This window comes from Pseudomonas sp. MF5691 (assembly GCF_016405645.1).
GTDB lineage: Bacteria > Pseudomonadota > Gammaproteobacteria > Pseudomonadales > Pseudomonadaceae > Aquipseudomonas > Aquipseudomonas shahriarae.
On the sequence record NZ_JAEKDC010000006.1, the window covers coordinates 114,418 to 170,069 of the forward strand.

Below are 55,652 nucleotides of genomic sequence, written 5' to 3' on the forward strand. Positions count from 1 at the left end.
GGGCGGATGCGCACGATGGCTTGCAGCAAGTAGCCAAAATGTTTGGGGTCGACCTCCACGGTATAGCCCTTCAACACCCCGCGCTCTTCCAGGCGGCGCAAGCGCTCGCCGACACTGGGCGAGGACAGGCCGGTTATGCCGGCCAAGGTCTTGAGCGAGCAACGCGAGTCGTCCATCAAGGCAGCGAGCAGTTGCTGGTCGATAACGTCAATCATCCTGGGCTCCTTAGGTAAACCTGAATTTTTGCCTAATAAGAATAGGCAAACACCGCCATTGGCCTTTCTCAGGCGCTGGAGCCTGATCGACGCAGATTGCCATAATTTAGCCTCATTCGAGGAGCTTAATCATGGACAAATCCATACGTCGCGGCTCATGGGAAATGGTTGGCGCCATGCTGATCTCCGGCACGATCGGCTGGTTTGTGCTGGTGTCTGGGGTGCCGGTCATTGAGGTGGTGTTCTGGCGTTGCGTCATTGGCGCCTTGACCTTGTTGCTGGTGTGCTGGCACCTGGGGTATCTGCGCAGTGCCTGGTTGAGTTATTCGACACTCGGCTGGGCCATGTTGAGCGGCGTGGCCATCGTGGGTAACTGGCTGTTGCTGTTTGCGTCCTATTCAAAAGCGTCGATTGCCATCAGCACGGCGGTCTATAACGTTCAGCCATTTATGCTGGTGATCCTCGCGGCGCTGTTGCTTGGCGAGAAAATCACCGTACAGAAGCTGGCGTGGCTGAGCGTGTCATTCATGGGCATGTTGGCTATCGTCACCGCCCATGGCGAGCAGCAGGGTAGCGGTGATCAATATCTGTGGGGCGTGGCCCAGGCGCTGGGCGCGGCCCTTTTGTATGCCATCGCTGCACTGATTATCAAGCGCCTGAAGGCTGTGCCGCCCCATCTGCTGGCGCTGATTCAAGTGAGTACCGGTGCGGTGCTGTTGGTGCCACTGGTTTCATGGCACAGCCTTTCGGCACCGGTTGATGCCTGGGCGGCGCTGTTGACACTGGGTATGGTGCACACCGGCCTGATGTATGTGCTGCTGTATGGCGCGATCCAAAAACTGCCGACGGCATTGACTGGGGCGTTGTCGTTCATCTACCCGATTGCGGCGATCCTGGTTGATTGGATGGCCTATGGGCATCGTCTGGGTTGGACGCAATGGCTGGGTGTTGCGGCGATTCTGCTGGCGGCGGCGGGGTTGCAGCGGGGATGGTGGTGGCGCTGGAAGTCGGATGTTTCGCCCTCTCATGCTAAGCGCCCCTTGTAGGAGCCAGCCAAAGCCAGCTCCTACAGAGGGGGACTCAGTGTGGTGCGCGGGGAATGGTCTTGAGCAAGTCCGCCGGGCTGATATGCCCCACGACTTGCTGTTGCACACCACTGCCCGGCAGCGGCAGATCGAGGATATGCCCCTTGATCTTGCCCACCACATGCATTTCGCACGGTTTGCAGTCGAATTTCAGGGTCAGTACTTCATCGCCGTGAATCAACTGCATCGGTGCGACCTTGGTGCGTACGCCGGTCACGCCCTTGGCCTGCTTGGGGCACAGGTTGAAGGAGAAACGCAGGCAGTGCTTGGTGATCATCACCGGCACTTCACCGGTTTCTTCGTGGGCCTCGTAGGCCGCATCGATCAACTTCACGCCATGGCGATGGTAGAAGTCGCGGGCCTTCTGGTTGTAGACGTTGGCCAGGAACGACAGGTGCGACTCCGGGTACACCGGCGGCGGTGTGGTTTCGGCCTTGCGACCACCACGGGGGTGGGCCTCGACACGCGCAACCGTCAGCGCTTCGATTAAGTCGCGGCGCAGTGCCTTGAGTTGCGAATTGGGAATGAAAAACGCCTGGGGGGCGTCCAGCTCGATTGCGGTGGCGTGATACTGGGTGGTGCCCAGTTGGCCAAGCAGGTCGCGCAAGGTGTCCAGCGCCTGTTCCGGCTTGTTGGCCACGCCGAACGGGCCGGGCAGGGTGGTGCTGACACTCACGCCTTCTTCACTGGTGGCGGTCAGTTGCAATTGGTCTTCGCGCAGGCTGGCCTGCCACGACACGCCAACCCGCCGCTCGGCGGAGGTCTTGAGCAACGCTTGCTGCCAGTTATGGTCGAGGTTGCGGTTGAGCGGGTGATTCGGTCGTAGTTGATGCAGGCCCGCCGGCATTTCGTTGGGCTCGACACGGTAGCGGTAGCGCTTTTCGCCGTCTTCTTCGAACTCACCTTTAGGCTCGGCGATATTGGCGCGAAAACCCACGACTTCACGCTTGATCAGCACGTTGAGGCCATCGCCGTTGGACAGCGGCTCATGGGTGATCACCTGCAAGTCGCGCTTGCCGGCTTTTTCCACCACGCCTACCGGCAGGCCGGTAAAGGTTGGGGTGTCGAAGGCGCCGATATCAATCTTGCGGTCACTGACGAAGTAGTCGGTGCTGCCACGGTGGAAGGTTTTTTCCGGGTCTGGCAGGAAGAAATGAGCGGTACGCCCGCTGGAAGCGCGCGCCAGGTCCGGGCGGTCTTCGAGGATCTCGTCCAGGCGCTGGCGGTAATAGGCGGTGATGTTCTTCACATAACCCATGTCTTTGTAGCGGCCCTCGATCTTGAACGAGCGCACGCCGGCGTCCACCAAAGCGCGCAGGTTGGCGCTCTGGTTGTTGTCTTTCATCGACAGCAGGTGCTTTTCAAAGGCCACGACGCGGCCCTGGTCATCCTTGAGGGTGTAGGGCAGGCGGCAGGCCTGGGAGCAGTCGCCACGGTTGGCGCTGCGGCCATTTTGCGCGTGGGAAATATTGCATTGCCCGGAGAACGCGACGCACAACGCGCCATGGATGAAGAACTCGATGGCGGCATCGGTTTCATCGGCAATCGCGCGGATTTCCTGGAGGTTCAGCTCGCGGGCCAGCACCAGCTGGGAGAACCCGGCCTGGTCGAGGAACTTGGCCCGGTTCAAGGTACGGATGTCGGTCTGGGTGCTGGCATGCAGCTCGATCGGCGGGATATCCAGCTCCATCACCCCCAGGTCCTGGACAATCAGCGCATCAACGCCGGCATCGTACAACTGGTGGATCAGCTTGCGGGCCGGCTCCAGTTCGTCGTCGTGCAGGATGGTGTTGATGGTGGTGAACACCCGGGCGTGGTAACGACGGGCGAATTCCACCAGTTGGGCGATCTCGCTCACGTCGTTGCAGGCGTTGTGGCGCGCACCGAAGCTTGGGCCGCCGATGTACACGGCGTCGGCGCCGTGCAGGATGGCCTCGCGCGCGATGGCGACATCGCGGGCAGGGCTGAGCAATTCCAGATGATGCTTGGGCAAGGACATAGTTTTTTTAGTCAGGCTTGTCACGGTTGAGGCGCGCATTGTAGCCGTGAATCGCCTGGCGGGCACCCGCTGGATGCCCAATGACGCGCCGGGCTCAGCCCTTGGCGGCCATCGCCGTGACTTCAACCCGCATGCCTTCGACCGCCAACGACGCCACGCCAACCGCCGCGCGTACCGGCCAGGGTTTGGCGAAGAAGCGCTTGTACACCTCGTTGAATGCGGCGCGGTCGGCCATGTCAGTGAGGTAGATGGTCAAGTGCATGACCCGGTCCATGCTGCTGCCGGCGCGTTCGAGGGCGACTTTGAGGGCTTGCAGGGTGCATTCGCTTTGCGCAGTGACATCGCCCAATTCCAGGCTGCCATCGGCGCGTACCGGGATTTGTGTGGAGACCAGGATGCCGTTGAAGCCGATAACGTCGGAGGAAATCGAATCCGGGTCGAGGTCGGGGGTGAAGCTGAGGTCGTGGTTGCTCATGGGGAGCCCTAGGTGAATGGAACAGCGTGGATAGTAAACGCTACGTACTAGTTATCGGTCGATAAATTATCCCTTGAAATAAATTATCGAATGATAAAATATGCAGCTGTACCGTCTCTAATCCGCACTGTCAGGAGAGAACATGGGAGTCCTAGCGCTCGACCATTTCACCATTCGCACCGAACAATGGGGCAAGACCGCCGAGTTTTTTGAACAAGTGGTTGGCCTGTCACCTGGGCCGCGCCCGGATTTTCGTTTCCCTGGCTGCTGGATGTACGCCGGCGGCCGTCCGCTCTTGCACATCGCCAGTATCGTGGGCGGTGACAAGGATCTGCAGGCCTATCTGGGCGAGAAGCCAGGCGGCTACGGGTCGGGCGCCCTTGACCATGTCTCGCTGCGTTGTGAAGGGCTGGAAACCGTGCAGAACCGCCTGCAATCCCTGGGCATCGCCTTTCGCGAACGGGTGATTCCGCAGATTGGCGAGCACCAGCTGTTTCTTGAAGACCCCAACGGCATCACCATCGAAATGATCTTTGACTATGTGCCAGGAACCCGGATTGTCGGCGAGGCTATGGCGAGCCTTGCCATTGGCCCGTCTGCGGAAGGTCGCTGATGGACTTCAAACGTCGACGTGTGATTCAAGCCCTGGGCAGCGCAGCGTTATTGGCGCCGCTGCTGGCCCGTGGCAATAACCCTGAGAGGAGCCCAACCATGGTACGACTCGGTGTGACTGATCTGTCCTTTCATCGTGCGACAGCCGCGGTGGTTGCTTCGGTATTGCAGCGCATGGGCTTTGGGGTGGAGCGTTCGTATGCGCTGCACGAGGCCAATTTCGAGCAGTTGCGTGCTGGCAGCATCGACATGATTGCCTCCGCATGGATCCCGTCCAGCCATGGGATGTACAAAGCCCGGGTGGAAGAGGTGGTCGCCACCCGCGAATTGGGCCTGCATTACACCCCGTATGCGTTGTGGGGTGTGCCCGACTATGTGCCAGTGTCGCAGGTGGACTCCGTGGATGACCTGCGCAAACCTGAGGTTATCGCCCGTATGCACACGCTGATCCAGGGGATTGGCCCGGGCGCCGGGATTACCCGGTTTTCGCTGCGGATGATGGAGGACTACGGCCTTGCGGCGGCGGGCTACCAGTTCCGCACCGGCACCCAGGAACAATGCGTGGCGGCGTTCGAGGCGCTGGTCGAGGAGGGCAGATGGGGCGTGGTGCCACTTTGGCATCCGCAGTTCCTGCATTTCCGCCATCGTATCCGTGATCTCAAGGATCCCAAGGGGCTGCTGGGCAGTGTCGACCGTGCGGTGCTGTTGGCGCGGGTTGATCGCCTGGGGCGGTTCAGCGAGGCGCAATTGCAGGTGCTCGATAACATCCGTCTGAGCAATGCGATTGTTGCCGAGTTGGATTACGCCCTCAATCGCCAGGGTAAAAGTGCGGACCAGGCGGCTGAGGGCTGGCTACTGAACAACCCGCAGACTCTTGCCTCCTGGCTGGCGCCATTGGCCTGAACACAATCAAAACAGGAACCGATCATGACCACCCCTGAATCGCGTCTGCAGGCCGCCGGCATCACCTTGCCTGTTCCCGCCCCGGCCCTGGGTAACTACGTGCCCTGGAGCATTGTCGGCAATACCTTGATGACCTCCGGGCAATTCCCCTGGATTGATGGCCGGCTGCTGTACCGTGGGCGCCTGGGCCGCGACCTGAACCTGGAGCAAGGGTATGCGGCCTGTCGCCTGGCGGCATTGAATGCAATTGCCCAGCTCAAGGATGCGGTGGGGGATTTGAGCCGTATCCGCCAGGTCTATCGGCTGGAAGGCGTACTGAATGTGGCGGAGGATTTCCATGAGCACCCCAAAGCCCTGGACGGCGCGTCTGACGTGCTGGTCGAAGTCTTCGCCGAACAGGCCCGGCATTCGCGCATGATCTGGACCAACCCGGTCATACCCATGGATGGCTTTTGCCTGGTGTATCTCTTTGCGGAAATCGACGCCCCGTAAACGGCCTTCACTACGCCTCGTTATGCAGGGCGCCATCGAGGAAGGCATTGACCCGCAGAGTAATCAGTTCGGTCAGATTCTCAGGGACGGGCATCTGATACACCCACTTGCGCACCCCCAGGTAAAAGAAGCTGCTGTGGAAGCCCCACAGCACTTCGATCTCAAGACTCAGCGCGTGTTTATCCAGCGGAGCGGTCAGTTGCTTCTGATGACGCAGCTCTTCGATGATCGTCAGGAACACCGTCTCGTGTAATTGTTTGAGATAGCGCTGGTTCAACTCCGGGTCCTGCAGGCCGGCGTACAGGAATATCCGCACCCATTCATTGCTCAGGATGGTGCGGGTATAACCGATAAAGTAATCAATCAGCCGTTCCCTTAAAGGACGCGTGCGGTCCTTGAGCTGCTGCTCCAGCTCAGGGTCCCAGCGGTTCATGAACACCTGCTGGTACACCTGTTCGATGAGTAATTGCTTACTGGGAAAGTAGCGGTAGAGCAGGGGCTGGGTGACCTGCAGCCCCTCGGCCAGCTCGCGGGTAGTCAGCGCAAAGCCTTTCTGGGCGAAGAGGGTGATCGCCCGTTCGACCATCTGCTGCTGACGATCGGCAGCCGTGAGATTTTTTCGGCCTGGCGTGGTCGCCTTGTTGCTAACGCTGATTTTTGCCATTGTTGACCTATGCAGTGCCACATCTAGAAAGCGTGACAGAATCATACGCGTTGCAGCGGTCAACGTGGGCCCGCATCGATGTGGCCATCGACACCTTTACAGGAACACTCCTATGCATTCATTCATCCGCGCGGCGCTGTTGCCAGTCGCCATTTTCGCCATCAGCGCACACGCTCAGACCGGACCTTCGTTCAAGTGCAGCGCAAACATGGCCAGTTCCGTGGAGACGCTGATTTGCGGCAGCGAAGCGCTTTCCGCTCTGGATCGCCAGATGGCGAGCACCTACAACACCGCGCTGAAAAAGGCCGGCAGCCAGGCCAAGATGCTCAAGGCCGAGCAACGTGGCTGGATCAAGGGGCGCAACGACTGCTGGAAGGCTGACGACAAACAGGCCTGCATTCGTGACAGTTACAACCAGCGGTTGGTTGAACTGCAACAATGAATCCTCCGCTGTTTGTTTCTCTGGATGGGCCCAAGGGCACCGGCAAAACCACACTGTTGGAAGCCGTTACAAAAGTACTGAGGGCAGACGCCAAAACGGTAATCCGACTTTGCGAGAAAAAAAGCGATCCCTTTAGACGGGAAACAATGACCCTCGTTAACAAGCTGGTCAGAAATCCCTGCCGGGATCTGGAGTTGCAGGTGTGTGAACGCCTCGCGGATAGCCGTGCATGGATTTCCCGACAGGTGCTGACTAAACAACCTCCGGGCAGCATTGTGTTGATTGATCGCTGGTACCCGTCTGATGCCGCGTTTCGGCGCATAGTCCCGTTTGCAGACATTCTCCAGTTGAACATTGATCGCAACGTGCAAGTGCCAGACCTGCACGTCGGGATCGTCACCGCCCCTGAAATTTCATGGGCGAGGGCCGCAGCACGACGGCGCGGGCTGAGCAGTACTGTGATGCATACGCTGGAAGAACATGTTGCCTGTACCCAGGCGTTCGAGCGAGCGGTTGCAGATCAAGGCTGGGTTTTATGCCGCAACGAGGGAACGCTTGAAGAGGCAACACTACAGGTGGTTTCTGAGATCTATCGCGTGCTTGCCTGCTCATAATGGCGTGGTGAGCGAAAACGCGATACGCAGCTCTTCGACAGGCCCTGAATCCCGGCCGCACATTTCGTCGTGCGCGCATTGCTGCACCAGCACGCAAGGAAATGCCGGCACGGTCTGCAGCAAGTCGCGCAGGTGGGTGGTCGACCGCAGGCGCATCGGCTTGGCCGCATCATCAAGCAGGGTGAACTGGCCGTGATCCAGGCGGATTCGTGCCAGATAAAAACCACCTTCGAGTGACAGCAACTCCAGCTCGCGTATTTCGCCCTTCGCGGCCTGTTCGATCAGTGCTTGCAAATTCAAGGTTTACTCCTTGCCTACCAGGGTAGGCGCTCACCGTTATAAGCAAAAAAATTGCCGCTGTCGGCAGCAGTCAGACGGTCAATCAGCGATAACAACTCGCGGGCAGCAATGTGTGCCGGCCTGGCTGCCGAGGCACCACGAAAGGGCTGTGAAAGGCCTGAAATAACGGTGCCTGGATGCAGGCTCAGCAAGCGGGTTTGCGGGCGGGTTCGCGCCAGTTCGATCGCCGCGGTTTTAATCAACATGTTCAACGCGGCCTTGGAGGCGCGATACGCATACCAGCCGCCCAAACGGTTATCGCCGATGCTGCCAACCTTGGCCGAAAGCACCGCCATCGCGCCACGAGGGTCGAGCAGTGGCAAAAAGTGACGCAAAACAAGCGCTGGTCCCAGGGTGTTGACCTGGAACACTGCCTGAAACGCATCCGCCTCAATGGCGGAGTAACTCTTTTCCGGCTTGATTTCTTTGCGATGGAGCAGGCCCGCAGCATGCAGGATTAATTGGTACGGGGCTTCTTCAGCTAATTCGGCGGCGGCTTTGGCGATACTTTCGGGCTCTTCCAGGTCCAACCCCGGAAGACTATGACGCGTCAGTTCGCGAACAACCGAGCAGCGTGGATCTTCTTTGAGCAACTGACAAAACGCCGTGCCAAGGGCTCCACTGGCGCCTATCACTAAGGCGCGATAGCCGTCGCCAAGTGAGTTCATTTCGAAGGGGCTGTTCATGAGTAGCGCTCTAAGGCTGCCTCGTTTTCAAGGTGTCCGACGCGTCGGGTGCGTGTTGTGATTCCGGCACTGCGCAACGGTTATCGACACATCGACGTCGCCCATCCGGGTGAGGCAACCACGCCAAATGGGGGCGCAAGCGGCAGAACAGCTGATAACCGAACGCCAGCAGCGGTCGAAGTGCACGCCAGGTCAGGGGGCTGGCCCAGAATCCCAGGCCGGCGGCACGCCAGCTCCATAGGGTGGCGTCCAAGCCGTCAACCCAGCGGCCGTCGGCGAAACGGGCGTGAAGTACGGACTGCATGTGCTCGAACGTAAAGCCAAGGGCCTTGGCGTCAAATTCAGCGCTGTTTAAGTCAATAAATAGCAGTCGGCCATCTGTGGCGTGTCGGCGCAGGATCTTGATTTCCCGCGCGCACAATGGACAGTTACCGTCAAAGTACAGCGTCAGTGGCCAAGGATTTTTGTTGTACATTGCACTATACCTTGTATAGGTTTTATCTAAGATAGGCCTAAAGTAACCACCTGACAATGTGCGCAATGCTTATGCGTGTTAACCACGGGCCAATGCCATCCGGCTACGCGCCCGCAATTGACGTGTGGCGAGCGCATAGGTATCCAAGAGTCTTATCGAGGTATTTGCATGGCTACGCGCAACGATAGCTTGGTCCGCCACCTTATCTGTATTGCTCTTATGCTCCAGAGCGCGGACATATTTGCCGATTGGCGTGAGGCGGTCCCCAATGCCCATCTGTTGGGCAGCGGGGATATGCGAGTATTCGGTTTCTCGGTCTACAGCGCGCAGTTCTGGAGCCCACGCCTGATCGCCGGTGAGCCGCTGGTTGCGGATGCACCTTTTGCGCTTGAACTCACCTACAGCCGCGCTATTAGCCGCGACGATCTAGTCGAGGCCAGCATCAAGGAAATCCGTCGCTTGTCCCCCTACGGCCTGAACTCAGAGCTGATGGGCCGCTGGGAGCGGGAAATGCAGCACGCGTTCGTCAATGTGCGCGCAGGCGACCGCATCACGGGCGTTTATGTTCCTGGAGAGGGCGTACGGTTTTACTTCGGCGACAACCTAAGGCGCGTGGTGAGGGATGAAGCTTTCGCCAAAGCCTTTTTTGCCATCTGGCTTGACCCCCGAACACGCAACCCGGAACTGCGAGCCCAGTTGCTGGGTGGATCCAAACCCAGGGGGCGTTGAGGCATTGCACAATTGAATAAGCCGGGTTTGTCGAACCGGTGTCCTGACGCCGGCATTCATCGCGCTGGTGCCAGTGATGCTGGCTCTGCTTGGAAATGCGCAAAACAAGATATTGGCGTGGCGAAAAACGGGCATTGCCTTTATCCATGCTGGTTTTCGGCCTGCTTCTCATCAATATTATGGCGAACGACACCTCACTATTAGGCTGGCGCGTTGCACGCGATGAACATGCGCCTTCAACGAAGCCAGATCAGTGCCGATACATACTGAAAGCTCGAAAATTATAGGGTAGGGTTGCTAAAAATCTGGAGGATCAGCCATGCCCCGTAATATTGCGTTCTCTACGTTCGTATCAGTCAGCTGCGCAGAGTGCCGAAATCTAGAAGGGTTGGGGTTCGATTTCATAATGGCATTCCAGCCAATCGTTAACGTAAGAACGCGCACAACCTTCGCCTATGAAGCCCTTGTACGCGGGGTGAACGGTGAGTCGGCGGCGAGCATCTTGGATCAGGTTAATGACGACAACCGATACCGCTTTGACCAAGCATGCCGAGTCAAGGCTATCGAGAGAGCGACGGAACTAGGTTTGCTGGGCATTCCAGACTGCAAGCTCAGTATCAATTTTTTGCCAAATGCTGTGTATCGACCCGAAACCTGCATTCGAGCCACTCTGGAGGCTGCCAGACTGTTTGGGTTCCCTCCAGAGAGACTAATGTTCGAAGTGACCGAAGGTGAACGTGTTGATGACCCTATGCATCTAAAGGGGATTTTCGAAGAGTACAAGCGTCAAGGTTTCACTACATCTATCGACGATTTCGGCTCGGGTTACTCGGGGTTGAATTTATTGGCGATGTTCCAACCTCATGTGCTAAAAATTGACATGGCTCTCACAAGAAACATTGACAAAGACCCGGTTAAAACTGCAATAGTCGAAGGTATTGTTTTAGTCGCAAACCGTTTAAATATAGTGGTTGTGGCCGAAGGTATTGAAACCCGTGATGAGAGTGATGCATTACTCCGCTTAGGCATAGATCTTATGCAAGGGTACCTCTTCGCACGACCTGATACATTTCTACTACCGCTTCCAATTTATTCCTAACTGAAAATTTCATAGCGCACATCGTTGTAGGCTCAGGTTGTGATTTTTGGTGTAACGTTCTAAAACGCCTAACATCACATCGACCTCCTGGCTAAGCAAGTGATTTTGGTTTGAGTCCAAGAGGGCCTGTGATGGCCATTTTTTGGCTCAGCACTGGGCAGGTTTACTACGCCGGCAGCGCTCAGAACAGTAACGAACTTCTTCCCAGCAGCGCGCCCATTTCTTCCTCCATAGGAAGGGAAGGCCGCAAGTCATGCAGGTTTTGACCGGGAGTTCACTCTTTTTCAAAGTGATTCACCGTTATCTAAGTTTGCGAGCAACAATTGACCACGTTGCCAGAGCGCTTGCTGCTTTGATTCAGGCATTCGGTCGAGGTTTTTATACTGCATGCCCATACGGTGATTGCTGCGCAGGCGGTCGCTGTGACGTATCAGGAAGTGCCAATAAAGCGCATTGAAAGGGCAGGCGTCATCTGTGGTGCTTTCGCTCACCTTGTATGCGCAGCCACGACAATAATCGGACATGCGCTTGATGTATTGGCCGCTCGCACAGTAAGGCTTAGATCCCATGTAGCCGCCGTCTGCATGCATGACCATACCAAGTGTGTTGGGCAACTCCACCCAGTCAAACGCGTCCATGTAGATTGCCAGGTACCACTCACATATTTGACTCGGCGCGATACCTGCGAGCAAAGCGAAATTGCCGGTAACCATTAGCCGTTGGATGTGATGAGCGTAGGCATGCTTAAGGCTTTGGTTAATGGCTTGGCGCATGCAGTTCATCTTCGTTTCGCCTGTCCAGTAGAACTCTGGAAGCAACCTAGTGTTGCTGAATTCATTTCCGTCGGCATATTCAGGCATCTTCAACCAGTAGATGCCTCGGACGTATTCCCGCCAACCGATCAGTTGACGAATGAAGCCTTCGGCAGCGTTCAGCGGAATCCGCTGCGCCCAGTACGCGGCTTCGACGTCGCTGCACAACTGGCGCAGATCCAGCAGGCCGATATTTAGCGCGGCGCTGATCCGCGCATGAAACAGGAAGGGTTCGTCACTGGCCATCGCATCCTGGTAGTCGCCGAACGCAGCCAGGCCCCAATCGAGAAAGTAATCCCACAAGGCTTGGGCATCGGCGTGGGTTACCGGGTAGTCGAAGGTGTCTAGGGCGCCATAGTGGCCGGAGAAGTTTTTTGCCACCAGCGCCAGCACTTCCTGGGTGATGGCATCGGCCGAAAAGCGCATGGGTGAGGGCGCTCTCACACCTTTGGGCAACGCCTTGCGGTTTTCGGCATCAAAGTTCCAGGCGCCACCGACCGGGCTGCGGTCGCCATTAAGCAACAAGCCACTTTTGCGCCGCATCTCGCGGTAGAAGAACTCCATCCGCAGCTGCTTTTTGCCCTCGGCCCAAGACGAAAATTCGCCGCGGGTGCAGAGAAAACGGCTATCGCTATGCCACTGGATCGTTAAGCGACAGTCCTTGAGCGACTGCTCCAGGCGCCAGTCACCGCACTCAGTCAGGTGCAGTTGCTGCGGTTGAAGCAGTGAGTGCCAGCGCCGTAACTCGCCGGGCACCGATCCACTGTTGTGTGGATCATCCAGGCTGACGTAGTGCACGCGGATACCGCGCTGCTTCAACGCCTCGGCAAAATGGCGCATCGCACTGAAGATCAGCGCGATTTTTTGTGGGTGATGGGGCACATGGCTTGCTTCCTCCATCACCTCGACCAGCAACACCGCATCGCGCTCGGGATCCAGCCCCTGCAATGAAGCCAAGTCCCAAGACAGTTGGTCGCCCAGCACCAGGCACAGTCGGCGAATCTTACTCATTTGCCAGGCCCCCGGCGCAACGTGACTCACCAGGGGTGCCGCCAGCGAGAAAGGAATGCGTAACGACTCGATATCGTCATGGATCTGCTTTCAGCCATTCCAAACGCTGCGCCAAGCGCACCGCTGGCGCCTATCACCAAGGCGTTCATTTCAAAGGAACTGTTCATTGAGTCTCTCCCGCAAGCCTGCGCGAGCTCCGAGCGTTAACTGCGTTGCCCAATCAGTTGCAGGAGCTCCAGCCGCGTAGCGGACGACTCGCGAAAGGCGCCCAGCATCACTGAGGTGGTCATCACCGAGTTTTGTTTCTCCACGCCCCGCATCATCATGCACATGTGCTTTGCCTCAATGACCACGGCCACGCCGGCCGCATCAGTGATGTGTGCAATAGCGTCGGCTATTTGCTTTGTAAGGTTTTCCTGGATCTGTAAGCGGCGGGCGAACATATCGACGACCCGGGCGACTTTCGACAGGCCCAGCACCCGCCCAGTGGGGATGTAGGCAACATGAGCCTTGCCGATGAAGGGGAGCAGGTGATGCTCACACAACGAATACAGTTCGATGTCGCGCACGATGACCATTTCATCGTTTTGCGATTCGAACAATGCGCCGTTGATCAAATCCTCTAGACTGATCGTGTAGCCATTGCACAGGTACTGCATCGCTTTGGCTGCACGCTTGGGAGTATCCAGCAGTCCTTCACGCTCAGGGTTCTCGCCGACGCCGACGAGAATTTCACGGTAATGCTCGGCTATTGATGTGTTCATTAAGATTCCTCGAAGCCATGCTGCTCTCACCGTCAAATTGCAGCGCCAGTGGTCAATTTTTATTGTACATTATCTAATGCGCTGTACAGGTTCTGTATAGGGTAGGCCTAAAAAAACCACCTGACAATGTGCGCCATTCCTAGGCGTGATGCGTATGGGGTGGCTGGCGCAGGCACCATTTCTGCGCGATGCGCGTGCCCCCCCTTGGACAGACCGTCGGAGTCCGTTTGTGTGGCTGTAACGCCGACCTGAGGATTCGGCTGTACAAATTAATTGTTTTGTATAGCTTTTGGCGTGCCCGCAGCTGCGATCCCAATTGCTGGGCGGTTCTAAACCCCTGAGACCGTTGAGGAGTTGCACATGTTAAAGGTATTGATAGTTCTGCTAAGCATTGGTCTCGCGAGTTGCAGCCGGGTAGATGTGCATACTTACCGCCAGGAGATGCCCACCCTTGAGCTACGCGATTTTTTCGAGGGGCGGGTCGAAGCTTGGGGCATGTTTCAAAAGCGATCAGGTGAGGTGGTCAAGCGCTTCCACGTGGAGATCAATGGCCAGTCCGAAGGCAATAAGTTAATACTCGATGAGTCATTTACTTACAGCGATGGCACTAAACAAAAACGGGTGTGGACGCTAACGCCAGTTGGTCATAACCAATGGCGCGGAACCGCTGCCGACGTGGTGGGGGAGGCGCGTGGTGAGATGGCAGGCAATACCCTGCGCTGGAAATACGTACTTAGCCTTCCTGTGGATGGTAAGGAGTATCAGGTTGAATTAGACGACTGGATGTACCTTATGGACAAGAACACCATGATCAATCGCTCGTTCATGACCAAATTCGGAGTGGAGGTAGGCCAGATCACTTTGTTCTTCCGTAAGCAACCTTGAGTAGTCAGGGCCGGCGGCAGGTACATCCTCCACGTTTCCGGTGTTCAACCCACTGTGGAAGTAACTCCAGCCTGATCCAGATCTCGGGTTCTGGCATAGGAGTAGAAAGCGTGGATCGCACGCAGATGTGCCGCAGCCGTGTTGTAAGCACGGTGCCTGGGTTTAAGTTGGGTGTAGATGAATGGGGCAAGTATGGGCAACAGCGCCGCATCACCAGCTTGCACAAGCAGCGGTAGTCGTTTACATGAAGAGAAACGGCACTGAACCAGTTTCATCGGCAGCCACCTCATTCAATGACTCGCCACGAACACGGAGTAGATAGCCTGTTGAGAGAGTGGATGTGTGAACATTGAAAGTAAAACGGACAAGAAGATTACTTAGGAATTACAAGCGGTTAGCGAAAGTTTCGCTCTATTACCGGAAAACAGAAATTTTTTTCCGGTAATGAAAAGAACATTATCGTTTTTCCGGCAAATGAAATGTCCAGGCCATTCGGGAAGATCTCGGTACGACTGGATGGCTGCTCTTTCTCCCTCCACTGGTCTCAGTCGCCCACTTCTGATTGGTAAAGTGTTTACTCTCGAAGCGGTGGCCTTCACCCCCTGACGCCTATGCAGCATTCTCACACCCGCGCAACTTTGTGATGCGGGCTTAATGCGGCCGACCTATTACCGCGATTGGAGCCCGTCCCGAAATTTTTTTATGACAATATTTTTTGGATTTTGTCTATTTTGGTTATAAAAAACTGTCTCCATTTATATAGATATTGCTGATGCAAGATCACAATGCATAAGCATAATTGAGTTCAACTCATTGAAAGGTACATATTTTTAATTGAACACTAAGTGTACTTATTTGCCGGGTTTGAAAGTTCAATATTCAAGTAAGCCGGTTTTTGCTTTCGGGGCGTATTCCCGCCGGGGTTATTATAGGGGTTGCATGTCTTCGTCCGGCGACTATGATCACCCAAACGTCATGTGGGTCAGTTGTTCAAAATAACAGTCAGGGTTGGATATGGGTAACGATGGCTTGGAGGAAGAAGATCAGAGGCTCGGACAAAATGCGAAGAAGTTGACTCTAGTAAAGAATGCTCATGATGGAATCCCCAGGGATTGGAAAGAGTCTGGAGTTCCACCCAGCACTGAAGCGATTCCGTATCAGATCAGAACGATTGATCAGCGGGAGGAGCAACTCGCAAATGAGCGCATATCTGTATTCGAGGAGATTGATCAAGGGCTACCTGCCAAGAGGGGCATGGAACTCCTTGGGTTAAAAAAATCTCATTTCTATAAGTTGCTGGAGGATCATCGCAACGGCAAAAATATTGTTCGTAATCACAAGGGGACACCTAAAGGAGGCAGTAGAGCAACCTCGGGACAGGTGGCCGCGCTCAGCAAAGCGTACGAATTGCACTACAATGGCCCCAAGGCTTCCATCAGTGAGTTGCTAAAGTGGGCACGCCGTTATTGTGAAGCTACTTGTGAAAAACCGGTGAGTCGTCACACGGCAAGGAAATATCTTTTCAACATACCTCAAAAAGATCGTGACAGGAAGACACTTACTGCGGAACAGTTCGACCAGAAGTATGGCTTTAAGCCAAAAAAATTAATTATCGATGGTTTGTTGCGTCGCGTGTCAATCGATCATACTCGTGTGGATATATTACTCGTCGATGAGTACAACAGGGATGTCATCATCGGACGACCCTGGATAACCATGATCATTTGTGATAGATCGAGGGTGATCTTAGGGTTTTATCTAAGCATGGAAGCTCCGAGTATAATTACAGTTGCTGCTGCACTGGCGTTTGCGGTGATGAATAAGCAAAGCAGCTTGTTTAGCTTTTTGACTCATCCTGATGAATATCCGTTCCACGGCATCCCGTTTGTAATTTTTACCGACAATGCTGCTGAGTTTACGAGCGATGCCTTCATCCAGCAGTGCAAAGAATGGGGTATGGAGTGGGAACATCGCCCCATCGGCAAAAAATGGTACGGTGGGATAATAGAGCGTGTAATTGGCTCGTTCATGACCACCGGAGTACATTTCCTTCCCGGTTCGACCGGGAGCAACGTGGTGGAGCGACAAAGCTTTGAAAGTGAGCTAAACGCCAAGATGGACTTCATTCAATGTGCGGAGTGGATGATGAAGGAAGTTACAGTTTACCATGGTAAAAAACACGCCACACTTGGTTGTACTCCGAGACAAGCTTTCGCTCACTACAAAGATCAAGGAAAGTATGACTCATCCAGAATTATTTCCAAAGAGGATGAGCAGAGGTTTCTCATCGATTTTTGCCCAACCTCTTTCTCCCATAAGGTGCATTCATATGGCATCAATTTTGCCGGCCGCAGGTTTGCAAGTGAGGCCTTGGAAGACTATGTTGGCCAAAGGCTGGATGTGAAATACTTGCAGTACGACCTTAACTATATTTGGGTGAAAACTCCTCATGCATTCCTAAAAATTCCTTGTTCATACACTCGTGACGGGCTGTCTACGCATTGGGAATCCTACTCGAACCATAAGCAACTATCAAAGCGTATGCCAGCTTTGATTAACAAGGCAGACGGGACTATCGATGATGATTTTGCACCTCCCGCGATGGATCGGCAGAAAGAAATTCTTCAAGAAGCTGAGGCGCTGAAAACGGCCTTCATGAGTGCGCCGAAGCAGTTAGCTCTACCGCCACCACCTCCAGCTTTTCATTCCGTCGAGACGTATGACCTAGAGGACGTCGAGGAATATCCTATTGATGATAATAAAGTCTATGTTCAAACCGGTGAAGATGCCTGGGAGGAAGACGATATTTTCCATCCAGAGATAATCATAGACCAAGAAGAGATAGATTTGCTGGTTCCAGTGCTGATCATCGACCCTAAGGATACTTGAGTTATGAGCGACCTCAGTCATGTTAAAGCAGACCTAAGGCACCTAATCGAGTTGCCGGCAGAACAACGGATCAAGATCTGCCGCCATGATATTTGGATCGATACCCCTCGCCTGAAGCCGTTGATGAACTGCTTGAATCACATGATCTATACGGAAAACCAGATACAGGCTTCAAGCATATTTATCTATGGAGAGGGTGGTGATGGGAAGTCGGCCTTGTTTCATCGCCTTCAGGCTTTGGGGCACCTGTCAGGGAAAAAAATGGTATTCATTACCCTGACTGAAAATATTAACAGGTACAAATTGCATGATGCGATTTGCGAGCAATTCCATGTGCATATCGGCAAGAGAACAACCGCTGCAAACAGAATTGACATCATACTTAAGAAAATCGAGTCAGGGGAAATTGGGGCGATCGTTATCGACGAGCTGTCAGATGCGATGCTTGAGGGAAATGTCAACAAGAAAGTGATCTTGTCGCTGTTGCGCAGCCTTGCGGAAGGAAAGCTCAAATTGTGCGTGATTGCCTTCGGTAATTCCGTAGCTCTGGAAGCTATCGCGCTTGATCGAGTTCTGGATCGGCGGTTTGTGCAATGGGAACTCCAAAAGTGGAAAAAGGATCAAGACTTTGTAAACTTCATAGCTACTTATGAAACGAATCTCCCGCTCAAACTTGCATCGAATGTCTCATCTCCTGAGTTGAGGTCGCTTATTCACTCAAATTCACATGGCATTTTGGATAACATCGTGAAGATTCTCAAATGCACCGCGATGGATGCTATCGAACAGGGGGCTGAGCGCATTCACAAAGACCAATTTCGTAACATCGGTGCCTTGGCGGCGAAGTACGGATTCAAAATCCACAATCCCGGAAAGCCCAGACAGAAATGATCATACTCTCGCCCTCGCAGTATGCCACCGCCAACGATGTCTTGGTTGCGTTGACGCGTGAGGGTTCATTTTGCGTTGTTTCATCCGAGCCAGGCTTCGGCTTACCGACCTGCATGGCATATGTCAGGTCACGCCTGGCTAAGCCCATATTTACCATAGCAGATCACCCTGAACTTTCCGGTCTAGATCTTCTTGGTCAGTTCTACCATCAGCTACATATTGATGTTGAGTTTCAAGGAAAAAAAGAAATACCTGCCTTCGTGATCGAGATTGTTACCTTGAGAGAGATTTCGACGATTTTTATCGATCACATTGATGTATTTCTCGTCAGTGAAAGCGCAAGGCGCCGTACTGTCCATCAGATAAAGTCCATCCTGACCGCGCTCCCATCTGTCAACATAGTGCTTTCTGGTCTGGAATCAGATATATCGGCCATGCTTGATCTTCGAAAGTGCTCGTCACACTGCACTAAAACTTTCAGCTTAAAGGGCTTTCGAGATTTTAATGAGTACCAGTTTTTTTTCGAATCGATTCTTGCTGGACACCCACGCGCGGCGTTTGCAAACGTATCCCTGGAAGCCCTATACCACCAAACCAAGGGAAATCTCGGCGATACAATCCTCCGGCTGTTTCACCCCGCGTACCTGTACAAAGGCAACAAGTAGATGACGGTTTGCATCGATTGTTTACCGATCGAAGGGGAACTCCTGTCGTGCTGGCTTTACAGGCAGAGTAGGGTTTCTAGATACACACCGCTTGGGAGTGAGGAACTCAGCCAAATGTGGTTGACCTCGGCCCCGGCTGCTGATTTCGATCCGGATTTCTCGTTGAACTCCAGCTTCGCGAATGCGGCGTGTGAGGCCGTAGGCATGAGTCGTGAACTCAGAGCAACACTAATTCAGCCGCCTAGCAGTTGGCTAATACCGCGTTTTTACAGGCGCACGTTTTGCTATCAATGTTTGGCAGAGCAATTTCGTGTGTACGAACTTCCCACTTCGCTAAAGCATTGGTGCGCCGTGAGCACAGTGATTTGCGTGCATCATAGTTTGCCTTTAATCGATGCTGCAGAAGTGTTCGGGCCTAAACTGAACATGGCCATGAAATTTTTCCAGATGCAGGTCTTATACAAGGAGAGGTACCTTTCAGCGTCCCGATTTCAAGATGGAATGCGCTCTATCAAGTCCTTGCAATTGGTGCAGGACATGCTCAATAATTTTGAGATGGAGACTATTCAGGGCGGGCTGAGCCGCGACACTCACCAAGTCAGCGAATGGGAATTCTCGAAATTTCTGATCTGCTTAATGCTCTATCCAAGGTTCGGTCTCATCAATCGCTACATGCGTAACGACGCTGTTTACCTTCAACTCCCGGTGTTTCAACAGACATTCACTCTCGGCCCCTTGATAGCCAGTATCGCTCACCGAAGGGTCGCGCTGCTCATACTCGGCTGGCTTTACGAGGTCTTGCCAGCGGATGATTCGAGCGTGATTGAGGCTCTGTTGGACGCAATAGGTAGTGCGATTGGATTTTCTGATGCCTATGGTTTGGGCTCATCGTGCAATGGCTTCTCGCCAGACCATTCTGCAGTCATCGCACGCCGACTTGTGCAATGGCATCCATTAATAGCCTCCAGCAGGGCTCAACAATTTGTTGAGGGATTCACTGCCTCCATTGGAAAGTGAAGAGCGGTTGACCTGCTGTCTACGAGTCGAGATTGAGAGTGGAGGGACTGCATGGACACTAGGTTTTTCTTGCTAACCGAAATCTCGCTACCTTTGGGCCCTGTCTGCCTAGACTGCTTACCTGGTGGTGCCTGGATATGGGTTGATGTCCTAGTAGCCATGCCACGCGTACGCGTTCTTCAATACTCGATACGTCAGAGCGCAGAACGAGGTGCACCTACATCAGCTCTTTGCATAGGCCTATGGGGAGGGCGCCCGCCAAGCGTAAAGCGTCGTCGAATCAGTTTTTCCTCTACAACATTGTACTCGCCATGGCCAGCGGGGAAGGAACTCAATCACGCTCGTGATTTTTGTGATCTATTTTTATCTAGATTCTGTCAGTGGCCTGCAGAGATGTGCGGCAACCGTTCCGATTTTTTCAAGAGTTCTTTCACTTCAATCGCTGAGCAAACAGAAATCACCATCGCATCCATGCAAGGGATCGTCTTGTATCCATCGCTGCTGTCCAACAGTAAGTCGTCGAATAGCCTTGAGATATCCACCGAGTCTCAGGATGCAGTAGGCCCAAGAGGTGGCGCCGCATAAGACCCGCGTCATCGAGAAGCTCTGTTTACCCTGCATCCGTGATCTGACATTCAGTCCTCTCAGATGGATTTTCCATTTTTTACGAAGCTCGGCTTCGTGCCTTGACGATACGATCCTCGGTCAAACCCGCCATATCGACATCTAGTCTGCAATCGTGGCGGCTATCAAAGCAGATTGAGTGGGACAGGGGATGGCGTTATCTTGTCAGCCTGCAACCGAATGTCGTTGATGGCGTTCGCAGAAATATCTACGCGCATCGGTGGCGAAGTGACCCTGATCGACGCCACCCTGCTTCTCGGCTTCTTCCATTCTCATGCTCGGTCACCCCACATGCCGACCCAGAGGCTGTCCATCTCCAGCTGACGTATGGTTTTCTCTCCGCAACCCTGAGATGGGTTCAAGGAGCTGCTGACCTGGCGACCTTCACGTGTCCGCTCGGGTAATTTGCGCTACGGCTCCCTCAGCGATCAACCCATCTTCTTCAGATGGTTGATTACCGTATGCCTGGATATGCCCAGTCGCTTGGCAATCTCCGTCTGCCCCAACCCTTGGTCTGCGAGCGCTTTGATTTGTGGTCGCAGCTCTTCTGACGCAGCAACCATAGGATGAGGCGCTTTGGAAGCTTGTGAAGGGATCTCGCTGGTCAACAAGCCCGAAACGGTTAGGTCTTTTCTGAGGTGCTCCAGAAGCTGTTGGGGAGTTTCGCCTCGTTCTGAAGCGTAGGTAAGCAAGAGGAGCGTAAGCGGGTCTACTCCAAGGGCTTTCGCAAGATCATCGCTCACTTCGAGCGTGACCGATCGGGCGCCGGATTCGAGCCTACTGACATACGATTGATCGGCAGCCTGGCCCAGTTCCTGCTGCAACGAAGCTTGGCGCATCCGAAGAAATTGCAGAGCAGCAGCGAAAGAGGTGCGCAGTGACATAAGCGTTCCTGTGTAAACGGAACGATATGCGGCATTTGCGTTGTATAAAACAAATGCCTATAGTCATACAAGATCTACAAGTGGCGAGCCCAGGCCCAGCGTTCGGCCCAGCCAGTCGTTTTCTCAATTTACGTCCAAATCGAAACCCAGCCCTGAAGCAAAGCAAGCTAGATTTCGACCTGGCAAGCCGTCGCCGGGCAGCAAGGCCCTGAGCATCAACATCATGCATATACTTCTCTACTCCGACCTCCATGTCGAGTTCACACCTTTTCATCCACCAGAGATGGTGGCTGACCTCGTGGTGTTGGCTGGTGATATCGGCCTCCAAAGTCGTGGGGTTTTGTGGGCAAATGAGACCTTCAAAGCTCCAGTCGTGTACTGCGCTGGGAATCATGAGTGCTACAAAGGTCATCTCGATCGAACAATCGAGAAGATGCGAGCGGCAGCGGCCCCTCACGTTCACGTGCTTGAAAACGAGTCGTGGGTCTTCGGGAATGTCAGATTCTTGGTGGGTACTGCATGGACGGACTTTTCGGCCACGGGTGATACGGTCGCCGCATCCATGACCTGCGGTCGGGTGATGAATGACTTCAAAATGATCAGGGCCGACTCGAATTATCGGCGCTTGCGGCCGGCCGACCTCGTTGCCAAGAACCACGCCACGCGGGAGTTTCTTAGCCAGGAGCTGAGCCGGCCATTCATGGGGAAAACATTTGTCGTCACTCACCATGCCCCAATGGCTGAGGTAGCGGGCGATGAGCAGGATGGGCATGTCAGCGCTGCGTACTACAACAGGTGGCACTCCTTGGTGGAGCGGGCAGACTATTGGGCGTTCGGCCACACCCACTTCTCCGTCGACACTGTCCTCGGTGGATGCCGTCTGCTGTCAAACCAGCGTGGTTATCCAGGTGAAGACTGTGGATTTGATCCGTACAAATTAATCGAAATCAATTGAGGGATGGTGAGTAGCGTGAGTGCTTGTGAATTGATCGGACTTCCACCGCTAGTTGTCCAGGCAGCCGGCATCGATTGGGGAGTCACGGTTGACGCGTACCTCATGGACGCGGCCCGCGTGGGTGATCGCATCACGGCAATGGTCTATTGCGATCTGTCGGGCGTCAGTAGCGATGGCATGACCGTTGTGACCCCGAAACTACGCATGGTGAAGCAGGAGGGTGGTTACACCTTAGTGCAAAGCATGACTGGCCTCGATCATTACGTGATTGTATCTGAGCTATCGGAGCGCTCTGTAGTTGGTGCGTGACACGTCATCGCCCCAACCCCCGTGTGGTTGAGAGAGCTCGGCTGAGCTAGCTCTCGAAGACTGGCGATCCTGGTACCTGAAGAGTCCAGCCATGACTGACGGCACCTAACGGCTGAGCCAATTATTTCTGCCTGGTGAGCATCCACTACTTAAGGAAAGGTATGTCCGACCTGATAAAGATGACCCTCACGGTCAAAAACTACAATCTCAAGGCGAGCGGTGATATCGACGCAATCTACGATCAGGTACGTTGCGAAGATAGTGAGGGAAGAACTTTTCACTTCAAAGAAGTTGCAATGCTGGATTACTTAAAACGACATGGCGCTATTGTGACTGACAGTCCGAGAACTTGGTATTACAAACATCTGAATAAAAAAACAATTGTTCTCGTGGCTTTTGAAAAGGGTAACGGAAAGGTCGAGTATGACCTAGATCATATGCGGCTGGTCGCTAGATCAAGCGTTCTGAAGGGTATTGTGTTCGGGCTTGCGGCGATCCCCGCGGGTCTGATCATCGCGACCGCCACGTACGGAGTCGGGCTCTTGTTCATCCCTGTCTGCTTCTTCTACAGCTATAGAAGCCTGTTCAAAATCCCCAAAATGCTTCGTCGTAAGACGCTGGTAGACGACCTGGCCACTCACGGCGTTGTCGTTCGTTAGCCATCGGCGGCTACCTGGCTGGCCTGGCGCAGGTCGCCAGGTTCAGGCTTATGGCCACAGCCATCGGGATCAACGCTACCTGAGCGGTATCGTAAAACCTCAATCGAGATGATCAAAGGTCTATCGAGGATGACGGATGAAAGAGCTGATAATCATCGCGCCCTGCGCTCATTGGTCATTTTCTGGATGGAGTGGTCAGCATCGCTGCTTTAGAAGCCGATACAACCAGATCGCGATGATTGCGCTGCAGGTATTCGGAAATTCGAAGATCGCGCAAGACTGGCTGGAGAGGCCTGTGCGTGGGCTAGGTTGTCGAGCCCCCTGCAGCCTGCTGTGCACGCTTTCAGGGTATGGCGAGATTTATGACCTACTCATGCGTCTTGACCATGGCATCATCGCCTGAGCGTTAGCTCTGATCGGCATGTGGTCTGCCTAACCTCAAGAGATCGATCATAGCCATACTCCGCCGCAGCCGCACTACAGCCGCTTGCATGCCTGCTGCCATCATAGTGATGTCAACTCCAGCGCTTGGTGGTAGTCTCCCTGCATTTCAAAGCCCCCGCTGCTGGACGGCCTCGTTTTTCACGGCCACAGCAGCTCCGCATGCAGTCCTTCGCTGAGGCTGGGATGCCGGGGCAGGGGGTGCTAACGAACGGGAGCAAGGGATGGCACGGAGAACGTTTTTTTCCTTCCATTATCAGGAAGACGTGTGGCGATGCTGGAATGTCAGGAATTGCCTGGTGGTCAGCAAGGATCAAGAAGCCCAGGGCTTCTTTGATGGCAGTGTATTCGAGGCCTCCAAAAAGGAAGGCGATGAAGCGCTGAAGACCTTCCTTCGCAACGGTCTCAACAACACTTCTGTAACGTGTGTACTCGCTGGCCACTACACCGCCGGCAGGCGGTGGGTGCGGTACGAGATCGTGCGCAGTGTCCTGAAGGGCAACGGGCTGCTCACCGTTGATATCCATGGCGTGAGAAACAACGACAAGCAGCTCGGGGTGAAAGGTACGAACCCTCTGGATCAGGTGGGGCTGTATCTCGCCAACGGCAAAATTCTCTTCGCGGAGGTCAAGGGCGGAAAATGGGTAAGGTATGAGGATTACACCCTTGCCATTCCGGCCGCTGATCTGTGGTTCGATGCTCCTACCAGCGACACGGTAGTCCCCCTTTCCAAGCACTGCATGAGATACGACTTCGCCGCTCGGCAGGGACAACATCGCTGGCTGGATCGAAACGGCGGCAGGCCTGGCTGGCCGTTAGAAATGCACTCCTAGCCGTGGTGGCTCACAGCAATCGACATTTCAGATCACCCAGGTATTTCACATGGCAGTTATACAGCGCCTAGCCGGCGTCAGGATCCACCTGTCCGGATCAAATAAAGAATCGAAACCAGAGATTGCTGCTTTCGTACAGAAGCTCGCAGCTAAGGTCTTCAGCGAAGGGGGCTCCATTGTCCATGGAAGCCATCCCACATTCACTGCGCCACTGCAGAAGGCAGCGAAAGACTTCATCGAAGCAGGTGGTAGCAAAGGTGCGCTTACGCTAGTTCGAGCGAAGAGCTTCTCGACCGACCAGTACACCGCTGAAATTGAAGTGCAGAGAGCATTTGCTTCTGTAGAAATTGTGCCTGCAGATAATAGCGATGGCACCGCAGCAGACGGTCTGACCCCGATGCGAGATTGGATGGCGGATCGTTCTGACGTCGTTGTCTGCGTGGGAGGCGCTTGGTGGGACGTCAACAAAGCAAAAGCGGGCGTTCCCAATGAGCTTGATGCAATGCTTGAGCTCGGTAAGCCTGGCTTTGTCGTAGCTGGCTTCGGCGGGGCAATCGCAGGCTATCTCAAAGAAGATCCTTCGTTGTTATCACGCCTGCGCAACGGCTTGTCTGAGGATGCCAATAAGGTCATTGCCGAAAGCACGTCTGAAGACCAGGTCGTGGATCTGATTGTCGAACAGCTGAAAAACCTTCCACTGACCCGGCGGAATATTTCGCGGGGTCGCAACTTCCGTATCTTGGCCCTGGACGGCGGAGGGCTCAGAGGTACCTTCACAGCGGCAGTCTTGGCTAAGTGGGACGATATGCTGAAGGAGGGTGGTGGGAACGATCTCATTTCGCATTTCGACTTGGTTGCGGGCACCTCTACCGGTGCAATCCTGGCAATTGGCCTCGCCATGGGGCTTAAGCCTCGTGAAGTCCTCGCATTCTACAAGGAGAAGGGCCCCAAGATTTTCCCGAAGGATCGTAAGCTTCGGCATTGGCTTAAATCCAAGCATGACTCAGCCACGCTCCGGGGCCTGCTAAAAGAGGTCTATGGCGATAAAACGCTGGCTGCAGACTCGCTGTGTCGTCTGGTGATTCCCACCGTCAGGGCTAAGCATGGTCAGGCAGAGGCGATCGTTACCCCTCATAGCCCAGATCGCACAGCTTACCGAGGTATCTCAGCCGTTGATGCAGCATTGGCTTCCTCCGCGGCACCTACCTACTTCGATGAAGTTACCTTCGACGGGCCCATCGCGCTGGAAACGTTCCTCGATGGGGGCGTATGGGCGAACAATCCTATTCTTCCAGCTCTGGCCGAAGCGGTGCGCTACCTGAAGATCCCTCTAGACAGGATTGATGTGCTGAGCATCGGCACGCTCAGTAGCGAAAGCGACTTCACCGATCAACTCGGCAAGGGTAAGGCTGGCTGGGCGCCCCACAGCGTCGATCTCTTTTTTGCCGCCCAAGAGCATGGCGCCCTGGCACTAGCTGAAAGCTTCCTGGGCCCAACGCGCCACGTACGCGTTAACCAGCAGACCCCTGTAGAAATCAAGATGGATGACGCCGAGGCAATTCAAGATATGGCGCTACGAGGCAATGAGGCTGCGAAAGAGCACTTTGCGGAGGTGCGCTCCAGGTTCTTTGATGGCCAACATGTTGATAAGTGGAAGAAATTTTAACCAGGTGCTGATGTTGTAGTGATGGTTTTCTCAGCATCTGTATTGTTCATTTGAGTTGGTCGAGAGGGATCTATGTTTATTGATCTAACTGTTAAGAACGTCTACCCCACCTCCAGATGGAGTTCTGATCAGATCGAATCGTACAAGGCGAGGAAAGGTGATCTATTAATTAATCTCGAAAAGTACCTTCTCGATGGAACCAATGTACTGGACGCTAAGAAAATCCAAGAGTCAGTTTTTCCGCAGCGTGACATTGATGTCTTTATCTCTCATTCTCATGCGGATGAAGATGAAGCAGCCAGGCTAGCCCTGAGTATGGAAGATATTGGCCTTACAGCTTTCGTAGATTCCTGTGTGTGGGGGCATGCTGACGAACTTTTGCAGGAAATTGATAATAAATTTTGCATCCCTGATGGTTGGACTAATTATAGTTATAATCTGCGTAACAGAACGACGACAAATGTACATTTGATTCTGAATGCGGCGTTGCAGCAAATGATAGCGCGGTCAGAACTGTTCATTTTCCTAGGTAGTGAAAATGCAATAAAGATTGATGACTATATGTCAGGCGAAGGCCGCCTCTCATCGCCGTGGATTTTTTCAGAACTTACGTTCGCCAAGAGCGTCAAGCGTTCTCATCGAAGAGTTTTTTCTAGTTCCAATGAGAGCTTCGAGATCATGGGTAGTCAGAGAAGTGCGTCTGGAGCCGAGTTTAGATTCGATCTGCCAAAGCTGAAATATGAAATAGATTACGAGGGATTCAGTGCTTGGTTGAATGACGGGGAGAGTGTTCGGTCAAATATGGCGGGCCGCATTTCTGGGCTCACGCACCTTGATAAGCTTTACAAAAAACTAGGGGTAGCCCTCAGTCAGTTTTCTGTGCCAAGGTGGAAATCAAATAATTACTAGCATTGCAAAATGCTTAGTCATTTTTTAAGCGAATCCTCTATGTCATTCATATATAATTTGGCTGTCTTAGGTTCACCCACGGCTGCGCAAATATCTGAGTTAGAAACCGCTGTTGCCGAGTCGGTTAGAATGTTTGATTTGCGCTTGGGCGCGGAGATTAGCTGGGAGGTAGTTCCAGTCGTATTTACCCCTAATCAACAACGATCTGCTGCAGTGGTGTTTTTCGGCGGAGTCGGTGCAGACCACCCCAGCTTGCCAGGCTTGCTGCGAAGCGGTGTTCCCATCGTTCCAGTCGTGTCTGACCTAGGTCGAGTTTCTATTGAAGTCCCAGAAATTCTTCGCCCCTTGAATTGCCTATCTTACACCAATGGTGGGGCGAAACGTGTGGCCACTGCGCTTCTCGAATGCGCGGGCTTGCTCCCAAAACAACGCCGGGTGTTTGTCAGTTATCGCCGAGATGAAGCTAGACAGGCAGCGTTGCAGATGTTCGATGAACTCTCTGCCAGGCATTTTGACGTTTTCCTCGATACGCATAGCATCGCGCCGGCGGAAGATTTTCAAAACATGTTATGGCACCGTCTTTGTGACTCAGATGTTCTGCTGATGCTCGACACACCAGATTATTTCAAAAGCCGATGGACGGCAGCTGAATTTGGAAGGGCGCTTGCGAAAGGGATCGGTGTACTTCGGGTAGCATGGCCTGAGGCCAAAGGCTCGGAGCGCGTAAAAACAGCAAGCCTCGCTGAGCTCAACGCGAGTGACGTAGATGGCGCGACAGGCCGGATCAGTGATTGCGCAGTTGATCGAATTTGCTTCCAGCTCGAAGAAGTACGGAGCAAAAGTCATGCGGTCAGAAGCGTAAACCTGGTAAGCAAGCTACGCATAGGCGTTGAGCAGATTGGTGGTGAAATGCTTGGTGTTGGCGCTGGTCGTTTGATTCATGTGCGACTCCCAGATGGAGCGTTGATCGTAGTCTACCCCGCGGTAGGTGTACCTACGTCTATGACGATGCACGAAGCCTCAATGAACTCTCCTGATGAAACCGTGGCCATACTTTATGACCATGTCGGGCTTCATCAGCAGTGGTTGAGTCATCTGGATTGGCTGGGCCAGTCCATACATAGAACGCGCTGGGTTAAGGCCTGTGACGCGGGTTGGGACTTAGCGGACTGGAGGGGGTGAAAGTGGGGGCGATTTTTCTGTCGGCAAGTATCCCAGTGGCTGGGCGAGGTCAGTATTTTGAGACCGCTGACCCGTTTCTTATCCAGTGTGCCGTTCGCGAGTTCGCCATCGCTGCCGTTCGCCAGCATAAGATTGTATGGGGTGGCCATCCAGCAATCACCCCAATGATCTGGAGCATTTGTGAAGATCTCGGTGTTGATTACGCAAGCTCTGTGGTTCTGTATCAAAGCCTATTTTTTGAAGGGAGCTTCCCAGAAGAGAACCAGCGTTTTGACAACGTGATCTACACAGATGCCGTGCCAAACAATCTCCAAGGCAGCTTGCTATTGATGCGCGAACAGATGCTCTCTCGGCCAGATCTAATCGGTGCTGTGTTCATTGGCGGGATGGACGGTGTTGAGGTCGAATACGATATCTTCAGACAGTTCAATCCAGACGCTTTCATTCTACCGGTTGCCGCACCAGGAGGTGCAGCGCTCAACCTCGCCAGGGATAAAGACTATTTCACTGGTTCCGAGCTTGAGGACATAGATTTTGCATCGTTATTCAACCGGTTTTTGCCTGCCCGTTGATCGTAGGTGAGCTGCCAAGTCAGCAAGCTTGGCAGGTAACTAACCCGTGGGTTGCAGATGACATCTCCCAGCCAGGTGCATTCGGATGGGTTGGCGTATTCGTGAGCGATAATGAGGAAGCCGTTCCGATCAGTGTTGGGCTATCGAGATTGGGCGTAGTACGAAAGATTTTAGTGAAGGAGCATTAATGTATTTAGGGTTTGAGTTAGAGGGCTTCAAGTCACTTGGCAGTGTGACGCGGCAAGAAATTGATAATTATAAGGCGAATTCTGGCAGGCTAAATATCAGCAAACTCACGAATGCCATTGTCGCACAGCTGGGAGGTAAGGACGTATTAGGTGCTAGAGAGATTTCTCAAATCTTATTCCCTACTGGGCAGGCACACATTTTTCTCTCTCATTCCCATGGCGATGAAGAAAACGCCATAAAATTTGCGGTCTCGATGGAGAGGAGGGGTGTCGAGGTATTCATCGACTCGTGTGTTTGGGGTAGCGTTGACGAGCTTTTGGATGCTGTGAATGAGCAGTACTCAGAATCTGAAATCGTCGGCGACCAGAAATATTACTCGCACAGAAAATGTGATGAGGCTGCAGCTGCAGCTTACGTCATTTTGATGACAGAGCTTCACAGGATGATCGACCAGACGGAATGTTTTCTCTTCTTGAATACCAGTAAATCGGTGCCCCTGAGAAGTGCTGGTAGAAATCAGACCTTGTCGCCTTGGATTTACTCCGAACTTTCATTCAGCGCGCAGGTTCGCAGCAAAGTTCCCCGCAGAGATCGCCTTCCCAAATCTGAGCGTTTTTTTGCAGATGAGATGTCCATGAATGAGGCGTCTTATAGCCCCAAATCTGCCTCGTTCGGATTCGACATTCCAACCGAGCACCTGCCTAAAATCAGTGGTAAAGAGCTGAAGGATCATTTTGAGCGTGTAAGCCACAGAGGCGGCTTCTATCTTGACTCACTGTATTACGCATACGGCCTCGAAGAGGAGTTCTCTGAAAGGTCGGATGAAAATGCATAGGCATGGTATCGCCGAGGGGCGTGGAGGAACGGGAACAGCCAACCGCTCACCCTTGTCGACCGGCCTCAATATTCGCTTAACTTGATGACGGATGATCGGCTAAAGTGTGCTACGAGTCACATTTTTTTGCCGCGATAGACTGGAAAGTGAGCAATGGATTGCGATCAACTGCTGGACGACCTACGTCGCTATGTGGCTGCTGAGCCGGGGTCACTGGAGGCCGCAGTCCAGGAGCTCTTTGAAGGGCTAGCAAGGGACAATGAGTTGGTGGCGATCACTGCTCATCTGCGGTCGTCCGAACACTCAGCCCTGGGATCTGTGATCAGAGAAGTCTCAGCACGCCCAGGCGCTTTTCTGCGAGTCCAGGAGCGACTCAAAAGGCTCCGTGTGGAGCGGCAAACCCAGGGTTCCGAACACACGTCGAGAAAACCCAGGAACAAGGATGCACTCCTCAGGGAGCTCAATGCCCTTGTGTCCGCTTCCGATCTGTCAGCAGCAGAGCGTTTGCTGCTCGACACTCTTGAAGATGGCCAAGACCCTGACTATCTGATGTTGCTGGGGCGGGTCTTCACGCTTCAGCACCGCCTCGTTGAGGGTGCGAAGGCGATGCAAACAGCCGATGCCATCCGGCGCCAGCAAGGGGTATTCTCCCGTGGCTACTCGTCTAGCCAGGACGATCAACTGAGCGCAGACGACTTAGAGTTCATCCAGGTAAACGCTCGCGAGTTTGCGCCACTAGAGTGGGAAGCTGAAGAGCCGAAACCCATGCGTCAAGGTGAAGGCTCGTCGGTGCATGCGGCGGTCAACCCAAGAACTGAAGTGCTCAGCACTGTAAGCGGAGCACCGCCGCATAGGGAGGGTGCTCCAAAAGAGCCTAAGCGCAGGCTCAGCCTGAACCCATTGAAAGCTATCAAGCCCGACAGCGAAGACGGCGCTCAGCCCCGGGTTGTCAGCAAGACATCGCGAACATTCACCATTCCACTCAACGCTTCTGACCTTGCAGCAGCGCACGTCCCTGAGGAGCTGGACTCTCAGGTTGACGTAGGGGTTTCGCATGGCTCATCGACGGATTTTTTCACCGATGCACCTGTCTCTGACGTGTTGGTGACCCCTCGCGACCAAGATGCTTTCCACCTCGACCAAATCGATGGCATCGATGAGTCCATCATGCTGGATGCCGAATCGTACTCGGAATACTCCAGCTTTGACCCGAACGCCGCGGACGACTTCTCCGATTTGGCGCTCTATGACTCGATGGGAGAATTAGAAGGCATTCTTCCGGCCAGCGGTGCATACCATCCTGATTTTGAAGATGAGTTTGCTATCTATGCCTTCGATCCAGACTCGTTGTCGGAAGACGATGACTTCAAGGTTGAACCTAAAGAGGCTGCATCAGAGTATCAGCTAACCCGCGAGGAGCGTGCGCTCCAAAAGGCCGTTGCGCTCATAGTCAGGTATGACTGGCCGCACGCTACGCGTTTCCTAATTCAACAGATTTTTGTGATGAGCGGGTGGGGAGCTACCAGGCTCGCTTTGGAGCGAGCGATTGATGAAGGGCTGACGCCAGGGGAGCTCGTCCTAGCTGCACACATCAAGGTGATTTGGGCAGACAATGACCTGTACTGGATCGCTTTCGACAGCACTGGCAGTACTCGCTTGTCTTATCACGCTCTCTCCTGGCGTACGGCGCTGCTGATTGTCCGATCTTTTGGGTCGATTCCCCAGGTGGAAGAAATAGATGTTCTGTTGGAGCAGCTGTTCGAGTACTGGTATGAAAACGCAACGCTTCGGCGTGTGTTCAAAGCTTTCGCAATATACCTCTGGTACCGCTTTGGTGATATAGAAGGCGTCCTTCCACCAAGCGTCTTTTGGGACTTCGATTCACCCTATCGTTGGCCGAAAGAAGAGTACAGCGACCTTGGCGTCCCGGATGACCTGGGAATTCAGGAGCTCCAGAAGCTTCGGTCACATGGCGTACCCAACATCAAAGACCCGCAAGTGCCTGGCTGCTATTTCAGTGACCTTCCCATCAAATCGGAAGCGGAGGAGGTCGCTCGGGTTGAAGGACAGGGGAGTGATGAGCCAGCCGAATCAACCACCGGCAACGTTGATAGCACCGAGCATGCCGCAGAAGTGCCACTTGCGGAGCTCGCATCGCAAACCACCTTTGAATTCACAGAGCAGCAATGCTCGGCACCCACACTCGACTCGACGATCGAGTCTTCTTCCCAATCGCTAAGTGCCAGTTGATCGGACTCACAGGGACTACTGAATGAAACCGCTACGACTTTCTCACGTACAGGGCTGTTTGGTTAAGCGGGTGACCCCAGGCGGTCAGGAAGCCCTTGGCGTAGTCAAGATGGCGATTGCTGAGAGTGGCGAGATCCAGGTGCGCTGGCTTGGGTCAGACCGAGCAAGCTTCGTTGATGCTGCCTCTGTGAGTTCAGGCTTTCAGAATGGCCAAGATGTGTTGGACTGTACTCCTGGGACGGGTGTGCGTTCCCTAGGCCTGGGCGTAATCATGCAGCAGAGGGTGTTGGCTGGAAGCGAGCAGGCGCTTGTGGACTTCCCAGATAAGCGAGAGCGGCATTGGTTACCTTACCAGTACCTGCGCCAGGTAAAAGGGGTGAGACACCGATTTTTGAGAGCTCACCTGGGACAGGACACGGACGTCGAGCGGTTGCGATTGCGTTTACTCGCCCATGCCATCAAGGTATGGAACGAGAACACAGGATCCCTCTCGCACTTGGAAATTGACCCGCTGCCCCATCAGATCAATTTGGTGCACCACATCCTGGCCTCTGACAACCTGAGCTGGTTGATCGCAGATGACGTGGGTTTGGGCAAAACCATCGAAACGGGGATGCTGCTTCACGCGCTGATCCAGCGGAACCGTGTGAAACGTATCCTCCTGGTCACTCCCGCGGGCTTAACCAAGCAATGGCAGGATGAGCTGTACCATAAGTTCAAGCTCGAAGAATTTGAGATCTATCACGAGGATTTCTCCGTCAACGAACCTCGTCAGTGGAAGATGCACGACTGTGTGATTGGCTCGCTGGATCGCCTCAAACAACCTGATCACCTGGAAAGCTTGCTTCAGGCTGAGCCCTGGGATTTAGTAATTTTTGACGAAGGCCACCGACTCAGTCGTCGACAGTATGGCCTGAAGTTTGACAGCTCTGAGCGTTACGACCTTGCCAAAGCGCTCCGGGGCCGTACGCAACACATGCTGCTTCTCAGTGCCACGCCTCACCAAGGCATGCAGGACAAGTTCGTAGCATTGCTTGAGTTGCTCCGCCCAGACCGGCGGCAGGAGCTTTTGATGCTCAGCCTCAAGCCTGAGATTTTGCGTGACATGGTTTACCGTAACCATAAAGCGGACGTCACCGATGCAGACGGCCAGTTCATTTTTCAAGGCAAAATCACCTCTGCGCTTAAGGTGCCAAGCAGTCCGGAGTCGATTGATTTCGACCAGACCTTGCAGGCGTACCTGCGTAAAGGCTATGCCGCAGGCGAAGCCCTGGGTCGGACGGGGAACGCCATTGGTTTTGTGATGACGGTTTATCGCAAACTCGCAGTGTCCAGTGCTGCTGCGATCCACCAAGCCCTTGGTAATCGCCTCCAGCGGTTGCTGGACGATTATGGTGACGACACGCTACCCAGCGAGCCGACTGATCAGCGTTACGTCGGTGAGTGGGAAGAGCAGGTGAAGGGCGAGGCAGAAGAGTTTTTCGCAGGCGAAATTCAACTTCTCAGGCAGCTCATTGACGACGCTGCGTTGCTCATGGCCAATGACTTGAAGCTCACGGTGTTCATTGACAACGTGATCGGGCCAATCAATGCGAGCAACCCTGAAGAGAAGGTTCTGATCTTTACCGAGTACCGCACGACGCAACGCTATCTCAGAGAAGCCTTAGCCGCCCGATTCGGTGAAGACAAGGTCGCGCTCATCAATGGCTCCATGCAGCACGCTGAGCGTCGTGAGGCGATAGCTCAGTTTGAAACGCATGGTCGATTCCTTATATCCACCGAGGCAGGTGGCGAGGGTATCAACCTGCAGAGGCAGTGCCACATGATGGTCAACTATGATCTGCCTTGGAACCCGATGCGGCTTGTCCAGCGGATCGGCAGGCTGTATCGCTATGGCCAGAAATTAAAAGTCGTAGTCTTCAACATCCAGCAATCGGACAGTCTCGATCAGGATATCGTTGACTTGATGTACCAGCGAATTGACAGCGTTGTGGATGACCTGGCACAGGTTCAGGAGCATGAATTCAACGAAGGGTTGAAAGATGAGATCCTTGGGGAGTTAGCAGATCTCATCGACGTGGAAGACATTCTCCAGCAAGCCACGAAACTTGGCATCGAGCGCACCAGCGAGCGCATTGACGCTGCGCTGGAGGAAGCCAAGAAGGCCGCGGAGTTGCAGAGGGAAATTTTTGCCCACGCCGCCACGAACGACGTCAATGAACTGGGGGATCAGGTGGCAATCACCATTGATCATCTTCAGAGCTTTGTCATCGGGATGTTTGGCCAGCTCGGCATTGAGATATCCGTCCCCAGTAACGAGCCTCGCCTTCTACGGATTCGCTTGCCAGACCTGGTGATGCAAGAGCTTGGACTCAGCAAAAGATCTTCTTCGCGCATGGACGTCACGGTCGACAGGGCGCTCTCTGCTCGTCGCCCTGATACGCGAATGTTGGACTTGACCTCATCACTGATGCAGTACCTTCTCGCCAAAGCATGCTTGTACGACTTCGGGGGCTTGGCGGGATCTGTTTGCGCGCCGAACTTGGGTGAGGGCAGCGGCGCATTGTTCGGTGCCATGCTGAGGTGGCAAGGGCCGCAGGGGAATCGCGTACGTCAGGAGTTTGTGACCATCCTGACGGGCCAAGAGGGGGTCAAAGTCAATTCTGGAGCAGTCAGTGACTGGCTGATGCAGCCGGCTCAGTTCAGTGCCCAGACGGCTTCTATTGAGTCGTCACGTCCGCTTTATGATGCCGCCAGTAAGGTCGCCAATCAGAGGCTGGCGGAGTTGAGCAATCAATACCTGATCCCCGAAAGCCTCGATTGGGCTGGAGCGGCCTGGACTTCTCCTAACTGATTACCTGGCAGGCTTCTCATATTGTGAGCGTGAGGTGACGGCCTGCCCACCACTGCATATTGTGCGCAGCTCTCGGTTTGCTCGTATGTGTTAAGTCAGAGTAACTACACGAGGTTGAGGTGATCGAAACAGTCCGCGGTGCTAGCGTTTGTTCGAGCTCGGCATCCGTCCGAGCACCTGGATAAAAGGTAAGGAGATCTTGGTGTCGTCAACCAAGCAATTGGCAGTAGCAGTGGTTTCGATTTTTGCCCTGGCCACGAACGTATTGGCACAGCCTGCCGCACAGCCATCACGCGATGGTTCTTGGCTGCAATTGAGCAGTGAGAGCTTGCTGCACGGCACGACAGGGCAAGCCCATGTCGTTGTGCGTAGCGGTAATCAACAGGCGAGCCTTAATGCGCCATATGAGGTAGTTCGTGCTGGTCTTGGGGGCGGAACCATTAAGCTCAGAACAAGCTGCGGCCTCATGTCATTTCATTTCGTGGGCATCACCCATGTTGTGTCCGGTTCCACACTAGGAGACCCCGACGTCCAACTGCTTGGCAGAAAAGCTGGTGTGTCTCGATGCGGGTTAGGAGAGCGCATCAATCTAGGTTGGCATTTGGTGGCCAAGGGGCACATCGAGGGGCAATGATCCATCGGGGTTGAGGTGACACTGGCCCTCATTGGTTCACGCTTTGGCTCACGCTTTGTCGTCACAAAGCAACGTTGCTGGGTACAAAGCGATGATGATCGCGAGCAACCTGTATCAACGCTTCATGCCAATGCTGATGACAGCTGCCGGTACGGTAAAAGCTGCCCGCGTATTGGTTCTAGGTGCCGGTGTTGCTGGGTTGCAGGCAATTGCCACAGCCAAACGCCTAGGCGAAGTGGTAGAGGCGTCAGATGTGCGGCCTGCCGTCAAGGAGCAGATCGAATCACTGGGTGCAAAATTCCTGGATGTGCCTTTCGAAACCGATGAGGAGCGAGAGGCTGCAGAGGGGAAGGGTGGCTACGCTCGTCCCATGCCGGCAAGTTGGGTCAAGCGCCAGGCAGAGCTGGTTCATGCTCGTGCAGCTCAAGCGGACATTGTTATCACCACAGCGCTCATTCCTGGACGACCAGCGCCCACACTGCTGTCGGTAGACACAATCAAAGCCATGAAGCCTGGCTCGATCGTGGTTGATCTTGCCGCAGGCCGCGGGGCTGAACATGACGGTCACAAAGGCGGCAATTGCCCGCTCACCTGCGAGCACGAAGTCGTTGAGCACTTCGGCGTGAAATTGGTTGGCTTTTCCAACCTGGCCTCCATGGTTGCGACCGACGCCTCATCGCTATACGCACGAAATCTCGTTGAGTTCGTCAAGCTGATTACCAGCTCCGGCGGCCAACTTGAAATCAATCTCGAAGACGACATCGTCAGCGCCACTTTGCTGTGCCAGTCCGGCCAGTTAGCGAAAAAAGGTTAATCAGGGTGAGCCTATGTTGAGTCATGTAGTCATCAATCTCATTGTGTTCGTTTTGGCGATTTATGTGGGTTATCACGTCGTCTGGAACGTAACGCCCGCATTGCACACGCCACTGATGGCCGTACGGTCGTCGCGGTCGGTGAGGGTGTCACGCGCTTCAGCGTAGGAGACCGTGTGAACTCGCACCTGTACTCCCGCTGGCTGGATGGTGAGTCTGCTCACGATGAGCCCGCTCACTGCTTCGGCTCGCCGCTGCCTGGTGGTCTGGCTGAGTACATGATCATCCACGAAGACAGCGCCGTTGGTGCCCCGCATAACATGACCGATGTACAAGCTTCGACGCTGCCCATCGCTGCGCTGACCGCTTGGTATTCTTTGGTCGATTACGGCCAACTCAAGCCAGGGCAGACCGTGCTCGTACAAGGCACCGGTGGTGTTCCATTTTCGCGATCCAGCTCGCCGCGGCGATGGGCGCGAAGGTCATCGTTACCTCCAGCAGCGATGAGAATCTGACTCGTGCCATGGCCCTCGGTGCCGAGGCTGGGATCAACTATCGCAAAACGCCTGACTGGGAGGCCGAGGTATTGGCTTTGACTGAAGGGAAGGGTGTCGATCTTCTACTGGACGTTGCCGGCGGTGACGGAATCAATCAGTCGATTGCTGCGACCAAGGCTGCTGGGCGTATCGCTCAGATCGGCTTCCTAACTGGGCAGAGCACCAACCTCAGCTTGATGCCACTGATCTTCCGTCAGACCACGATCCGCGGCATCGCGGTTGCTCCTCTATCCTCGTTTGATCGGATGAATGAGTTCTTGAACCAGCATGCTATCTCGCCGGTGATCGACCATGTCTACCCGTTTGAGCAGGCGCGTGAGGCGTATGAACACCTCTCGAAAGGTGCATTCGGTAAGGTTGTCATCTCCGTAGGCCAGTAAACACGGTTGATCAAAAAAGGAGGCCGCCCCAGGGTTGCTTCCTTTTTTGCGTGGAAGCCATAAGGTCTGCTGTCTCGACCATCCGCTCGGATGGCCAAGTGCCATTTTTGGTTTAAATTTCAGTATAATCCCAACCTCAATTTTTGGCCGATGAAGCGGCCATTGAGCCTGGCACATAGCTGTAGTCCCCCGTGATACAGCGCCGCCGCCTGCCTCCATGAACTTCGATTAAGGATATTTCGATGTACGTAGGTTTTGAGTTAAACAGGTATTCACATCTATCGGTACCTGATGACGATGAGCTTGAAGCGTTTCGAGAGCAAGCTAAGGGTCGGTATGACAAGCTCTCTAACTATCTAATTGGTGTATTTGAGAAAAAGGAAGTCATTGACGCTCAAAAAATTGCCGACCACATCTTTCCCTCCCAGGATGCTGATGTTTTCCTGTCCCACTCACATGCAGATGAGGACAAGGCGATTGAATTGGCGGTCTCGTTGCAGGCAAGAGGGCTGCGTGTCTTTGTTGACTCTTGCGTCTGGGGTTATTTCCACGATCTTCTTCATGATCTCAGCGAAATTTACGCAGACCCTAAGCGCGAAGAAAATCGAACTGTCTACAATTATCGTGATGCTATAGATTTGGCCGCTGGCGTGCACATGATGCTGACTGGCGCTCTACATAAAGTGATTCACCAGTCTGAACTGTTCATTTTTCTTAATACGACCAAGTCAATTCCTCTCGAAGATTATCAAGAGTTTGATCGGACATTTTCGCCATGGATTTATTCGGAGCTCCAGTTTAGTGCATACGTGGGTAATGAGACTCCGAAGCGACGCTGGAAACCGGCCCTTGAGTCTGTCGATGGTTCAGAAGGCCTTATCAAGTCAACTGCATCGGTAAGATCAGACGCGCTGCTGGCCTTTAAAGCGTTTAATCGGCACTTGCCAAAGGTTACCGGTGACGAGATGCAAGAATGGTACGACTCTCAGCAGGAGCGGAGCAAAGACCTTACCCGCGCGGAAGTGGCATTGAACAATATTTATGACAGCCTGTCTCTCGAAGATCGCTTTAAAGATCTGAAGGCCAGGGCAGAGCGAGGCTAGCGGGCAGTATCAGGACTGCATTGTGAGGTAGGGCTTCCTGCCTCATTTGAAGTTTCCCGCCTGCAGTCAGGAACTCAGATTTCCAAAGATGTACAGTTTCTAGCTTTACGCCAGAAATGGCCATGATGTTCTATGTATAGTACCTGGCAGGTTACCGGACGGAGATCGAAATGTCGTACTTCACTCAGGCAGAAGCACGTAAGGTCGGACAGCGGGCTCTACGTGGCGGCCGTAGTGCCATTGATGCCATTAAGAGTGCCCAGAAGAACTACAAGGTTACGGAACGATTCGACATCTTCCTCTCCCACGCTATGGTGGATGCGGAGCTTGTCCTTGGGATCAAGGTCTTGCTGGAGGAGGAAGGCAAGAAGGTCTATGTGGACTGGATTGATGATCAGGCTCTGGATCGCAATCGCGTTACGGCCGACACCGCCGAAGTCCTGCGCCACCGCATGCGGCAGTGTGAAAGCCTTCTCTACCTCGCCACTGAGAACGCTCCTAAATCCAAGTGGATGCCGTGGGAGCTCGGGTATTTCGACGGGTACAAGAATGGTAGTGTATCTGTTCTACCAGTAATGGATGAGTCGGACTCCCCGTTTGAGGGCCAGGAGTACCTGGGGCTCTATCCAGTTGTCACAAAAGAAATGGTAGTGCAGAGCAACACTAGGCCTGCCTTGGGACGCGGAATTCACAGACCTTACGGGCTTCCTTTAGACGTAGGATTTACCCCTGACTTGCCCGACCTGCCCGACTTTCCCTTTGGAGGGCCCAGGACTTTGTTCTGAGCGAGACGAGCAGTCAGTCAGATCAGTTGGAGGCAGCAATTAGCTGCCTCCAACTGAGAGGTTACGTGAACAGAGGCAGCACGAACTCGCCGAGCTCCTCGATGGTTTCCTTCACAGGCCGGCTCGACACTCGCATGTTCAAGGCAACATGCGAAACACCTTGATCGCGCTGCCGCTTCCACAGTTCGATCAGCGCCTTACGACCACTGTAAATACCATGTCACACGCGCAGCGGGGCATCTGGATCACTGTCGAGTTCAAAGAAGGTACCGTATCCATAAGGCTTGAGGACCTGAGGGCCACAAGCCGCTCGCCAGCTTTCGATAACCTTCGGCAAGAGCTCTATGTTGCTCTGATGCCAGATCCAACCATCCATGTTCTCGGCGAGCCAAGAGATGTCTTGGCCGCAGCGCCCTACAGCCACGGTTTTGAGCCTGGTTTGTTTTGCCTTCGGAACTAGGTCGAGCGAGCCATCCAGCGTGCCGTAGAATTCGGACTGATGAACTGGGAACGATTGATTCGCTGCAGCCGTGATCAGGGTATGGGCATCCCTGAAACGCTCGGCCCGGTTCTCAAATTCAGCACCGAACGCAGGATACTCAGATGGTCTGTCGCCAGTAGACAACCCCAGGATGAAACGTCCTCCGGTCAGTTGATCGACAGACAGGGCCTGCTTGGCGACGGCAAGAGGGTCTCGAAGCGGGAGCACGATACCTGCGGTACCGATCGCAATGTATCGCGTCGCCGCGGCAAGCCAGCCGGCATAGACCATTGGGTCGTAGATCTGGCCAACATCGCCGAATGCAGGATCTCGGAAGGGCACATCCCTGAGCCAAAGCGCTGCAAAGCCAAGCTCATCGGCCAGCGTGGCCAAGGCGGTGTGATTTCGCATCGTCGGGGTGTCGCTGCGTGGATAGCCTTCGAGGGGAGTTAGTAAGCCGAATGTGAGCTTACCCGGCTTGAAGACTTTGTCGAAAATACTCTCAGTCGAAGCTGTAGGAGGGATTAGACGGTCAGGCATACGGTCACCTCTTTAATGTAATTCTGCGCAAAGCAACTACATAGAATTGAGCCTTACCACTGGTAGCTATCAAACGTCGATGTTAGTGCGTAAGACGCTTGGGTTGCGGGAATATCATGGCGGATACTAGATTTTTACCTGCAGAACCGGTGCGGCAGTGCTTTACTTTGAGCCGGATTTTATCAAAGGCGATGTAACCAGAAAAATACCATGATGCTTAATAGACTTGTTCCAGCTGGGTACCAATCGTCACCAGCTAGGCAGGTGGTATTTGAACCTGCCCGGCTCAGCGTGATTTTTTATCGCAGCCGATACTTCGGAATATCTCAGCAGCCCACTCAACAAATACTCTTACATTTGGGGAAAGATTTCGGCGATCTGGAAATAGAATGGAAATTAGTTTTGGCTCTGATTTAAAATCTTGCAACACCTCTACTAATGCCCCTGAATCTATGTGTGGCTGTAATACTGAGCGAGGCCCTTGTAAAATGCCAATACCGGCAAGACCGCATTGGATAAGAGCGCCAGCTTCGCTCACTACAACGCCACTTTTCATTTTGATGCTAACCAGTTCTGGTGTTGTAGCGATGATAGTTTCGACAGTTTTATTTGATCAATTCACGACTCAAAAAGTGGTCGAGACCAATCATCAAGACCGAGCATCGTAGCTAACGCAGTTAGCAGAATGGTCTGATGATCTCAATGAAGTGGGGACTGGCACCTAGCCTTGCAACCTGAGCTGGCGCTAGACCGAGAAGGGTATTAATCGCAGAAGCTCAGCTCAGTTTGTGCAGAAGGAGTGCTTGGCGAAGGGCGTGCGCTCGCCGGGAGGCGCTTTTGGTAAGCACTGCGAACAGGAACTGGGGTAGGGGGCTTCGGCGTCAGAGGGGGTGGAGTTTGCGGTTCACCCTTGCTGGCCAGCCCGCGAATCTCCCCGCAAAGCTTGTTGACCAGTTCGGTCGTCGATTCGCCCGTGCTTTCGCTGATGGTCAACGTCAATAGCGTCAGCGGGCTGAGGCCCAGTCGGTCACTCAACTGCTGCAGCTTGTCCAGGGTAATGCTCGACTTGCCAGCCTCCAGCTTTGAGAGGTATGTGCGGCTTGTCGTGTTTGCGAACTCGCGCTGGGAAATGTTTCGTTTGGCGCGTAGTGCGCGCAGGACTGTTGCGAATGAAGCCTTGAGTGTCATGAGGCCATCCCGCTCATTTCATCATCAGTTCGCATGCCTAGTAATGCTCCTTGCTGTGAAGTAGCCCTTGCGTCCTCGCGCGCGAGCTTATCGTGAAGGTTCCTACTGTCGTTTGGGAGTCTACCACGACAGTTTCCATCCAGATGGCCTCCTGGATCGCCTTAGTGAAACCACGTCGATTTAGGTTTTCTCAAGAACATCGATCGATTGAGATCGAGCTGCCAAGCTGCCGAAGGAGTTACTGGCGTCTACGTACTTCAACGCAGATTTCATGTCTCGCCACCCCACATAGGTCATCAAACCTTTGATGTCCCATCCATTAGCCGACGCCCACGTTGCAAAGCCTCTTCGCATCGAGTGGCTGCTGTACGCAGCGGCTGGGATGCCCGCAGCCTCTAGAATACGGCGCAGCAAGGGAATCAAGCTGCTGGCCCTGAAGCCACTGTCGGAAAGATTCCCCCAGCGATCGAGCTTGCGGAATATCGGCCCGTCCACGATACCTGACACGGTGATCCAGTTGATGTAGGCATCGACAGGGCAAAGTTGCTTGAGGGCGGGGGTGTAGTAGGTGCTGCCCTGGTAGTCGCGGTCGGTCTTGGAGTAGGGCAGATAGAAGGTGATGCCAACACCGGCTTCCGCCTGAGTCGTCTCAACACGAAGGCGCGCCAGTTCATCGCTTCGAAATCCGCGCCAGAAGCCAATTAGCAACAGCGCGGAATCGCGGCGGTACCGCATCAAGCTCTGGTAATCACCGGCCTCAATGGCCTGTGCGGATTTATTGTCCAGCCAGGCCACCACCTTCTGCAGATGGCGCAACTGAAGCGGCGCAGCTTGCTTCTGCTGTGCAGGGTGAACGGCGCGAATGCCTTTAAGCATCTGCCGCACCTGAGGAGCCTTCGTCGGATCAGGGAAGCCCTGGCTGATGTGCCATTGCGCCAGCGCGGCAAGCCGTTGCCTGAGCGTGCTGAGGGCAAGGGTTTCAGCATACTCGGCCAAGTAGCGAACGATCCCCTCCGCTGTCGCTGGTAGGAAACCGCCCCACGTCGACTCGTAGTGCTCCACGGCTGCTCTGTAGCTTTTGCGGGTGTTGTCCCGCGTACCTGCTTCCAGATACCGCTTGGCCTTGTCCATCACCTTAACCTGCCATTCGTATCCCTATCTGTGACGATTCTGAAGCATTTCGGCAGATAAGAGTAGATAAGTCTCCATTATTTACTCTTGCTTTGTGTATTTTTATTGATCATAAAATGAGCTAAGATGTCATGCATAAACGTGTTATGTAACACATTACGAAATAGTAGGAGAGAACATGGCTCGCGGGGGCATTAACAAGGCTTTGGTGCAGAAGGCACGCGCTGCGCTGCTTGCCCGCGGCGTCAATCCGAGCATCGATGCAGTGCGCGTTGAGCTCGGAAATACGGGGTCAAAAACCACTATTTCGAGGTACATGCAGGAGCTGGAGTCCACAGATGTGCGCTCCCAGGCTGATCCAGATCGCCTAAGTGACGAGCTAGCTGCAATGGTCAGCCAGCTTCTAAAGCGCGTGCTGGAGGAGGGCAATGCCGCCCTGGAGCAGGAGAGACTGACTCATGAGCAAAGCATCGCGGCGAGGGATCAGCGTGTTAGCGAATTGGAAGCTGAGCTCAAGAAGAGCAAGCAGGTCGTAGCTAGCCGAGACGCTGCATTGACGGCCCTGACTGAGGAGTTGAGAACGTCCCAGTCTTCAGTCCAGGCGGAGATCACACGAAACGCCCGCATCAGCCAAAGCTGTGCCGATCTGGAGCTGCGGATACAAGAGAAAGATGAGCAGGTACGGTCACTGGAGGAAAAGCACGCACATGCCCGTGATGCCATGGAACATTACCGCTCCGCGATCAAGGAGCAGCGTGAACAGGATCAGCGCCGTCATGAAACACAGCTGCAGCAGATGCAGCAGGAGACCTTGCAACTCCAGCAGACCCTGATGGTTCGCCAGGACGAGCTTACTCGGCTCAACCGCGACAATGAACGTCTTCTGGGTGAGGCGCGTCAGCAGAGCAAGCTGGCTCTGCAAAGCCAGGATGCGGTCAAGCAGCTGGAAGGGGATCTGGGGCTAGCGAATATGGCTACAGCCAGGGCGGAGGGCGCGAAAGAAATGCTCCAGGAGCAGTTCACGGCCGTGAGAAGTAGCAACGAAATGCTGTCGGCCGAGGTCACCGAGCTACGAGCCAAAGCCGCGGCACTTGGTGAGGAATTGTCTGCTGCAAATATGGCCCTGGAGACTTGCCGCAGTCAGCGACCAGACACGCCTAGCGAGTAACGATCACTGGAATGGTGCCGAAGTATTTGTCGTAGCCACCCGCCCCGATCAACCTCAAGGTGATTCAGGCGCGGAGGGTGAAGCCTTGACTTGATCCTGCTGGCGCTTCAATTGCTCGGCGACCACGAACACGTTGTCTGCTGGATCCGGACGCTCGCTCTCATAGCCGTTGCGCGCCAAGACCGCGAATGACTCCTCGACGGCCTTTTCCTTCGGATTTCGATCTATGAAGGACTTCATTGTTGGCAGATCCATCAGGGCGGAGAGAGATAGCTGAGCATATCTCGGCTCGGTATGAAAGACAGCGCACACACCACAGTTGAGCACCATCCCGCCGGGGAGGTTGGCCAGGTTGCGATTACCGACCTCGCTCGTAGGCGAGGCTGTTGATCAGACCGGCCTCACACCTCCGCTCAATGGCCGATTGCACCTAGTCAGAATGTGCTAAGCCTCCAGCTCAGGCATACACTATGGCTGTGCCAGGTGGCGACACCCTGGAATTGAGGATCAATGAAACTCGACCTACCAGGACGGACATGAATCCATGTGCAGGCAGGTCGAGCAGGGGAGCACAAAGCGCTCCAGATGCTACATCTTCAGGAGTTCACGCTTACGTTGATACTTGCCAGGCAGGTCGAAGCGGCTGTAAAGCGCATCCAGCATTGCGTCACCTTGGGTTGATGTCGGCTGCTTAACAAGCCAATCGCGTAACGTTTCACCGCCAACTTCGGGGAGATGTTCATTAAACACCTTGAAAGCGGTGACGTGCTGCCTGCTTTCAAGACCAAAGCTGTTGACCCCTTTCACGCTATCTAGCGTGGCGCCTTCACGCCTCTCCAAGATTCGCTTTGGTATGACATGTTGCACCTGAAAGCTGAATTGCAGCTCTGAGTAGAGCCAAGGTGAAAATGTCCTCGCTTTGTTGTTAAAGACCAATGGCACAGATTTCTCTGACCGCACGAATACGAACATTTCAGCCCGTGCGATCGTGCGATGAAGGGCGCCAGCCAGCATCATGTGAACATCAGCATGAACTCGGTGGATGTGATCATCCTTCGATTCGCCATCAGATGGCCGGGTCTGAGCGATGATCTTGTTGACCAGATCGCCAAAGAAACCCCACACCGTCGAGTCGACAAATACTTTCAGCCCGTGTTCACCTAGCGCCAACGCCAAGTCGACGGCATGGCGCTGATCAGCATGGGAGTGAGAGAGGAATACGTCGTAATCCGCCTCCGGAAAGATCTTTTTCGACAAGGCTTCAGCATCCAGGACGATGCGCTGGTTGTAGGAGCCAATTATGAACAGTGCGAGGTCGTCGATACGACTTTTAGCGCCCTGAATGTAGCGGCTGACGCCCAAGCCCGATAACGGATTGGTGGTCTGGTAATTCTCGATCTCGAAGCCTACGTACATCAGACAATCCCTATTCTAAAGAGAGAGGCGCCATTCGGCGCCTCGTCGGTGTTACGGTTTACCGGCCGCCTTAGCAGATGCTTCCACCCACTTGCCTAGGTTTTCCCGGCCATCATGGTTGTTCCACTGGTAGTGCGGCGCTCCGGGAACGCGAAGCCCACAGCAAGCTGTCGTGTTGCCTTTGAGATCGGCTATCTTGCTGATGTCGATGGTCAGGATGCCATTGCCACGCGCAATGCTCTGCTCGATCTCGTATTTCACCCACTTGCTCTTGTCCGTCGTTGCCCCAACGAGAACGACGGTTACGCTGGTGCCATGCAGCTGATCATTGATCCATTTCTTGATGGCGGCATCGCCCTGGCGCTCCACTTCTTCGAAGTCAGCCTTGTCGATAAAGCCAACCTTTTGATCCGAAGCGATGACGTTGCTGTTACGCACGTTCATCGCGCGGTGTACATCCTCGTACTGAAAGCTGAAGAATACTTTTCTTGCCATGGTTATCGTCCTTAGATGAGGGGCAGCAGGGTCAGGATGACGTCGTGAGCACGCGCAAGGTCGGTACCTTCCGCGCCCAACTCCTGCAGCAGGGGGGTGATTTTCTTGCCGTGTTCGTACTTCGTCTCGTCATAGGCAGCCATCACCTCTTTCCAGAGGTCTGCCGATATCGAGCCGGTGATGCCTACAGGGATGACGAAAACGCCGCCGGCTACCGCCAGATCAAACTCTTCACGCATGCCATTCGACAGCACAACTTCCCCGTTCGGGTTCAGCTTGTTCCCGAAGAGGAAGATGGCAATGCCGGCATGGGCGATCATATCGCGCCGGTACTTCGTCCAAAGATCCTTCAGGAGCAGCTCACCAGATTGGCTCTGCGGGAACGGCCGCAGAATGAGTTGGTCGCTGTCCAGGCGATGGCCGTTCATGAGGGTTTGCTCAATAACGCCTGAAAGCACGGCACTTCCGATACCCAACCCGAACCCAGAGATCACCCGGTACTGCTCTTTGCTGATGGCCTTGCTCAGCTTGTAAACGAAGTGCTCGGAGTCACTCTCCGTCCAGGGGCTGTAATCATGTGCCGCGCCAGAGATGAAGATGGTCTTGCGCTTATGGCGATGCTCAATTTCCAGCAGAATCGCGGTGATCTCTTTGAAATCATCGACGTAAACTGTCTTGATGCCGAAGCGCAGCAGCTCCTGCTTGAACAACTCCTCCTTACGTACCCGATACTCGAAATCAGCTTGGTCTTCGTCCTTCTCCTGGCTAACCTTTCGCAGAATGCAGTAGTGCTGGCGCTGGTGCTCCGCGTACTGAATGCGCACCCGGCTAAGGATGTAGTCGAGGTTTGGATCGGTGAAGCTGAAGCCCAGGAACAAGAATGTCTTCGCGATGAGATCACCACTGAGCGCCGTGATGTAGGGCTGCATCTTGACGTGATAACGCTCATAGTCGTCTCGAATCAGCACCGCCTCTGACGAGTACTCCACATCACCGTGCATTTTGTAGACAATCGCATCGCGCTTCGGCTTGGTCGTGGCTAGCTGCGGAACCGTGTGTTTGACGTCAGCAACTTTTCCATTCTCTCCAAGCGCCATCTCGATCAGGCGGTCGTAATTGGTCGTCCAGTAGGTCTGGATGGGTAACCTAGCCAGAATCTCGTGGTTATCCGTGACTTTGACCTTGGCCGAAAACTCTGTGATGAGCATCTGATTAAGCTTTGAACGGTTAGCACCGTTCGCGTTGGCGTGGTACTGCGCCAGCGCCACCAGATCCGTTTCCCTCTCGATATCAAGATCCAGCTCTTCGGCAATTGGTTTGAGCAGCGTTTTCCAATTTACGTATCCGGCTTTTTGGGAGAATCCTGCGCCAGCGAAAATAGCCAGATTACCTTCGGCCATTTCCTTGGAGAGGGTGTTAACCAGCCGTAAATGTTCCCTTTTCATTCTCTTGCGCTACCAGAAATATTGGAATTAGAGGTTCCGCACCCACGTGCCCTTGCCCTTGGTATCAAAGAGGGCGAGGCCAGAGCCGTGTTTGTCGACGTCAATTTTGTTGTAAAGGCTCAAATACTCGTTGCCATGAAAATGGCCCTGGTTATCCAAGGTAGGAATGATTGCGATGCGGTCATGGGCTTTTTTTCCATCGGCGAACCCGATTTCCCAGGGGCACCATCTCGACGCCATGGAGTGCTGGGTCGCGAGGAAGAGAAACCATTCGGCACGAACTATTGCGACCTTGATGTTGAACGCGGTCTCACCGTCCGGGATGGCAGGCATCGTGCTGTCCTGCCAATCGATGTAGACGTCCCAACCCTCTTTTCTCAGCATTTCCTGCAATCCCAAGGCCAACTGAGAATCCTGATGGCTATGGCTTAGGAAGGCTGTAGGTTGCCCAGTGCGACGGCTGTAGTGGCCCTGTGCAGAACGGCTAAAGCTTGTATTGCGCAAATCTGACTGGCGAATCGGCATAGGGCTTTCCTTGCAGTTGGCGGGCAAAATGCCAGCTTTCGCGAGTCGCCTCAAGCGAGCGCAGGGGGGGGCCAACCCAGGGGTCGACTGAAATTTGGAGGTGCGCGCGAAAGAACGCCACACACTTCGCGGCTTAGCGGCCAGACAATCATTCACGCTGATAATCGCCCTACGACCAAAGTATTAGGGCTTGGTTATTCGCTAGCATGGTGGGGCTCCTATGCATTCCCCGGAGTGACCAACTTAGGCTAAATTGCCTCCGTACTATCTGAGGCGATCCAACAATCTACCGCCGTAACACGACCCACTTTGAAAGGACTCACATGTATCTGCGTAGGCTAGACGTCAGCGGTTTTAAATGCTTCGGTGAACCGTTCACCATCGAATTCAACGACGGCTTGAACGTCCTCGTTGGCGAAAACGGGGCAGGGAAGACAGGCGTTATCAGCGCCGTGCGGCAGCTGTTCAACGACTCTGAGTCTGGCAAGCGGATGATCAGTGAACGTGACTTCCATCGCGGCTTTGACGCCGGCGCTGTCGCATCGGAGCAAATCCACATCCAGGCCACTTTCAGCGACCTGGATGCGAATGATGCGGTGGCTTTCGAGGACTGGTGTGGCCACCACGACGAGGCAAAGCTGACGTTCGAAGCCCGGAATCAGGAGTCCAGGGGGCGCTTCAAGCATCACTCCTACGGTGGCCACGAGTACACCAACCCACTACAAACCGAGACGCTTGACCTCATACACTGTATCTACCTGCCACCGCTGCGTGATGCTGAAACCAAGCTGAGAGAGGGGCGACAGTCCAGGCTAGCTCGCCTGCTCAAAGCCCTGTGTCGCAAGGATCTGGACGCTGCCCGCAAATCGCAAGAACTTCACCCCTTGGAAAAGCGAGTAGGGGAGTTCAACCGTGAGCTTGCTGAGAGCGACGAATTTGCCATCAAACTTGCCAACCAGCGCATCGGAGAAAGCCTGAAGGCTGCCCTGGGCCTGCACCTGTCCCAAGGAACGGTAATACAGTTTTCGGAGGTGAGCTTCTCGCGGATCGTGGAAGGGTTGCGGCTGCTCTACTTCCCGGATCTCACTCAGGTGGATCCTGCACAGTTCCGCTCGCTTGAGGAAAACAGCCTCGGCTACAACAACCTCCTGTACATCGCATCGATTCTGGCAGAGCTGATCCTTGAAGAGGACGAGGGGCAGGGCGAAAAGACCTTCCTGCGGCTGCTATTGATCGAGGAGCCGGAGGCACATTTGCATCCACAGCTCCAACTGCGTCTGCTTCGACATCTCAAAACCGTCGCAGAGAGACGGGGCATCCAGGTCATCATCACCACCCATTCGACCGTGCTTTCGGCCGCCGTCTCCGTCAATCACATACTCCACATTTCCAACGAGGGCAGACCTCGGGCAGTGTCGCTGCAGGGCTGTGGCCTGCCCGATCCCAGTCGGCGCTTTGTCGATCGGTGGCTGGATGCAACCAAGTCGAATCTGCTGTTCTCCAAAGGCGCGATTCTGGTTGAGGGCATTGCCGAGGCGATTGTCGTGCCAGAGCTCGCACGCTTCGTTCTGCGCCAATACGGCGAAGGCAAGGACTCACTGGACGATTACGGTGTCTCCGTGATCAATCTCGGCGGTATCTATTTCAAGCATTTCATGCAGCTCTTCTGTGACGTCACTGGTGAGCAGCCTGGTGAAAACGTGCCCATCAGGTGTGCCGGGCTGACAGACAATGATCCGCCCAAATCCATTCTGTCCATTGATGATGGCAAGGGTGGGGAAAAGGACGTGCCCTACCAGCCTCATGCCAATGACTACCAGCTCGGCGAGAATCCCGCGCTAGGGCTTCAAGCCATCATCAATCAGTCCGAGTTCGCTCGTCTGTTTGCCGGCAAATACAAAACATTTGAGTACGACATTGCCCTGGAGGGCAAAAACCTCCAATCGATGATGTCCGTTGCAGCCGGGCTGTGGCCAGTACCGGACGGCCCAGTGGCCAGGAAGTTGAACAGCGACTCCGAGCTTGATTTCGAATCGATGCAGCCAGAAGCGATAGCGCCATATGCGCACGCGTTACTGGAGCGGATTGACACAGATGAAATCGGCAAGGGTGTCTACGCGCAAGCCTTTGCCGACAAGCTTGAAACCCTCGAAGGCGAGTTCGTGGTACCGGATTACATTCGCCACGCTGTACTTTGGGCTTGCGGCCTGCAGGAAAGGGCAGAGCAATGACTATGATCGATGATGGGGGAACGTCCGCGACTGCTGATGACTTGGATTTTACGCGGGAACAGCTGGATTACCTTGACGCCCCTCTAGATCGACACGTGTACCTGAAGGCTTGCCCTGGTAGCGGCAAGACCGAGGTGGTTGCTGCCATGGTGTCCAAGGTCGTGGGGGAATGGTCTCTCTTCCCCGCAGGCATCGCAGTGCTGACCTTTTCGAACAGTGCAACGGATGAACTCAAGGGTAGGGTACACAAGCACCTACGCGGGACCATTGGCTATCCGCATAGCATTTCTACCTTTGACAGTTTTGTGTTCACCCGGCTCGTGGGCAAGATCGCGCACGACCTGACTGGCTACAAAGGCAAGGATGGGGATTACCGGATTCGCATTCTTGAAAAATCAGCGAAAATTTTCCCCACGCGCAACCCCATCTGCGGTCGTCGAATCCCAGCGTGTCGGTACAACTATGACCTGGACTTAACTCGGTTCGTTTTCTCAACCGGTGAGCGGTCGCTGGATCAGCAGCTCAACGGCTCCATCATCGACAAGGCTACCCGGCAAGACCTCATAGATACCAAGAGAAAACTTTGGGAGGCTGGCTTCGCAACCTACGGTGACATCGACATGCTCGCCCTCATGGCACTGAGGGATGCGAAGTACGATGCCTACTTCACCCGGCTGGCCCGCCGATTCCCGTTGGTGATAGTGGATGAGTGCCAGGATCTCTCAGAAGAGCAGCTCAGGATCGTCGAAAAGCTCCACGATCGAGGGGTCAAATTTCATTTTGTCGGGGATCTCAATCAGTCGATTTATGGCTTTCGGAGGTCAAATCCGGAAAGGGTCGAGAAGCTGATGGACAGGCTTGATTTCAACCCGTACGAATTGACGGCGAATTGGCGAAGCGGGCAGGCGATCGTTGACTTGTGCAGCAACCTACTTGGCATCGGCCAGATCAAAGGCAACCCTAAGATAGCCTCAGTACCCCCGCAGATTCTCGAATACCAGCAATGTCCATCGGAGCTTCTGCCCACCATTCGCGACCTAACCCGCCATTACCAAAGAGTGGTGCTAGTAGCCCGCGGGCATACCACCCTGCAGCGGTTACGCAGTGGCGATGCCTTCGAAGGTATCGAGGTACTGGCAGTCGCGTTAATTAGCGCTAGCAGCGGCTCACTCAAGGACATTAAGGAGAGCCTTCGGGTATTCGCCAAATGGCTTACTGGGAAACTGGAGATGCAGGTAAGCCGGGCAGGGCCGTATTGCCCGGTCGCAATGGAGTCCAAGCTGGTGTGGCGGCAATTCATCTACGAAAGCCTCAAATTCATGGCTGCCAATGGAGCTGCAGACCCGAACATGACGTGGTCTGCCTGGGCACGGAATGCCAAGCTTGCGCTGCGTCAGTTACCTGATCAGGCATTCGTACCCCCAGAGATTCGCGAGGATCTGGAAGGCCTACGTGAGCTGAATCTAAGTGCCCGGGCCGGAGAGGGACAAAACAAGGTCTCAGTTCGCCTTCGGAGTCACGACCGCCAGGAGTACCGCCCGGACAGCCTACGTTACGAGACCATCCACCAGGTGAAAGGCGAAACTCACGATGTCACAGTCCTTGTTTCGTCACAGCAGCCAGGGGTTCATCTCTCGCATTGGCGTGACTGGTTACGCGACCGCGATGCAGAGGCTGCACGGTTTGCCTACGTGGCAAGTTCGCGGCCACAGCATAGATTGTTCTGGGCTGTGAAAAAGTTGAAGCCCAAGGAACGAGAAGTGCTGACAAAGCTAGGATTTGAACTTCCATAACCGACGCTGCTGCTTTTCATGAGGAAGACGGTTTGTAGGGTTCGGCCAGATACCGAAAGGGGCGCAATGTGCTCTAGCGTATCAACGCAAGGATCCGCCCAAAGGGCACGATCCTTCCAGTCGCGAAAATGAGGGGAACGCTATGGCAAATGGTGAACAGCAGCCCGAGGTACTTTGGGATGGGGAGGAAGTCCTAACTCCGGCTTTCAATCTCGTCCAACGCCCCACTGAGAATGGTTTCTCGGCTGATCTCTATCTGCAAATATTCGAGCAGGTGGGAGCTGAAACTTGGCGGTCACTTCCGGAGGATCAATGGCATTTATTGGCCACGATCGATCCTGGCTGGATCACAATGTACCCCATTTACACTAACCCGCACACTCAGCGTTATCGAAGTCCTAGGCACGGGAATATCAAATGCATCGCCTATGAGACAAGCAACGTTCACGATGTGCCAGACAACCATGACGGTGCCCAGCTTCATGTAGATCTCTACCTCCCTGGCAAGCTATTCAATCCGTGTGACGAAGGGTTAGGGCTAGTGAAACAACTCGCCCCGTTGTGGAGGAGTCTGAGGTTAGTACCGCAGGCGCATACCCTTGTAATTTGCGCAGATGGCGACACATTCGAGGAGGCAGGTACGGTGTTTGTGCGGGAGGCCCAGATCGATGAGTGCCGAAGAGCGTGCACGAGAATCTCCAGGGCTAAGCGCAAAAGTGAGATATCTGCTCAGTTCCACTGGGTGATGCGAGAGGTCTTCCCTGGCCTTGTCCCTAATTTGATCTTCGCCTGCCCTCGGATTGGATCGCTGAGCGCGGGAGCCACAACGGTTAGGAAAGCTGTGACGTACGCTGCCAGGCAGGAGCGTCGAAGCCAGCTCAAGCAAGTGAAGACCAGCGTAGAATTGCTGGCGCAAGAGGCGCCGCGTGAGCTGTATGCACTTCATGCCGAGATCGAACGGGTCACCTTGGCCAAAATGATCGAGCGATATCAGCAGATGCTTGGGCAGGAACTGCAGGAGAGCCACTGGCAGCGTTTTTTTGAAGACAACATGTTTATTCTCAGCATGGTGTTCGCACGCCCTGTTTCGCTATTGCACACGCAATTTCATGCCCGCGGATCCATGATTCACGGTGCTGGCGCTCACATTGGGGACTTGCTATTTGCACAAGGCCGTGAACTGGCGATTGTGGAAATCAAAAAGCCCTCAACGCCTCTCATGCAAAGCAGGCCATACCGTAACCAGGACGTTTACGGGCCGCATTTGCAACTCAGCGGCGCCATCACTCAGGTGTTGCATCAACAGGGCCTCATGCGCTCGAATTGGCTCTCACACCTGCAAGATAAGGCTATGCGCGATCTGCATCCAGACACCGCCAGGTGCGTCGTGATTGCTGGTACCAAACCCACCGAGGAGAGTCGCCGTCACAGCTTCGAGCTGTTCCGCAATGCCTGTAAGGATGTGGAGGTGGTCACGTTTGATGAGTTGCTGGGCAAGCTACAGCTACTCGCTCAACACCTTGCGCCCGCAGAGCAAACTCCAGCTCCGGATGTGTTCTGAAAGGGATGCGGGCTGAGTGCTTACATGCAGCCCAGAATCTCAGCTACGCGACGCAGTCTTTTTCGATCATTCAAACGCCGCAGAGATCAAAGACTGCATCATCTGGGTGGCCGGCCCTTGCAGGAAATGCTCATCCGCGCTGATCTCGAACGGTACTGGATTGATGTGCACCACCGTCGCCCCCTTACCCAATGCGCGGAGCGGCAGCTCTGCCGCGGGGAAGACCATGCCCGAAGTCCCTATCGATAAGAACAGATCACAGTCCTCTGCTGCTGCAAGCCCAGCATTCCAGGCACGCTCAGGAAGCATCTCGCCAAACCACACAACACCAGGGCGAATGAGGCCGTCACACCCTTCGCACCTTGGAGGATTGAGGCGTTGGCCATTCTCGGACAGCTCTTGGACGGCCAGAGTCAACTCGTATGCAGCACCGCAGTCGAGACATCGCGGTGCGTGCAGACTTCCATGAAGGTGAATGACACCCGCACTTCCGGCTCGCTCATGAAGGTCGTCGACGTTCTGAGTCACGATGGTCAGCTTTGGAACGTAATCCGCAAGCTTGGCGATAGCCAGGTATGCCGCATTCGGTGTGGCCTGAAGCACCTTTGATCTACGCCATTCATACCAGCCCCAGCACAGACTGGGGTCTGCTCGGTACGCCTCCGCTGTCGCCAACAGTGCAGCAGGTCACCATGCCTGACCGCATTACCAATCAGGTTGGTGAATACCTGAGCCATTCGCTCCGGATCAAAGCCTCCCACGACCTGATCGGTATCTTTAAATATGATCGTTGCGTTCGGCTCACCAGCACTCAGCTCCTGGATTGTCGTCCGGCAGATCAAGTTAAGCTCGGTAGGACTTTTCACAACCGGGATTCCGGTGCCCAGATTGAATCTGGCAAGGTCGACAAGGTCATTGACCATACGATTCGCACGCCGGGCACTTATGCCTACCTGGGCAGCGATGTCTTTTTCTCGGTCTGAGAGCGTTTGGCTTTTCCTCAGTAAGTCAGCGCCCATCAGCGTCGCCGTGAGGGGCGCCCGCAAATCGTGTCCCAGCACTCCTAAAACCATTTTCCGGGTTGTTTCAACAGCTTGACCATAGGCGTTGATGGACTCAACCAGCGCCTGGTCGATGGCCTCGTTAAAACGCACCATATCCTCGATTTGCGAAGGTGAGCTGATAGCTTCCTCAGCCAGCCACAGCCTCAGCACGCTGGATCTCAGGGCGCGGAATTCCGACACCATTTGATCCATGGAGAACCCGTCTATAAGCCGGAGTACGGCGTGCGTTTGTGCTGCAGTTTCCTGATCACTCTGTGGCGCCAGGCCTTGTGACTTCGTTATTTGCTGACGTACTGTTTGCGGAGTTCGCATATCCAGGGCGGCAGCGTTGAGGATCTGTTCTGCATGATTTCTTAGGGCAGTGGCAGCCAGATCCTGCCTAGGGACATCAATGCCTCTGGCAAAGCGTTCCCAAGCCTGGAGGATGGGTTCCAGATTCGCTTCGATGAAGTCGGGGAGTCGCATCGTCTACCTCTTATTAGGCTTCTACCATCCTAGGTCAGCCGTGAACTATAGCGTCTACGGCAGCGCTTCGCTCTGTGCGAAGCCGCCAGAGCGGAACCTCAAGGGTACTCTCCGTGCCTAGTGATCCGCCGGATCTTCGCATAGCGCATCAACCCAGCGCAGCAGGTAACCGAGTGCTTGAAATTTACTGAGCTGGAGGCTGTCGTTCTTCTCGATGGCATGGGTACGAATTTCGCGACTGCCATTGGAGGATTTGACTGTGCGAATGGTGGATAATGAGTCAAATCCATTCTTTGCCCGAAGCGCCCACACCTCTATAATGGCCTTTTGCCGCAAAATGCTAAGGAAAACCATGTCACTCGTTTGGAAGCCATGCGATCAGGAAACTGCACCCGAAGGCTTGTACTGGTTCCACGTCTCTACCTTTGAGTCAGAAGAATACGTGGATGAGGACGGTGAGATTGCATCGCGATCTACGGGAAGGGTCATCAACGAAGTGGTGCTGGCCGACCACTCCAAAAATGGATCGCGCCATTCGTTTCAAGGTTTCGATGCTAAGAAGCATGGGGCAATAGAGTTCCACGAAGTCCACCACTACGCTGAAGTGGAAAGGCCTAACGTACCCTAGGCGTCTGCGGGGGGAGTTCATGCAGCCTCCCCGCGCTTCAATCTAATTCCCTTTAGCCTCTCCAGTCGCAGATCTATTCTTGGAATGCAGTTCCATCCCAGTGCGCTCAAATGTCTAAAGGAGTAGGAGATGAGCATTTTCAGCTGGCTGTTCAACAGAACCAAAGCCGTCAAATCCGATACCGCAGCAAGGCACCGGCCCGCTCAGGCTCAATCTCTCGACGCTCAGCCAGAGCTCCGGGCCGCTTCTCAGATCCGACGAGATAAGCTTTTCCTCACTGTCGAATCGCTCGATTTCTCGGGCATCTATCAGCTGTCAAAGTCCA

Annotated in this window: 57 protein-coding genes and 4 pseudogenes (2 of these 61 only partly in view); 38 read left to right on the top strand and 23 right to left on the bottom strand. The window is 54.2% G+C overall.

The genetic code is table 11. The annotated features are described in order from the left end of the window. A protein-coding gene (locus JFT44_RS11290; protein ID WP_057438466.1) for an Lrp/AsnC family transcriptional regulator crosses the window boundary here: on the bottom strand, nucleotides 1-215 show its 5' end (the start). Its footprint begins 229 nt before the window's first position; the window shows 215 of its 444 coding nt (coding positions 1-215); it begins with the start codon at nucleotides 213-215; the stop codon falls past the left edge of the window. 131 nt (nucleotides 216-346) lie between these two features. Between JFT44_RS11290 and JFT44_RS11295 the strand changes: the two genes are divergently transcribed. After that, nucleotides 347-1,261: a DMT family transporter gene (locus tag JFT44_RS11295; protein WP_057959662.1), complete on the top strand. Its 915-nt coding sequence runs from the start codon at nucleotides 347-349 to the stop codon at nucleotides 1,259-1,261. 34 nt (nucleotides 1,262-1,295) lie between these two features. Here the strand turns inward: JFT44_RS11295 and JFT44_RS11300 are convergent, their stop codons facing one another. Further along, on the bottom strand, nucleotides 1,296-3,299 hold the full coding sequence (locus JFT44_RS11300) for a U32 family peptidase (protein WP_120733103.1): 2,004 nt from the start codon (nucleotides 3,297-3,299) through the stop codon (nucleotides 1,296-1,298). A 94-nt stretch (nucleotides 3,300-3,393) separates the two neighbouring features. Then, on the bottom strand, nucleotides 3,394-3,774 hold the full coding sequence (locus tag JFT44_RS11305; RefSeq protein ID WP_057438469.1) for a RidA family protein: 381 nt from the start codon (nucleotides 3,772-3,774) through the stop codon (nucleotides 3,394-3,396). 142 nt (nucleotides 3,775-3,916) lie between these two features. On the opposite strand from JFT44_RS11305, the gene JFT44_RS11310 reads away from it, so the two are divergent. From JFT44_RS11310 to JFT44_RS11320, 3 genes are read left to right on the top strand one after another with little or no spacing between them, the layout of a single operon-like run. Beyond that, nucleotides 3,917-4,387 carry a VOC family protein gene (locus tag JFT44_RS11310; protein WP_115128212.1) on the top strand — a complete coding sequence of 157 codons (471 nt, stop codon included), beginning with the start codon at nucleotides 3,917-3,919 and terminating at the stop codon, nucleotides 4,385-4,387. After that, complete coding sequence (locus tag JFT44_RS11315) at nucleotides 4,387-5,289, top strand: glycine betaine ABC transporter substrate-binding protein (protein ID WP_115128213.1); 903 nt, start codon at nucleotides 4,387-4,389, stop codon at nucleotides 5,287-5,289. Before JFT44_RS11310 ends, JFT44_RS11315 begins: the two co-directional genes overlap by 1 nt. A gap of 24 nt (nucleotides 5,290-5,313) precedes the next feature. After that, a complete protein-coding gene (locus JFT44_RS11320) occupies nucleotides 5,314-5,781 on the top strand; it encodes an Atu1372/SO_1960 family protein (RefSeq protein WP_057438472.1) in 468 nt (155 codons plus the stop codon). Nucleotides 5,782-5,791: 10 nt separating this feature from the next. Here the strand turns inward: JFT44_RS11320 and JFT44_RS11325 are convergent, their stop codons facing one another. Beyond that, nucleotides 5,792-6,445: a TetR/AcrR family transcriptional regulator gene (locus tag JFT44_RS11325; protein WP_198792122.1), complete on the bottom strand. Its 654-nt coding sequence runs from the start codon at nucleotides 6,443-6,445 to the stop codon at nucleotides 5,792-5,794. A gap of 112 nt (nucleotides 6,446-6,557) precedes the next feature. Between JFT44_RS11325 and JFT44_RS11330 the strand changes: the two genes are divergently transcribed. Both JFT44_RS11330 and JFT44_RS11335 read left to right on the top strand, forming a co-directional pair. Then, entirely contained in the window at nucleotides 6,558-6,887 is a 330-nt protein-coding gene (locus JFT44_RS11330; RefSeq protein ID WP_057438473.1) for a lysozyme inhibitor LprI family protein, read from the top strand. Beyond that, on the top strand, nucleotides 6,884-7,501 hold the full coding sequence (locus JFT44_RS11335; protein WP_115128215.1) for a dTMP kinase: 618 nt from the start codon (nucleotides 6,884-6,886) through the stop codon (nucleotides 7,499-7,501). The genes JFT44_RS11330 and JFT44_RS11335 overlap by 4 nt, the downstream gene beginning before the upstream one ends. Here the strand turns inward: JFT44_RS11335 and JFT44_RS11340 are convergent. From JFT44_RS11340 to JFT44_RS11350, 3 genes are read right to left on the bottom strand one after another with little or no spacing between them, the layout of a single operon-like run. Beyond that, entirely contained in the window at nucleotides 7,496-7,801 is a 306-nt protein-coding gene (locus JFT44_RS11340; RefSeq protein WP_198830652.1) for a DUF6482 family protein, read from the bottom strand. The two genes, JFT44_RS11335 and JFT44_RS11340, sit on opposite strands and share 6 nt — an antisense overlap. Before the next feature lie 14 nt (nucleotides 7,802-7,815). Continuing rightward, entirely contained in the window at nucleotides 7,816-8,526 is a 711-nt protein-coding gene (locus tag JFT44_RS11345; RefSeq protein ID WP_057438476.1) for an SDR family NAD(P)-dependent oxidoreductase, read from the bottom strand. Between the two features lie 10 nt (nucleotides 8,527-8,536). Further along, nucleotides 8,537-9,001: a thiol-disulfide oxidoreductase DCC family protein gene (locus tag JFT44_RS11350; protein WP_198830653.1), complete on the bottom strand. Its 465-nt coding sequence runs from the start codon at nucleotides 8,999-9,001 to the stop codon at nucleotides 8,537-8,539. 168 nt (nucleotides 9,002-9,169) lie between these two features. On the opposite strand from JFT44_RS11350, the gene JFT44_RS11355 reads away from it, so the two are divergent. Both JFT44_RS11355 and JFT44_RS11360 read left to right on the top strand, forming a co-directional pair. Then, complete coding sequence (locus JFT44_RS11355) at nucleotides 9,170-9,730, top strand: chalcone isomerase family protein (RefSeq protein ID WP_081044247.1); 561 nt, start codon at nucleotides 9,170-9,172, stop codon at nucleotides 9,728-9,730. A 319-nt stretch (nucleotides 9,731-10,049) separates the two neighbouring features. Beyond that, a complete protein-coding gene (locus JFT44_RS11360) occupies nucleotides 10,050-10,829 on the top strand; it encodes an EAL domain-containing protein (RefSeq protein WP_198830654.1) in 780 nt (259 codons plus the stop codon). A 147-nt stretch (nucleotides 10,830-10,976) separates the two neighbouring features. Here JFT44_RS11360 and JFT44_RS11365 read toward each other — a convergent pair whose 3' ends face one another. The 3 genes from JFT44_RS11365 to folE all read right to left on the bottom strand — a co-directional run bounded on the left by JFT44_RS11365 (nucleotide 10,977) and on the right by folE (nucleotide 13,416). Next, a complete protein-coding gene (locus JFT44_RS11365; RefSeq protein WP_120733116.1) occupies nucleotides 10,977-11,117 on the bottom strand; it encodes a DUF2256 domain-containing protein in 141 nt (46 codons plus the stop codon). Then, the gene (locus JFT44_RS11370) at nucleotides 11,114-12,652 is read right to left on the bottom strand and encodes a cryptochrome/photolyase family protein (protein WP_169989716.1); all 1,539 of its coding nucleotides are present in this window, start codon (nucleotides 12,650-12,652) and stop codon (nucleotides 11,114-11,116) included. The genes JFT44_RS11365 and JFT44_RS11370 overlap by 4 nt, the downstream gene beginning before the upstream one ends. 203 nt (nucleotides 12,653-12,855) lie before the next feature. Beyond that, the gene (gene folE / locus JFT44_RS11375) at nucleotides 12,856-13,416 is read right to left on the bottom strand and encodes a GTP cyclohydrolase I FolE (protein WP_198817345.1); all 561 of its coding nucleotides are present in this window, start codon (nucleotides 13,414-13,416) and stop codon (nucleotides 12,856-12,858) included. Between the two features lie 360 nt (nucleotides 13,417-13,776). Here folE and JFT44_RS11380 point away from each other — a divergent pair, with 360 nt between their 5' ends. The 6 genes from JFT44_RS11380 to JFT44_RS11405 all read left to right on the top strand — a co-directional run bounded on the left by JFT44_RS11380 (nucleotide 13,777) and on the right by JFT44_RS11405 (nucleotide 20,711). Further along, on the top strand, nucleotides 13,777-14,301 hold the full coding sequence (locus JFT44_RS11380; RefSeq protein ID WP_128593075.1) for a DUF3833 domain-containing protein: 525 nt from the start codon (nucleotides 13,777-13,779) through the stop codon (nucleotides 14,299-14,301). Between the two features lie 1,014 nt (nucleotides 14,302-15,315). Continuing rightward, entirely contained in the window at nucleotides 15,316-17,190 is a 1,875-nt protein-coding gene (locus JFT44_RS11385; RefSeq protein WP_198830655.1) for a Mu transposase C-terminal domain-containing protein, read from the top strand. Nucleotides 17,191-17,193: 3 nt separating this feature from the next. Next, nucleotides 17,194-18,081 carry a TniB family NTP-binding protein gene (locus JFT44_RS11390; RefSeq protein ID WP_198830656.1) on the top strand — a complete coding sequence of 296 codons (888 nt, stop codon included), beginning with the start codon at nucleotides 17,194-17,196 and terminating at the stop codon, nucleotides 18,079-18,081. Beyond that, the gene (locus tag JFT44_RS11395; RefSeq protein WP_198830657.1) at nucleotides 18,078-18,746 is read left to right on the top strand and encodes a hypothetical protein; all 669 of its coding nucleotides are present in this window, start codon (nucleotides 18,078-18,080) and stop codon (nucleotides 18,744-18,746) included. Before JFT44_RS11390 ends, JFT44_RS11395 begins: the two co-directional genes overlap by 4 nt. 114 nt (nucleotides 18,747-18,860) lie before the next feature. Further along, nucleotides 18,861-19,763 (top strand): hypothetical protein, encoded by a 903-nt coding sequence (locus JFT44_RS11400; protein WP_198830658.1) that lies wholly within the window; start codon nucleotides 18,861-18,863, stop codon nucleotides 19,761-19,763. An 804-nt stretch (nucleotides 19,764-20,567) separates the two neighbouring features. After that, nucleotides 20,568-20,711 carry a hypothetical protein gene (locus tag JFT44_RS11405; RefSeq protein WP_269835604.1) on the top strand — a complete coding sequence of 48 codons (144 nt, stop codon included), beginning with the start codon at nucleotides 20,568-20,570 and terminating at the stop codon, nucleotides 20,709-20,711. 104 nt (nucleotides 20,712-20,815) lie between these two features. Here the strand turns inward: JFT44_RS11405 and JFT44_RS11410 are convergent, their stop codons facing one another. Further along, nucleotides 20,816-21,271, bottom strand: coding sequence for a helix-turn-helix domain-containing protein (locus JFT44_RS11410; protein ID WP_198830660.1), 456 nt, complete (start codon nucleotides 21,269-21,271; stop codon nucleotides 20,816-20,818). 223 nt (nucleotides 21,272-21,494) lie between these two features. Here JFT44_RS11410 and JFT44_RS11415 point away from each other — a divergent pair, with 223 nt between their 5' ends. The 18 genes and pseudogenes from JFT44_RS11415 (at nucleotide 21,495) to JFT44_RS11505 (ending at nucleotide 39,196) form a co-directional block, all read left to right on the top strand. After that, a complete protein-coding gene (locus JFT44_RS11415) occupies nucleotides 21,495-22,226 on the top strand; it encodes a metallophosphoesterase (protein ID WP_198830661.1) in 732 nt (243 codons plus the stop codon). Nucleotides 22,227-22,241: 15 nt separating this feature from the next. Continuing rightward, complete coding sequence (locus JFT44_RS11420) at nucleotides 22,242-22,535, top strand: hypothetical protein (protein ID WP_274090436.1); 294 nt, start codon at nucleotides 22,242-22,244, stop codon at nucleotides 22,533-22,535. A gap of 161 nt (nucleotides 22,536-22,696) precedes the next feature. Further along, nucleotides 22,697-23,194, top strand: a complete 498-nt coding sequence (locus JFT44_RS11425; protein ID WP_198830662.1) for a hypothetical protein — start codon at nucleotides 22,697-22,699, stop codon at nucleotides 23,192-23,194. 136 nt (nucleotides 23,195-23,330) lie between these two features. Continuing rightward, a complete protein-coding gene (locus JFT44_RS11430) occupies nucleotides 23,331-23,597 on the top strand; it encodes an antitoxin Xre/MbcA/ParS toxin-binding domain-containing protein (protein ID WP_198830663.1) in 267 nt (88 codons plus the stop codon). Between the two features lie 337 nt (nucleotides 23,598-23,934). Continuing rightward, nucleotides 23,935-24,468, top strand: coding sequence for a TIR domain-containing protein (locus tag JFT44_RS11435; RefSeq protein ID WP_374068026.1), 534 nt, complete (start codon nucleotides 23,935-23,937; stop codon nucleotides 24,466-24,468). Between the two features lie 49 nt (nucleotides 24,469-24,517). Beyond that, complete coding sequence (locus tag JFT44_RS11440) at nucleotides 24,518-26,134, top strand: CBASS cGAMP-activated phospholipase (RefSeq protein WP_198830665.1); 1,617 nt, start codon at nucleotides 24,518-24,520, stop codon at nucleotides 26,132-26,134. Nucleotides 26,135-26,206: 72 nt separating this feature from the next. Then, entirely contained in the window at nucleotides 26,207-27,043 is an 837-nt protein-coding gene (locus tag JFT44_RS11445; protein ID WP_198830666.1) for a toll/interleukin-1 receptor domain-containing protein, read from the top strand. 129 nt (nucleotides 27,044-27,172) lie between these two features. Next, nucleotides 27,173-28,225 (top strand): toll/interleukin-1 receptor domain-containing protein, encoded by a 1,053-nt coding sequence (locus tag JFT44_RS11450; protein ID WP_233098334.1) that lies wholly within the window; start codon nucleotides 27,173-27,175, stop codon nucleotides 28,223-28,225. 2 nt (nucleotides 28,226-28,227) lie between these two features. Continuing rightward, complete coding sequence (locus JFT44_RS11455; protein WP_198830668.1) at nucleotides 28,228-28,797, top strand: hypothetical protein; 570 nt, start codon at nucleotides 28,228-28,230, stop codon at nucleotides 28,795-28,797. Nucleotides 28,798-28,984: 187 nt separating this feature from the next. Then, on the top strand, nucleotides 28,985-29,821 hold the full coding sequence (locus tag JFT44_RS11460) for a toll/interleukin-1 receptor domain-containing protein (protein ID WP_198830669.1): 837 nt from the start codon (nucleotides 28,985-28,987) through the stop codon (nucleotides 29,819-29,821). 471 nt (nucleotides 29,822-30,292) lie between these two features. Continuing rightward, a complete protein-coding gene (locus JFT44_RS11465) occupies nucleotides 30,293-32,071 on the top strand; it encodes a hypothetical protein (protein WP_198830670.1) in 1,779 nt (592 codons plus the stop codon). 22 nt (nucleotides 32,072-32,093) lie between these two features. Further along, nucleotides 32,094-34,925, top strand: coding sequence for a DEAD/DEAH box helicase (locus JFT44_RS11470; RefSeq protein WP_233098335.1), 2,832 nt, complete (start codon nucleotides 32,094-32,096; stop codon nucleotides 34,923-34,925). A gap of 202 nt (nucleotides 34,926-35,127) precedes the next feature. Further along, nucleotides 35,128-35,559: a hypothetical protein gene (locus JFT44_RS11475; protein ID WP_307830006.1), complete on the top strand. Its 432-nt coding sequence runs from the start codon at nucleotides 35,128-35,130 to the stop codon at nucleotides 35,557-35,559. A 55-nt stretch (nucleotides 35,560-35,614) separates the two neighbouring features. Beyond that, a pseudogene (locus tag JFT44_RS11480) lies at nucleotides 35,615-36,373 on the top strand (NAD(P)(+) transhydrogenase (Re/Si-specific) subunit alpha); the annotation flags it as partial. Nucleotides 36,374-36,386: 13 nt separating this feature from the next. After that, nucleotides 36,387-36,521: pseudogene (locus tag JFT44_RS11485) on the top strand (proton-translocating transhydrogenase family protein); the annotation flags it as partial. Beyond that, nucleotides 36,497-37,308: pseudogene (locus tag JFT44_RS28650) on the top strand (NAD(P)-dependent alcohol dehydrogenase); the annotation flags it as partial. The pseudogenes JFT44_RS11485 and JFT44_RS28650, both read left to right, overlap by 25 nt. A 242-nt stretch (nucleotides 37,309-37,550) precedes the next feature. Next, on the top strand, nucleotides 37,551-38,411 hold the full coding sequence (locus tag JFT44_RS11500) for a toll/interleukin-1 receptor domain-containing protein (RefSeq protein WP_198830675.1): 861 nt from the start codon (nucleotides 37,551-37,553) through the stop codon (nucleotides 38,409-38,411). Between the two features lie 170 nt (nucleotides 38,412-38,581). Continuing rightward, nucleotides 38,582-39,196: a toll/interleukin-1 receptor domain-containing protein gene (locus JFT44_RS11505; protein WP_198830676.1), complete on the top strand. Its 615-nt coding sequence runs from the start codon at nucleotides 38,582-38,584 to the stop codon at nucleotides 39,194-39,196. Between the two features lie 61 nt (nucleotides 39,197-39,257). Here JFT44_RS11505 and JFT44_RS11510 read toward each other — a convergent pair. From JFT44_RS11510 to JFT44_RS11525, 4 genes and pseudogenes are all read right to left on the bottom strand, one after another. Then, nucleotides 39,258-40,217, bottom strand: a pseudogene (locus tag JFT44_RS11510) (LLM class oxidoreductase). 286 nt (nucleotides 40,218-40,503) lie between these two features. Next, nucleotides 40,504-40,773, bottom strand: a complete 270-nt coding sequence (locus JFT44_RS11515) for a LysR substrate-binding domain-containing protein (protein ID WP_198830677.1) — start codon at nucleotides 40,771-40,773, stop codon at nucleotides 40,504-40,506. A gap of 206 nt (nucleotides 40,774-40,979) precedes the next feature. Continuing rightward, nucleotides 40,980-41,405: a helix-turn-helix domain-containing protein gene (locus tag JFT44_RS11520; RefSeq protein ID WP_198830678.1), complete on the bottom strand. Its 426-nt coding sequence runs from the start codon at nucleotides 41,403-41,405 to the stop codon at nucleotides 40,980-40,982. Between the two features lie 180 nt (nucleotides 41,406-41,585). Continuing rightward, entirely contained in the window at nucleotides 41,586-42,536 is a 951-nt protein-coding gene (locus tag JFT44_RS11525) for a site-specific integrase (RefSeq protein WP_198830679.1), read from the bottom strand. 178 nt (nucleotides 42,537-42,714) lie between these two features. On the opposite strand from JFT44_RS11525, the gene JFT44_RS11530 reads away from it, so the two are divergent. Beyond that, on the top strand, nucleotides 42,715-43,704 hold the full coding sequence (locus JFT44_RS11530) for a DNA-binding protein (protein WP_198830680.1): 990 nt from the start codon (nucleotides 42,715-42,717) through the stop codon (nucleotides 43,702-43,704). Between the two features lie 54 nt (nucleotides 43,705-43,758). Here the strand turns inward: JFT44_RS11530 and JFT44_RS11535 are convergent, their stop codons facing one another. From JFT44_RS11535 to JFT44_RS11555, 5 genes are all read right to left on the bottom strand, one after another. Further along, entirely contained in the window at nucleotides 43,759-43,944 is a 186-nt protein-coding gene (locus tag JFT44_RS11535) for a hypothetical protein (protein WP_198830681.1), read from the bottom strand. A 348-nt stretch (nucleotides 43,945-44,292) separates the two neighbouring features. Beyond that, nucleotides 44,293-45,120, bottom strand: a complete 828-nt coding sequence (locus tag JFT44_RS11540; RefSeq protein ID WP_198830682.1) for a toll/interleukin-1 receptor domain-containing protein — start codon at nucleotides 45,118-45,120, stop codon at nucleotides 44,293-44,295. A gap of 51 nt (nucleotides 45,121-45,171) precedes the next feature. Beyond that, nucleotides 45,172-45,615 carry a TIR domain-containing protein gene (locus JFT44_RS11545; RefSeq protein WP_198830683.1) on the bottom strand — a complete coding sequence of 148 codons (444 nt, stop codon included), beginning with the start codon at nucleotides 45,613-45,615 and terminating at the stop codon, nucleotides 45,172-45,174. 11 nt (nucleotides 45,616-45,626) lie between these two features. Then, nucleotides 45,627-47,060 carry an SIR2 family protein gene (locus tag JFT44_RS11550; protein ID WP_198830684.1) on the bottom strand — a complete coding sequence of 478 codons (1,434 nt, stop codon included), beginning with the start codon at nucleotides 47,058-47,060 and terminating at the stop codon, nucleotides 45,627-45,629. A gap of 27 nt (nucleotides 47,061-47,087) precedes the next feature. Beyond that, nucleotides 47,088-47,585 (bottom strand): toll/interleukin-1 receptor domain-containing protein, encoded by a 498-nt coding sequence (locus JFT44_RS11555; RefSeq protein ID WP_198830685.1) that lies wholly within the window; start codon nucleotides 47,583-47,585, stop codon nucleotides 47,088-47,090. 323 nt (nucleotides 47,586-47,908) lie between these two features. On the opposite strand from JFT44_RS11555, the gene JFT44_RS11560 reads away from it, so the two are divergent. The 3 genes from JFT44_RS11560 to JFT44_RS11570 all read left to right on the top strand — a co-directional run bounded on the left by JFT44_RS11560 (nucleotide 47,909) and on the right by JFT44_RS11570 (nucleotide 53,170). Beyond that, nucleotides 47,909-49,816: an ATP-dependent endonuclease gene (locus tag JFT44_RS11560; RefSeq protein ID WP_198830686.1), complete on the top strand. Its 1,908-nt coding sequence runs from the start codon at nucleotides 47,909-47,911 to the stop codon at nucleotides 49,814-49,816. Nucleotides 49,817-49,857: 41 nt separating this feature from the next. Beyond that, nucleotides 49,858-51,609 carry a UvrD-helicase domain-containing protein gene (locus JFT44_RS11565; protein WP_198830722.1) on the top strand — a complete coding sequence of 584 codons (1,752 nt, stop codon included), beginning with the start codon at nucleotides 49,858-49,860 and terminating at the stop codon, nucleotides 51,607-51,609. A gap of 142 nt (nucleotides 51,610-51,751) precedes the next feature. Then, nucleotides 51,752-53,170 carry a Shedu immune nuclease family protein gene (locus tag JFT44_RS11570; protein WP_198830687.1) on the top strand — a complete coding sequence of 473 codons (1,419 nt, stop codon included), beginning with the start codon at nucleotides 51,752-51,754 and terminating at the stop codon, nucleotides 53,168-53,170. A 66-nt stretch (nucleotides 53,171-53,236) separates the two neighbouring features. On the opposite strand, the gene JFT44_RS11575 is transcribed toward JFT44_RS11570, so the two are convergent. The 3 genes from JFT44_RS11575 to JFT44_RS11585 form a co-directional block, all read right to left on the bottom strand. After that, the gene (locus tag JFT44_RS11575) at nucleotides 53,237-53,809 is read right to left on the bottom strand and encodes a Sir2 family NAD-dependent protein deacetylase (protein WP_307830024.1); all 573 of its coding nucleotides are present in this window, start codon (nucleotides 53,807-53,809) and stop codon (nucleotides 53,237-53,239) included. Beyond that, entirely contained in the window at nucleotides 53,704-54,699 is a 996-nt protein-coding gene (locus tag JFT44_RS28985) for a HAMP domain-containing sensor histidine kinase (RefSeq protein ID WP_307830008.1), read from the bottom strand. The genes JFT44_RS11575 and JFT44_RS28985 overlap by 106 nt, the downstream gene beginning before the upstream one ends. Before the next feature lie 117 nt (nucleotides 54,700-54,816). Beyond that, complete coding sequence (locus tag JFT44_RS11585; protein WP_198830688.1) at nucleotides 54,817-55,053, bottom strand: hypothetical protein; 237 nt, start codon at nucleotides 55,051-55,053, stop codon at nucleotides 54,817-54,819. On the opposite strand from JFT44_RS11585, the gene JFT44_RS11590 reads away from it, so the two are divergent. Both JFT44_RS11590 and JFT44_RS11595 read left to right on the top strand, forming a co-directional pair. Continuing rightward, nucleotides 55,052-55,327 (top strand): hypothetical protein, encoded by a 276-nt coding sequence (locus tag JFT44_RS11590; protein ID WP_198830689.1) that lies wholly within the window; start codon nucleotides 55,052-55,054, stop codon nucleotides 55,325-55,327. The two genes, JFT44_RS11585 and JFT44_RS11590, sit on opposite strands and share 2 nt — an antisense overlap. A 129-nt stretch (nucleotides 55,328-55,456) precedes the next feature. After that, nucleotides 55,457-55,652: the 5' portion of a M48 family metallopeptidase gene (locus JFT44_RS11595; RefSeq protein WP_233098336.1), read on the top strand. 833 nt of this gene lie beyond the right edge of the window; 196 of the gene's 1,029 nt are visible here — the first part of the coding sequence; the start codon lies at nucleotides 55,457-55,459; its stop codon lies off the right edge, out of view.

Coding starts and splice junctions, on each gene's coding strand:
- JFT44_RS11295 (WP_057959662.1), top strand. CDS start 347: ATGGACAAATCCATACGTCGCGGCTCATGGGAAATGGTTGGCGCCATG.
- JFT44_RS11300 (WP_120733103.1), bottom strand. CDS start 3,299: ATGTCCTTGCCCAAGCATCATCTGGAATTGCTCAGCCCTGCCCGCGAT.
- JFT44_RS11305 (WP_057438469.1), bottom strand. CDS start 3,774: ATGAGCAACCACGACCTCAGCTTCACCCCCGACCTCGACCCGGATTCG.
- JFT44_RS11310 (WP_115128212.1), top strand. CDS start 3,917: ATGGGAGTCCTAGCGCTCGACCATTTCACCATTCGCACCGAACAATGG.
- JFT44_RS11315 (WP_115128213.1), top strand. CDS start 4,387: ATGGACTTCAAACGTCGACGTGTGATTCAAGCCCTGGGCAGCGCAGCG.
- JFT44_RS11320 (WP_057438472.1), top strand. CDS start 5,314: ATGACCACCCCTGAATCGCGTCTGCAGGCCGCCGGCATCACCTTGCCT.
- JFT44_RS11325 (WP_198792122.1), bottom strand. CDS start 6,445: ATGGCAAAAATCAGCGTTAGCAACAAGGCGACCACGCCAGGCCGAAAA.
- JFT44_RS11330 (WP_057438473.1), top strand. CDS start 6,558: ATGCATTCATTCATCCGCGCGGCGCTGTTGCCAGTCGCCATTTTCGCC.
- JFT44_RS11335 (WP_115128215.1), top strand. CDS start 6,884: ATGAATCCTCCGCTGTTTGTTTCTCTGGATGGGCCCAAGGGCACCGGC.
- JFT44_RS11345 (WP_057438476.1), bottom strand. CDS start 8,526: ATGAACAGCCCCTTCGAAATGAACTCACTTGGCGACGGCTATCGCGCC.
- JFT44_RS11350 (WP_198830653.1), bottom strand. CDS start 9,001: ATGTACAACAAAAATCCTTGGCCACTGACGCTGTACTTTGACGGTAAC.
- JFT44_RS11355 (WP_081044247.1), top strand. CDS start 9,170: ATGGCTACGCGCAACGATAGCTTGGTCCGCCACCTTATCTGTATTGCT.
- JFT44_RS11360 (WP_198830654.1), top strand. CDS start 10,050: ATGCCCCGTAATATTGCGTTCTCTACGTTCGTATCAGTCAGCTGCGCA.
- JFT44_RS11370 (WP_169989716.1), bottom strand. CDS start 12,652: ATGAGTAAGATTCGCCGACTGTGCCTGGTGCTGGGCGACCAACTGTCT.
- folE (WP_198817345.1), bottom strand. CDS start 13,416: ATGAACACATCAATAGCCGAGCATTACCGTGAAATTCTCGTCGGCGTC.
- JFT44_RS11380 (WP_128593075.1), top strand. CDS start 13,777: ATGTTAAAGGTATTGATAGTTCTGCTAAGCATTGGTCTCGCGAGTTGC.
- JFT44_RS11385 (WP_198830655.1), top strand. CDS start 15,316: ATGGGTAACGATGGCTTGGAGGAAGAAGATCAGAGGCTCGGACAAAAT.
- JFT44_RS11390 (WP_198830656.1), top strand. CDS start 17,194: ATGAGCGACCTCAGTCATGTTAAAGCAGACCTAAGGCACCTAATCGAG.
- JFT44_RS11395 (WP_198830657.1), top strand. CDS start 18,078: ATGATCATACTCTCGCCCTCGCAGTATGCCACCGCCAACGATGTCTTG.
- JFT44_RS11400 (WP_198830658.1), top strand. CDS start 18,861: ATGTGGTTGACCTCGGCCCCGGCTGCTGATTTCGATCCGGATTTCTCG.
- JFT44_RS11405 (WP_269835604.1), top strand. CDS start 20,568: ATGTCGTTGATGGCGTTCGCAGAAATATCTACGCGCATCGGTGGCGAA.
- JFT44_RS11410 (WP_198830660.1), bottom strand. CDS start 21,271: ATGTCACTGCGCACCTCTTTCGCTGCTGCTCTGCAATTTCTTCGGATG.
- JFT44_RS11415 (WP_198830661.1), top strand. CDS start 21,495: ATGCATATACTTCTCTACTCCGACCTCCATGTCGAGTTCACACCTTTT.
- JFT44_RS11425 (WP_198830662.1), top strand. CDS start 22,697: ATGTCCGACCTGATAAAGATGACCCTCACGGTCAAAAACTACAATCTC.
- JFT44_RS11430 (WP_198830663.1), top strand. CDS start 23,331: ATGAAAGAGCTGATAATCATCGCGCCCTGCGCTCATTGGTCATTTTCT.
- JFT44_RS11440 (WP_198830665.1), top strand. CDS start 24,518: ATGGCAGTTATACAGCGCCTAGCCGGCGTCAGGATCCACCTGTCCGGA.
- JFT44_RS11445 (WP_198830666.1), top strand. CDS start 26,207: ATGTTTATTGATCTAACTGTTAAGAACGTCTACCCCACCTCCAGATGG.
- JFT44_RS11450 (WP_233098334.1), top strand. CDS start 27,173: ATGTTTGATTTGCGCTTGGGCGCGGAGATTAGCTGGGAGGTAGTTCCA.
- JFT44_RS11460 (WP_198830669.1), top strand. CDS start 28,985: ATGTATTTAGGGTTTGAGTTAGAGGGCTTCAAGTCACTTGGCAGTGTG.
- JFT44_RS11470 (WP_233098335.1), top strand. CDS start 32,094: ATGAAACCGCTACGACTTTCTCACGTACAGGGCTGTTTGGTTAAGCGG.
- JFT44_RS11500 (WP_198830675.1), top strand. CDS start 37,551: ATGTACGTAGGTTTTGAGTTAAACAGGTATTCACATCTATCGGTACCT.
- JFT44_RS11505 (WP_198830676.1), top strand. CDS start 38,582: ATGTCGTACTTCACTCAGGCAGAAGCACGTAAGGTCGGACAGCGGGCT.
- JFT44_RS11515 (WP_198830677.1), bottom strand. CDS start 40,773: ATGAAAAGTGGCGTTGTAGTGAGCGAAGCTGGCGCTCTTATCCAATGC.
- JFT44_RS11520 (WP_198830678.1), bottom strand. CDS start 41,405: ATGACACTCAAGGCTTCATTCGCAACAGTCCTGCGCGCACTACGCGCC.
- JFT44_RS11525 (WP_198830679.1), bottom strand. CDS start 42,536: ATGGACAAGGCCAAGCGGTATCTGGAAGCAGGTACGCGGGACAACACC.
- JFT44_RS11530 (WP_198830680.1), top strand. CDS start 42,715: ATGGCTCGCGGGGGCATTAACAAGGCTTTGGTGCAGAAGGCACGCGCT.
- JFT44_RS11535 (WP_198830681.1), bottom strand. CDS start 43,944: ATGAAGTCCTTCATAGATCGAAATCCGAAGGAAAAGGCCGTCGAGGAG.
- JFT44_RS11540 (WP_198830682.1), bottom strand. CDS start 45,120: ATGTACGTAGGCTTCGAGATCGAGAATTACCAGACCACCAATCCGTTA.
- JFT44_RS11545 (WP_198830683.1), bottom strand. CDS start 45,615: ATGGCAAGAAAAGTATTCTTCAGCTTTCAGTACGAGGATGTACACCGC.
- JFT44_RS11550 (WP_198830684.1), bottom strand. CDS start 47,060: ATGAAAAGGGAACATTTACGGCTGGTTAACACCCTCTCCAAGGAAATG.
- JFT44_RS11555 (WP_198830685.1), bottom strand. CDS start 47,585: ATGCCGATTCGCCAGTCAGATTTGCGCAATACAAGCTTTAGCCGTTCT.
- JFT44_RS11560 (WP_198830686.1), top strand. CDS start 47,909: ATGTATCTGCGTAGGCTAGACGTCAGCGGTTTTAAATGCTTCGGTGAA.
- JFT44_RS11570 (WP_198830687.1), top strand. CDS start 51,752: ATGGCAAATGGTGAACAGCAGCCCGAGGTACTTTGGGATGGGGAGGAA.
- JFT44_RS28985 (WP_307830008.1), bottom strand. CDS start 54,699: ATGCGACTCCCCGACTTCATCGAAGCGAATCTGGAACCCATCCTCCAG.
- JFT44_RS11590 (WP_198830689.1), top strand. CDS start 55,052: ATGTCACTCGTTTGGAAGCCATGCGATCAGGAAACTGCACCCGAAGGC.
- JFT44_RS11585 (WP_198830688.1), bottom strand. CDS start 55,053: ATGGTTTTCCTTAGCATTTTGCGGCAAAAGGCCATTATAGAGGTGTGG.